This is a genomic window from Streptomyces sp. NPDC086519 (assembly GCF_040686075.1).
In the GTDB taxonomy this organism is placed as follows: Bacteria; Actinomycetota; Actinomycetes; order Streptomycetales; family Streptomycetaceae; genus Streptomyces; species Streptomyces shenzhenensis.
In genome coordinates this window covers 1-57,187 of sequence record NZ_JBFBJL010000020.1, presented here as the reverse complement: position 1 = coordinate 57,187, position 57,187 = coordinate 1, and the positions used below count along the sequence as shown (strand labels likewise).

At 71.6% G+C, this 57,187-nt stretch carries 50 protein-coding genes, 1 tRNA gene and 3 pseudogenes (1 of these 54 cut by a window edge); 39 read left to right on the top strand and 15 right to left on the bottom strand.

Going from position 1 to position 57,187, the window contains the following annotated elements:
* On the top strand, positions 1 to 707 hold the 3' portion of the coding sequence (locus AB0P24_RS20530; RefSeq protein ID WP_365795917.1) for a nitrate/nitrite transporter. The gene continues 661 nt to the left of window position 1, outside the view; the window shows 707 of its 1,368 coding nt (coding positions 662-1,368); the start codon falls outside the window, past its left edge; its stop codon occupies positions 705 to 707.
* A gap of 88 nt (positions 708 to 795) precedes the next feature.
* Entirely contained in the window at positions 796 to 1,959 is a 1,164-nt protein-coding gene (locus tag AB0P24_RS20525) for a uroporphyrinogen-III synthase (protein WP_365795914.1), read from the top strand.
* A gap of 31 nt (positions 1,960 to 1,990) precedes the next feature.
* On the opposite strand, the gene AB0P24_RS20520 is transcribed toward AB0P24_RS20525, so the two are convergent.
* Positions 1,991 to 2,134 carry a hypothetical protein gene (locus AB0P24_RS20520; RefSeq protein ID WP_365795912.1) on the bottom strand — a complete coding sequence of 48 codons (144 nt, stop codon included), beginning with the start codon at positions 2,132 to 2,134 and terminating at the stop codon, positions 1,991 to 1,993.
* A 483-nt stretch (positions 2,135 to 2,617) separates the two neighbouring features.
* On the opposite strand from AB0P24_RS20520, the gene AB0P24_RS20515 reads away from it, so the two are divergent.
* Positions 2,618 to 3,589 carry a ferritin family protein gene (locus tag AB0P24_RS20515; protein WP_365795910.1) on the top strand — a complete coding sequence of 324 codons (972 nt, stop codon included), beginning with the start codon at positions 2,618 to 2,620 and terminating at the stop codon, positions 3,587 to 3,589.
* A gap of 86 nt (positions 3,590 to 3,675) precedes the next feature.
* Here AB0P24_RS20515 and AB0P24_RS20510 read toward each other — a convergent pair whose 3' ends face one another.
* Positions 3,676 to 4,389 (bottom strand): VIT family protein, encoded by a 714-nt coding sequence (locus AB0P24_RS20510; protein ID WP_365795908.1) that lies wholly within the window; start codon positions 4,387 to 4,389, stop codon positions 3,676 to 3,678.
* Between the two features lie 820 nt (positions 4,390 to 5,209).
* Between AB0P24_RS20510 and AB0P24_RS20505 the strand changes: the two genes are divergently transcribed.
* From AB0P24_RS20505 to AB0P24_RS20480, 6 genes are all read left to right on the top strand, one after another.
* Positions 5,210 to 5,806, top strand: coding sequence for a CGNR zinc finger domain-containing protein (locus AB0P24_RS20505; protein WP_365795906.1), 597 nt, complete (start codon positions 5,210 to 5,212; stop codon positions 5,804 to 5,806).
* A gap of 353 nt (positions 5,807 to 6,159) precedes the next feature.
* A complete protein-coding gene (locus AB0P24_RS20500) occupies positions 6,160 to 6,681 on the top strand; it encodes a sigma-70 family RNA polymerase sigma factor (protein WP_010039908.1) in 522 nt (173 codons plus the stop codon).
* A 47-nt stretch (positions 6,682 to 6,728) separates the two neighbouring features.
* Positions 6,729 to 7,499: a zf-HC2 domain-containing protein gene (locus AB0P24_RS20495; RefSeq protein WP_365795904.1), complete on the top strand. Its 771-nt coding sequence runs from the start codon at positions 6,729 to 6,731 to the stop codon at positions 7,497 to 7,499.
* A 60-nt stretch (positions 7,500 to 7,559) separates the two neighbouring features.
* On the top strand, positions 7,560 to 9,935 hold the full coding sequence (locus AB0P24_RS20490; protein ID WP_365795902.1) for a UvrD-helicase domain-containing protein: 2,376 nt from the start codon (positions 7,560 to 7,562) through the stop codon (positions 9,933 to 9,935).
* Between the two features lie 360 nt (positions 9,936 to 10,295).
* Positions 10,296 to 11,699, top strand: a complete 1,404-nt coding sequence (locus AB0P24_RS20485) for an NAD-dependent malic enzyme (protein WP_365795900.1) — start codon at positions 10,296 to 10,298, stop codon at positions 11,697 to 11,699.
* Positions 11,700 to 11,971: 272 nt separating this feature from the next.
* A complete protein-coding gene (locus tag AB0P24_RS20480; RefSeq protein ID WP_089106629.1) occupies positions 11,972 to 12,253 on the top strand; it encodes an HU family DNA-binding protein in 282 nt (93 codons plus the stop codon).
* A gap of 294 nt (positions 12,254 to 12,547) precedes the next feature.
* On the opposite strand, the gene murA is transcribed toward AB0P24_RS20480, so the two are convergent.
* A complete protein-coding gene (gene murA, locus AB0P24_RS20475; protein ID WP_365795897.1) occupies positions 12,548 to 13,888 on the bottom strand; it encodes a UDP-N-acetylglucosamine 1-carboxyvinyltransferase in 1,341 nt (446 codons plus the stop codon).
* A 308-nt stretch (positions 13,889 to 14,196) separates the two neighbouring features.
* Here murA and AB0P24_RS20470 point away from each other — a divergent pair, with 308 nt between their 5' ends.
* From AB0P24_RS20470 to AB0P24_RS20420, 11 genes and pseudogenes are all read left to right on the top strand, one after another.
* Complete coding sequence (locus AB0P24_RS20470) at positions 14,197 to 14,769, top strand: YqgE/AlgH family protein (protein WP_365795895.1); 573 nt, start codon at positions 14,197 to 14,199, stop codon at positions 14,767 to 14,769.
* Positions 14,770 to 14,821: 52 nt separating this feature from the next.
* Entirely contained in the window at positions 14,822 to 15,100 is a 279-nt protein-coding gene (locus AB0P24_RS20465) for a DUF3039 domain-containing protein (protein WP_362586261.1), read from the top strand.
* Positions 15,101 to 15,363: 263 nt separating this feature from the next.
* Positions 15,364 to 15,692 (top strand): annotated as a pseudogene (locus AB0P24_RS20460) (ABC transporter substrate-binding protein); the annotation flags it as partial.
* A 1-nt stretch (position 15,693) separates the two neighbouring features.
* Positions 15,694 to 15,801, top strand: a pseudogene (locus AB0P24_RS20455) (sugar ABC transporter permease); the annotation flags it as partial.
* 5 nt (positions 15,802 to 15,806) lie between these two features.
* Positions 15,807 to 16,650: pseudogene (locus AB0P24_RS20450) on the top strand (carbohydrate ABC transporter permease).
* A 1-nt stretch (position 16,651) separates the two neighbouring features.
* Entirely contained in the window at positions 16,652 to 18,292 is a 1,641-nt protein-coding gene (locus AB0P24_RS20445; RefSeq protein WP_365795892.1) for a beta-N-acetylhexosaminidase, read from the top strand.
* Between the two features lie 287 nt (positions 18,293 to 18,579).
* Positions 18,580 to 19,473 (top strand): FAD binding domain-containing protein, encoded by an 894-nt coding sequence (locus AB0P24_RS20440; protein WP_365795890.1) that lies wholly within the window; start codon positions 18,580 to 18,582, stop codon positions 19,471 to 19,473.
* Positions 19,470 to 21,128, top strand: coding sequence for a 2Fe-2S iron-sulfur cluster-binding protein (locus tag AB0P24_RS20435; protein ID WP_365795888.1), 1,659 nt, complete (start codon positions 19,470 to 19,472; stop codon positions 21,126 to 21,128). Before AB0P24_RS20440 ends, AB0P24_RS20435 begins: the two co-directional genes overlap by 4 nt.
* Entirely contained in the window at positions 21,125 to 23,437 is a 2,313-nt protein-coding gene (locus AB0P24_RS20430; RefSeq protein WP_365795886.1) for a molybdopterin cofactor-binding domain-containing protein, read from the top strand. The genes AB0P24_RS20435 and AB0P24_RS20430 overlap by 4 nt, the downstream gene beginning before the upstream one ends.
* 59 nt (positions 23,438 to 23,496) lie before the next feature.
* Complete coding sequence (locus tag AB0P24_RS20425; protein WP_365795884.1) at positions 23,497 to 24,003, top strand: AAA family ATPase; 507 nt, start codon at positions 23,497 to 23,499, stop codon at positions 24,001 to 24,003.
* Between the two features lie 177 nt (positions 24,004 to 24,180).
* Positions 24,181 to 25,341, top strand: coding sequence for an SUKH-4 family immunity protein (locus AB0P24_RS20420; RefSeq protein ID WP_365796055.1), 1,161 nt, complete (start codon positions 24,181 to 24,183; stop codon positions 25,339 to 25,341).
* A gap of 46 nt (positions 25,342 to 25,387) precedes the next feature.
* Here the strand turns inward: AB0P24_RS20420 and AB0P24_RS20415 are convergent, their stop codons facing one another.
* The 3 genes from AB0P24_RS20415 to AB0P24_RS20405 are packed head-to-tail and all read right to left on the bottom strand — an operon-like array spanning position 25,388 to position 28,064.
* Positions 25,388 to 26,065 (bottom strand): response regulator transcription factor, encoded by a 678-nt coding sequence (locus AB0P24_RS20415; RefSeq protein ID WP_365795882.1) that lies wholly within the window; start codon positions 26,063 to 26,065, stop codon positions 25,388 to 25,390.
* Positions 26,062 to 27,228, bottom strand: coding sequence for a histidine kinase (locus AB0P24_RS20410; protein ID WP_365795880.1), 1,167 nt, complete (start codon positions 27,226 to 27,228; stop codon positions 26,062 to 26,064). Before AB0P24_RS20410 ends, AB0P24_RS20415 begins: the two co-directional genes overlap by 4 nt.
* A complete protein-coding gene (locus AB0P24_RS20405) occupies positions 27,225 to 28,064 on the bottom strand; it encodes a CPBP family intramembrane glutamic endopeptidase (protein WP_365795878.1) in 840 nt (279 codons plus the stop codon). Before AB0P24_RS20405 ends, AB0P24_RS20410 begins: the two co-directional genes overlap by 4 nt.
* 241 nt (positions 28,065 to 28,305) lie before the next feature.
* Between AB0P24_RS20405 and AB0P24_RS20400 the strand changes: the two genes are divergently transcribed.
* Positions 28,306 to 28,956: a DUF3566 domain-containing protein gene (locus AB0P24_RS20400; RefSeq protein ID WP_365795876.1), complete on the top strand. Its 651-nt coding sequence runs from the start codon at positions 28,306 to 28,308 to the stop codon at positions 28,954 to 28,956.
* 72 nt (positions 28,957 to 29,028) lie between these two features.
* On the opposite strand, the gene AB0P24_RS20395 is transcribed toward AB0P24_RS20400, so the two are convergent.
* Positions 29,029 to 29,100 (bottom strand) — tRNA-Cys (locus AB0P24_RS20395).
* Positions 29,101 to 29,273: 173 nt separating this feature from the next.
* On the opposite strand from AB0P24_RS20395, the gene AB0P24_RS20390 reads away from it, so the two are divergent.
* From AB0P24_RS20390 to AB0P24_RS20375, 4 genes are all read left to right on the top strand, one after another.
* On the top strand, positions 29,274 to 30,710 hold the full coding sequence (locus AB0P24_RS20390; protein WP_365795874.1) for an MFS transporter: 1,437 nt from the start codon (positions 29,274 to 29,276) through the stop codon (positions 30,708 to 30,710).
* Positions 30,711 to 30,893: 183 nt separating this feature from the next.
* A complete protein-coding gene (locus AB0P24_RS20385) occupies positions 30,894 to 32,702 on the top strand; it encodes a DEAD/DEAH box helicase (protein WP_365795872.1) in 1,809 nt (602 codons plus the stop codon).
* 408 nt (positions 32,703 to 33,110) lie between these two features.
* Positions 33,111 to 33,752 (top strand): helix-turn-helix domain-containing protein, encoded by a 642-nt coding sequence (locus AB0P24_RS20380; RefSeq protein ID WP_181804713.1) that lies wholly within the window; start codon positions 33,111 to 33,113, stop codon positions 33,750 to 33,752.
* A gap of 90 nt (positions 33,753 to 33,842) precedes the next feature.
* On the top strand, positions 33,843 to 34,631 hold the full coding sequence (locus AB0P24_RS20375) for a S16 family serine protease (RefSeq protein ID WP_365795869.1): 789 nt from the start codon (positions 33,843 to 33,845) through the stop codon (positions 34,629 to 34,631).
* Between the two features lie 175 nt (positions 34,632 to 34,806).
* On the opposite strand, the gene AB0P24_RS20370 is transcribed toward AB0P24_RS20375, so the two are convergent.
* The 3 genes from AB0P24_RS20370 to AB0P24_RS20360 all read right to left on the bottom strand — a co-directional run bounded on the left by AB0P24_RS20370 (position 34,807) and on the right by AB0P24_RS20360 (position 36,139).
* Positions 34,807 to 34,983, bottom strand: coding sequence for a hypothetical protein (locus AB0P24_RS20370; protein WP_365795867.1), 177 nt, complete (start codon positions 34,981 to 34,983; stop codon positions 34,807 to 34,809).
* Positions 34,984 to 34,995: 12 nt separating this feature from the next.
* Positions 34,996 to 35,580 (bottom strand): helix-turn-helix domain-containing protein, encoded by a 585-nt coding sequence (locus tag AB0P24_RS20365; protein ID WP_365795865.1) that lies wholly within the window; start codon positions 35,578 to 35,580, stop codon positions 34,996 to 34,998.
* 79 nt (positions 35,581 to 35,659) lie between these two features.
* Entirely contained in the window at positions 35,660 to 36,139 is a 480-nt protein-coding gene (locus AB0P24_RS20360; protein WP_365795863.1) for an Lrp/AsnC family transcriptional regulator, read from the bottom strand.
* A gap of 121 nt (positions 36,140 to 36,260) precedes the next feature.
* Between AB0P24_RS20360 and hppD the strand changes: the two genes are divergently transcribed.
* On the top strand, positions 36,261 to 37,409 hold the full coding sequence (gene hppD, locus AB0P24_RS20355; protein ID WP_365795861.1) for a 4-hydroxyphenylpyruvate dioxygenase: 1,149 nt from the start codon (positions 36,261 to 36,263) through the stop codon (positions 37,407 to 37,409).
* 47 nt (positions 37,410 to 37,456) lie between these two features.
* On the opposite strand, the gene AB0P24_RS20350 is transcribed toward hppD, so the two are convergent.
* Positions 37,457 to 38,953 (bottom strand): tetratricopeptide repeat protein, encoded by a 1,497-nt coding sequence (locus tag AB0P24_RS20350; RefSeq protein WP_365795859.1) that lies wholly within the window; start codon positions 38,951 to 38,953, stop codon positions 37,457 to 37,459.
* A gap of 92 nt (positions 38,954 to 39,045) precedes the next feature.
* Here AB0P24_RS20350 and AB0P24_RS20345 point away from each other — a divergent pair, with 92 nt between their 5' ends.
* Positions 39,046 to 40,452, top strand: coding sequence for an FAD-linked oxidase C-terminal domain-containing protein (locus AB0P24_RS20345; RefSeq protein WP_365795857.1), 1,407 nt, complete (start codon positions 39,046 to 39,048; stop codon positions 40,450 to 40,452).
* A 65-nt stretch (positions 40,453 to 40,517) separates the two neighbouring features.
* Here the strand turns inward: AB0P24_RS20345 and AB0P24_RS20340 are convergent, their stop codons facing one another.
* Positions 40,518 to 40,931, bottom strand: coding sequence for an SsgA family sporulation/cell division regulator (locus tag AB0P24_RS20340; RefSeq protein WP_365795855.1), 414 nt, complete (start codon positions 40,929 to 40,931; stop codon positions 40,518 to 40,520).
* A gap of 242 nt (positions 40,932 to 41,173) precedes the next feature.
* On the opposite strand from AB0P24_RS20340, the gene AB0P24_RS20335 reads away from it, so the two are divergent.
* A complete protein-coding gene (locus tag AB0P24_RS20335) occupies positions 41,174 to 42,625 on the top strand; it encodes an RDD family protein (protein WP_365795853.1) in 1,452 nt (483 codons plus the stop codon).
* A 103-nt stretch (positions 42,626 to 42,728) separates the two neighbouring features.
* Positions 42,729 to 43,373, top strand: a complete 645-nt coding sequence (locus AB0P24_RS20330) for an RDD family protein (protein ID WP_365795851.1) — start codon at positions 42,729 to 42,731, stop codon at positions 43,371 to 43,373.
* A 118-nt stretch (positions 43,374 to 43,491) separates the two neighbouring features.
* Here the strand turns inward: AB0P24_RS20330 and AB0P24_RS20325 are convergent, their stop codons facing one another.
* Positions 43,492 to 43,785, bottom strand: coding sequence for a hypothetical protein (locus AB0P24_RS20325; RefSeq protein ID WP_365795849.1), 294 nt, complete (start codon positions 43,783 to 43,785; stop codon positions 43,492 to 43,494).
* A gap of 424 nt (positions 43,786 to 44,209) precedes the next feature.
* Between AB0P24_RS20325 and AB0P24_RS20320 the strand changes: the two genes are divergently transcribed.
* The gene (locus AB0P24_RS20320) at positions 44,210 to 46,561 is read left to right on the top strand and encodes an immune inhibitor A domain-containing protein (RefSeq protein ID WP_365795847.1); all 2,352 of its coding nucleotides are present in this window, start codon (positions 44,210 to 44,212) and stop codon (positions 46,559 to 46,561) included.
* 121 nt (positions 46,562 to 46,682) lie between these two features.
* Complete coding sequence (locus AB0P24_RS20315; protein WP_365795845.1) at positions 46,683 to 47,012, top strand: hypothetical protein; 330 nt, start codon at positions 46,683 to 46,685, stop codon at positions 47,010 to 47,012.
* Positions 47,013 to 47,580: 568 nt separating this feature from the next.
* Here AB0P24_RS20315 and AB0P24_RS20310 read toward each other — a convergent pair.
* Positions 47,581 to 48,165, bottom strand: coding sequence for an isochorismatase family protein (locus AB0P24_RS20310; RefSeq protein WP_365795843.1), 585 nt, complete (start codon positions 48,163 to 48,165; stop codon positions 47,581 to 47,583).
* Between the two features lie 149 nt (positions 48,166 to 48,314).
* On the bottom strand, positions 48,315 to 49,661 hold the full coding sequence (locus AB0P24_RS20305; protein WP_365795841.1) for a nicotinate phosphoribosyltransferase: 1,347 nt from the start codon (positions 49,659 to 49,661) through the stop codon (positions 48,315 to 48,317).
* Between the two features lie 162 nt (positions 49,662 to 49,823).
* On the opposite strand from AB0P24_RS20305, the gene clpS reads away from it, so the two are divergent.
* From clpS to AB0P24_RS20265, 8 genes are all read left to right on the top strand, one after another.
* Positions 49,824 to 50,141, top strand: coding sequence for an ATP-dependent Clp protease adapter ClpS (gene clpS / locus AB0P24_RS20300; RefSeq protein WP_089106662.1), 318 nt, complete (start codon positions 49,824 to 49,826; stop codon positions 50,139 to 50,141).
* Between the two features lie 74 nt (positions 50,142 to 50,215).
* Entirely contained in the window at positions 50,216 to 50,821 is a 606-nt protein-coding gene (locus tag AB0P24_RS20295) for a DUF2017 domain-containing protein (RefSeq protein WP_365795839.1), read from the top strand.
* 332 nt (positions 50,822 to 51,153) lie between these two features.
* Positions 51,154 to 52,593 (top strand): amino acid permease, encoded by a 1,440-nt coding sequence (locus AB0P24_RS20290; protein WP_365795837.1) that lies wholly within the window; start codon positions 51,154 to 51,156, stop codon positions 52,591 to 52,593.
* 132 nt (positions 52,594 to 52,725) lie between these two features.
* Entirely contained in the window at positions 52,726 to 53,148 is a 423-nt protein-coding gene (locus tag AB0P24_RS20285; protein WP_234543345.1) for a M67 family metallopeptidase, read from the top strand.
* 636 nt (positions 53,149 to 53,784) lie between these two features.
* Positions 53,785 to 53,880, top strand: a complete 96-nt coding sequence (locus tag AB0P24_RS20280; RefSeq protein WP_362747676.1) for a putative leader peptide — start codon at positions 53,785 to 53,787, stop codon at positions 53,878 to 53,880.
* A gap of 84 nt (positions 53,881 to 53,964) precedes the next feature.
* The gene (locus AB0P24_RS20275) at positions 53,965 to 54,243 is read left to right on the top strand and encodes a MoaD/ThiS family protein (protein ID WP_365795834.1); all 279 of its coding nucleotides are present in this window, start codon (positions 53,965 to 53,967) and stop codon (positions 54,241 to 54,243) included.
* A gap of 7 nt (positions 54,244 to 54,250) precedes the next feature.
* Positions 54,251 to 55,201 carry a cysteine synthase gene (locus tag AB0P24_RS20270; protein ID WP_365795832.1) on the top strand — a complete coding sequence of 317 codons (951 nt, stop codon included), beginning with the start codon at positions 54,251 to 54,253 and terminating at the stop codon, positions 55,199 to 55,201.
* 244 nt (positions 55,202 to 55,445) lie between these two features.
* On the top strand, positions 55,446 to 57,187 hold a 1,742-nt coding region (locus tag AB0P24_RS20265; protein ID WP_365795830.1), incomplete at its 3' end, for a putative Ig domain-containing protein.

The following is a 57,187-nucleotide window of genomic DNA, read 5'->3' as shown; positions in this document are numbered from 1 at the left end:
ACGACACCGGCGCCGCCAAGGACGCCGCGAAGGACGCCCACACCTGGATCATGTCCCTGCTCTACATCGGGACGTTCGGGTCGTTCATCGGCTACAGCTTCGCCTTCGGGCAGGTGCTCACCAACCAGTTCGGCCGTACGCCGCTGCAGGCGACCTACCTCACCTTCATGGGCCCGCTGCTCGGCTCCCTGATCCGTCCCGTGGGCGGCTGGCTCGCCGACAAGTACGGCGGCTCGAAGATCACTCTGTACAACTACGTCGCCATGGCCGCCGCCACCGCCGTCCTGGTCGTCGCCAGCATGCAGAAGTCGCTGCCCCTGTTCGTCATCGCCTTCGTCGTCCTGTTCGCGCTCACCGGTATCGGCAACGGCTCGACGTTCAAGATGATCCCCGGCATCTTCCACACCAAGGCCCTCGCGAGGGGGCTGGAAGGTGAGGAGGCGGTCAAGTACGGGCGCCGGCTCTCGGGTGCCTCCATGGGCCTCATCGGCGCGGTCGGCGCGCTCGGCGGCGTCGGAATCAACCTCGCCTTCCGGCAGTCCTTCCTCTCCTACGGCTCCGGAACCGGCGCGTTCGTCGCCTTCCTGGCCTACTACGGCCTCTGCTTCGCCATCACCTGGGCCGTATACCTTCGCCGGCCGGCCGAGCAGCAGCGGTCCGCGACCGCCACCGAGGCAAAGGCGCAGCTCAGCTACGCCGAGGTGTGACGTAACACTGGTGACATGAACCCGAACCGAGCCTGTCACGCGCCGTTGACAGGCTCGTTCGGCATGCGGGTCAGCTAGGAGAGCAGCCATGGACGAGGAACAGCAGCAGCGGCCGGAGGCCGGTCAGCACGGTCCTCTCGCGGGGTTCACCGTGGGAGTCACGGCCGCGCGCCGCGCCGACGAGCTCGGGGCCCTGCTGCAGCGGCGAGGTGCCGCCGTGCTGCACGCCCCCGCCCTGCGCATCGTGCCGCTCGCAGACGACGGCGAACTGCTCGCCGCCACGAAGGAGATCATCGACCAGGCGCCGGACATCGTGGTGGCGACCACCGCGATCGGCTTCCGGGGGTGGGTCGAGGCCGCCGACGGCTGGGGCTTCGGCGAGCAGTTGCTCGGGCGGCTGCGGGACGTGGAGCTGCTGGCCCGCGGTCCCAAGGTGAAGGGGGCCATCCGGGCCGCCGGGCTGACCGAGGAGTGGTCGCCGTCCTCCGAGTCCATGGCCGAGGTGCTCGACCGGCTCCTGGAGGAGGGCGTCGACGGCCGCCGGATCGCCGTACAGCTGCACGGGGAGCCGCTGCCGGGGTTCGTGGAGTCGCTGCGGGCGGCGGGCGCGGAGGTGGTGCCGGTGCCGGTGTACCGGTGGATGCCGCCGGAGGACCTGGGGCCGGTGGACCGGCTGCTCGACGCGGTGGTCTCCCGCTCGGTCGACGCGCTCACCTTCACCAGCGCGCCCGCCGCCGCCTCGCTGATCTCCCGCGCCGAGCACCGCGGGCTGCTCGGCGACCTGCTCGCCGCCCTCGGCCACGACGTCGTCCCCGCCTGCGTCGGACCGGTCACGGCCCTGCCGCTCCAGGCCCTCGGCGTCGACACCATCCAGCCGGAACGCTTCCGGCTCGGCCCCCTCGTCCAGCTGCTCTGCCAGGAACTCCCGTCCCGGGCGCGGGCGTTGCCCATCGCCGGCCATCGCGTCGAGATCCGGGGCCACGCGGTCCTCGTCGACGGCGCGCTGAAGCCGGTACCGCCGGCCGGGATGTCCCTGCTGCGCGCGCTGTCCCGCCGTCCGGGCTGGGTGGTCGCCCGCGCGGAACTGCTGCGCGCGCTGCCGGGCGCCGGACGCGACGAACACGCCGTGGAGACGGCGATGGCCCGCCTGCGTACGGCCCTGGGCGCGCCGAAGCTGATCCAGACCGTCGTCAAGCGGGGCTACCGGCTGGCGCTGGACCCGGCGGCGGACACGAAGTACGCGGACGTGTGAGGCGTCGGCCGGGACTGTCGGCCGGCCCTTGTCACAGGTACGTCGCCTGATGGACGTACAGGCACTCATGCCGCGGGACGATCACGTCCAGGAAGGCTCCGCCGGGGACATGCGCGACGTTCCCCTTGGGCCCGGCCTCCTGGCAGGAAGCGCCGTCGAGGGCACCGCGGTCCACCGCACCGCCCGCGGTGAGGCGACCGTGCCGGTCGCGGCCGTCAACGCTGCCGCCGCCCGCGGATCAGCGACCGGACCACCGTCTTCGACAAGCTGATCCGGCTTCTGGCGCTTCGGCTGCTCCTGCCACGCCACAGCGGGCCTCACCTGCTCGGCCGCAGCGATCCGCAAGCCGCTGGAGCGGGCCTCACCTGCTCGGCCGCAGCGATCCGCAAGCCGCTGGAGCGGGCCTCACCTGCTCGGCCGCAGCGATTCGCAAGCCGCCACGGCGGGCACCGCCTGCTCGGCCGCAACGAGCCCCATCCGCCACGACGGGCGGATCCGACTGGCCTCTTCACCCACCTGCACCGGTCGGGATGATCGGTCGGGTGAACTGCCGCCGCGGCGATCGGGCGGCCGGCCCATTCCCGCTCGCAGGCCGCCCCCGGGGGTGGTGAGGTCGACTCCGCGGGGGGAGTTCCGCGACCGTCAACAAAGGAAGACCATGAGACGCTTCGCCACCCGGGCCGCTCTGGCGTGCCTGTCCACCGCTGTCGCCGCCGCGGTGCTCACCTGCCCCTCCGCCACCGCGCTGTCCGTACCGGCCGACGGCGTGTCCCGCAGCGCCGCCACGGCCGCACTCCACCGCCAGACACTGGCCGACCTCGACACCGCCATGCACGGCGAGGCGTACGCCAGCGTCGCCTACACCTTCTACGCCGCCCAAGCCGACCGCGAGAAACTTCCTGGCGCCGCAGGGCTCTACCGCAAGACGGCATCGGTGGAACTCAACGAGCACTTCCGTGAGGAGGCGGCCCTTGCCGGAGTGGTCGGCAGCGACGCGGCCAACCTGCGCGCCGCCATCGCCGGCGAGACCTATGAGACGACCACCATGTATCCCACCTTCGCCCGGCAGGCCGCGGCCGACGGCGACGCCAACGCCGCCGCGCTGTTCGCCGAGATCGGCAAGGACGAGGCACGCCACCTGGCGGCGTTCCGAGCGGCCCTGAAAGTCGTCGAGACCGGCCGCGGCCAGATCCCCGCCCCGCCGTCCGTCGACGCCGTCCAGGTCCCCGCCGGCGGCCGGAAGGTCCACTCCGCCCGCACCCTGGCCAACCTCGACACCGCCATGCACGGCGAAGCCCTCGCCCGCGCCCGCTACACCCTCTACGCCGACCACGCCGCCGCCCACCACCGCCCTGCTCTGGCCCGCCTGTTCCAGGGCATCGCCCAAGTCGAGTTTCACGAGCACTTCGCCGGCGAAGCCGTTCTGTACGGCCTGGTCGGCACCACCCGGGCCAACCTGACCAAGACCATCGCCGGTGAACGCTACGAGGCCGAGGTCATGTACCCCACCTTCGCTCGCCGTGCCGACGCCGTCGGCGACCACCAGGCCGCCCGCCTGTTCCGCGACAACGCCGCCGACGAAGCCGGACACGCCAAGGCCTTCCGGGAGATGCTCAACCGCCTCCACTGACACACCCCCACGGACACATCCCGCCATCTGTCACGGCCTTGAGGGTCTCCCCGCGGGAGGCCCGCCGTGATCTGCCACCGGCGTGCTCAGACGCCGGACACGTGGGCGAGTTGGCCGACGGCCGCCGTGATGGCCATGGCGAGTCCGCCGCCGATGACCACGCGCAGCGCCGGACGAAGGACGGCGGTTCCGGCGGCGCGGGCGGCGAGCACCCCTGCCAGGGCAAGGCCGCAGAGGGTGACCGCGACGATCAGCCACAGGCGTGCGGTGGTGGTCCCGGCGAGAAGGCCGAGGAAGGGCACGAGCCCGCCGCCGAGGAAACTGGCGGCCGACGCGAGGGAGGCCTGGAGGGGGTTGGCCGCGGTGTGCTCGCTGTGGCCCAGCTCGTCGCGCAGATGAGCCTTGAGCGGGTCGGCCTCGTGCAGCGCCTCGGCGACCTGCCGGGCGAGCTCCGGCGGCACGCCCCGGCTCTCGTAGATGCCGGTGAGCTCGGTGAGCTCGGCCTCGGGGAATTCGGCGAGCTCGCGGGCCTCCTTCGCGAGGTCGGCGGTCTCGACGTCGACCTGGGAGCTGACGGAGACGTACTCGCCGGCGGCCATCGCCATCGCACCGGCGGACAGGCCCGCCAGACCGCCCGTGACGACAGTGGAGGTGCCCGCTCCGCTCGTGGCCAGGCCCACCATCAGGCTGGCAATGGAGACCAGGCCGTCGTTGGCGCCGAGCACGGCGGCCCGCAGCCACCCGGCCCGGCCGGCGGCGTGGCTTTCCCGGTGGGGGTTGAGCATGTCGAAGAAGGTCATCGGTTTCGCGTTTCTATCGGTCGGTCAAGATCAGTGGAGACAGGAAGCCGGCCGGTTGCCCGGTCGGAACGTTTCCCCTTCAGGGACAAGGCCCGGCCCCTCGTCGGGGACCGTCCGGGCGACCTCCTCGCCGTGCTCCGGCAACGGCGATTCGCCGCGCCCGACCGCTGCCGGACGTGACGACAGGCCTGCGCGCCGTCCATGTCCGGCAGGCCGGGGCCGGGTACCACCGCTGCGGACCCGGGCTCCGCCGGCGTGGCCCGCCCCGGACCCCGCACTAGGCAGTCAGCGATCACAGAACCCGCCGCACCCCGGTACACGTCGCCGTACTCATCTGATTCCGCTCCCGTGCCAGGTCGCTTTCCAGCCGATTCGGTGGTCACGTCCATCGTGCTCACATGCCGGGGCCGATCGCTTGGGCCGAGTGGCCCCGACTCCGCCTGAACCGGCGACCGAAGACACGGGCCGGGGCCGCTGGTGTCTGAGCGCGTGTGCGACACGAAGCCGCTGTGGTCAAGGGGGCCGTGCAAGGGGAGCAGAGGACCCCTCGGACCAGCGCTCGGTCACGGCAGCCGGGGTTCCGCGAAGCGCTCGAAGATGTGGAGCACGCGCGGCTCGCCGAGGCGTTCCGCGTCGACGACAGGCCCGGCGAGGGGGGCCGAGATCTTCTCCCGCACCGGGGGACGAGCGGACCGGCTGGGCGTCGTACGACGTTCTGGCACGGGAACCCCGCGGAACACCGGTACGAGGACTTCCGGCCGCGCGCCGCACCGGGCACTGTGAACAGAACGGTTCCCCCGTCCTAGGCGGTGACAGGCACATGGCACTGGGTACGGCCGCGGCCCCGTACGAGCCGCGCTTCGACGCCGGGCGGATCTGCCTGGATCTGCTCGCGACCACGCATCCCGGCGAACGGCTCGACGGGCTCGCGGCGTTGCGGGCCTGGATCACCGGCTCCGGACTCGTCCCGCCCGGCACCCCGCTGGCCGACGCCGACGCCGGCTGGCTGGCCGGATTCCGTGACCTGCGCGGCCATGTCGGGCAGTTGGTGCGGGGCCGGAACACGCCGGGGATCGGGCCGTACGACCGCGATCTCGCCCGCGTCAACGACCTCGCCCGCGCCGCCGCGCCCCCGGCCCCGCGCGCCGTGCCCGGTGACGACGGTCTCCTGGTGCGGGAGTTGGCCGGTCCGCCGGAGTGCGCCGCGCTGCTCGCCGCCGTCGCCCGGGACGCCGTGGAGCTGCTCACCGATCCCGTCGCGCGGGCGGCGATCAGGGAGTGCGAGGGCGACAACTGCCGCCTCGTGTATCTGGACACCTCCCGGGGCCGCCGGCGCCGCTGGTGCTCCAGCGAGGTCTGCGGGAACCGTGAGCGGGTGGCCCGGCACCGGCGCCGGGCCGCGCTCGCCCGCGCGTGACCGCCGTCACGCCGCACCCAACTCGCGTCCCATTCGGGGCTTCTGTCGGATCTTCACCGGAGCTCCGTGAAGGTGATTTCGACAACACTCCGTTTGGCGGCGGGCGAGTTCGGGCAGCTCGGCCGCCTTCGACGTTGTGTCGGAAATGTAAAGATCACGCGGTGGGAATGTGGGGGCATGTCCCGCTCGTCATGTCACCTCGAAGAAAAATGTGAGGTCTTGTTGAACACCCCGCGAGTCACTTCCGTACCGGTGGGGGAGCGACCGACTGGGGGAACCCCCGGACACCGGAGGTGGGCGTGCGCAAGGATGCGGCCGTGGCCAATGAACGTGGATCGAGGGCCCGACATCGCATGTCCCAGCCCTCGGAGCCTGATGAGGAGCTGATGCGTGCTCTCTACCGTGAGCACGCCGGACCTCTCCTTGCGTATGTCCTTCGGCTGGTCGCCGGTGATCGGCAACGCGCCGAGGACGTCGTGCAAGAGACACTCATCCGTGCCTGGAAGAACGCCGGACAGCTCAATCGAGCTACCGGATCGGTACGCCCCTGGCTGGTGACGGTCGCTCGCCGCATCGTCATCGACGGTCACCGCAGCCGGCAGGCCCGGCCGCAGGAGGTCGATCCGTCGCCGCTGGAGGTCATCCCCGCGGAGGACGAGATCGACAAGGCGCTGTGGCTGATGACGCTGTCTGACGCGCTCGACGACCTGACCCCGGCCCACCGGGAGGTGCTCGTCGAGACGTACTTCAAGGGGCGTACCGTCAACGAGGCGGCCGAAACGCTGGGTATACCCAGCGGCACCGTCCGTTCGCGGGTGTTCTATGCCCTCAGGTCGATGAAGCTGGCACTGGAGGAGCGGGGGGTGACGGCGTGATGAGTGTGTACGGGGGGCACGGCGGATTCGGCACAGGTGGTTCGGGTATGTCTGGGGCCATGCAGGAATCTCCGGTGCCCAATGAGCACGAGACTGTCGGCGCGTATGCGCTCGGGATTCTCGACGACGCCGAGGCAACCGCTTTCGAGGCTCATCTGGCCGGGTGCGAATGGTGCGCCCAGCAGCTCGACGAGCTGGCCGGAATGGAGCCCATGCTCGCGGCCCTGGCGGATCTGCCGGGTTCCGGAAGTACCCCGTCCATCGGCGAGTCGCTGTCCGCCAGGCCCAGCCCGCGGATGGTCGAGAAGCTCGTCGTCGAGGTCTCCGAGAAGCGGAAGGTCCGCAGCCGGCGGAACATCTTCGCGCTGGCGGCCTCCATCGTGCTGATCGCCGGCGGCTCGGCGGCCGGCGTGGCGCTGGGCGGCGGCTCGGACAGCGGCACGACCACGGCCGCGGCCCCGGCCCAGGCGGCCTTCCAGACCATGACCGACAAGAAGTCGGCCACGGACCCGACGACCCACGTCACCGCGACCGTCGCCGTCGAGAAGAAGGACTGGGGCACCCACGCGGTCCTCCAGCTCAAGAACGTCGCCGGACCGGAGAAGTGCTCGCTCATCGCCGTCGGCAAGAACGGCGAGCGCGAGACGGTGTCCTCGTGGTCCGTCCCGAACTGGGGCTACGGCCTCCCCGACGCCACGACGGAGAAGGCCAAGCAGCCGCTCTACGTCAACGGCGGCGCCGCTTTCACGCCCAACGAGATCGACCACTTCGAGGTCATGACTTTCAGCGGCAAGAAGCTCGTCTCGGTCAGCGCGTAGCTTCGGCGGGCCCCCTTCGCGTACGGTTGACGGCTGCCCAGCACGTCAGAAGGGGGCCCGGTGGCCGCTCAGGCTCAGCAATCCGCGGTCGGCTCTCACGGTTCGCGACAGGACTCCGTCCAGGATTCCGTTCGGGACCGTGAGATCAGCGTCGAACAGGAACACCTCGACCGGGTGTACCGCCGCCTTGAGGAGAAGATCCACGAGGCGGAGTTCCTGATGAACGACGCGGCCAAGCGCGGTCAGGTAGGCACCCCCGGCGCCCTCGCCGAGCGGGACGCGCAGGTCTTCCGGGCGGGCATCCACCTGAACCGGCTCAACAACGAGTTCGAGGACTTCCTCTTCGGCCGTATCGACCTGCTCCAGGGCAAGGACGGCAAGAAGGGGCCCGACGGCGCCTACACCGCCGTGGAACCCGCCGAGGGCGCGGTGCGCGCCGACAACACCGCCGACATCGCCGAGACCCTGCACATCGGCCGCATCGGCGTCCTCGACCAGGACTACTCGCCGCTGGTCATCGACTGGCGCGCCCCGGCCGCGGCGCCCTTCTACAGGTCCACTCCGGTGGATCCCGGGCGTGTCGTACGACGCCGGGTGATCCGCTCCAAGGGCCGCCGGGTCCTCGGTGTCGAGGACGACCTGATGCGCCCCGAGCTGACCGCCTTCCTGGACGGCGGCACGCTGCCCGTCATCGGCGACGGCGCCCTGATGGCCGCCCTCGGCCAGGCCCGCAGCCACACCATGCGGGACATCGTCGCCTCCATCCAGGCCGAGCAGGACCTGGTCATCCGCGCCCCCGCCGCCTCCGTGACCTACGTCGAGGGCGGCCCGGGAACCGGCAAGACGGCCGTCGCCCTGCACCGCGCCGCCTACCTGCTCTACCAGGACCGGCGCCGGTACGCGGGCGGCATCCTGATCGTCTCCCCGACCCCGCTGCTGGTCGCGTACACCGAGGGCGTGCTGCCGTCCCTCGGCGAGGAGGGCCAGGTCGCCATCCGCGCCATCGGCTCCCTGGTCGAGGGCGCCGAGGCCACCCTGTACGACACGCCGGCCACCGCCCGCGCCAAGGGCTCCTCCCGGATGCTGAGGGTGCTGCGCAAGGCCGCCCGCGGAGCCCTGGAGCTGAACGGTTCACCGACCCGGCTCAGGGTCGTCGCCTTCAACCGCCGCCTTGAGCTGGAGGCCGAGGAACTCGACCGCATCAGGCACAACGCGCTGGGCGGCACGGCCCCGGTCAACCTGCTCCGCCCCCGCGCCCGCAAGCTGCTCCTGGACGCCCTGTGGGCCCGCTCCGGCGCGGCCGGCCGGCACACCGACCCGGAGCTCGCCGCCGAACTGCGCTCCTCCTTCGACGAGGACATCGTCACCGAGGACTCCTTCATCGAGTTCCTCGACGCCTGGTGGCCCGAGCTGACCCCGCAGGCCGTCCTCACCGCCATGACCGACGAGAGACGCCTCGGCCGCTGGGCCCGCCGCATCCTCAACCCCGGCGAGATCCGCCGGGTGGCCCGCTCCCTGAAGCGGGACGGCCACACCGTGCACGACATCGCCATGCTCGACGAACTCCAGGCCGTCCTCGGCACCCCCGCCCGCCCCCGGAAGAAGCGCGAGGCCCACCCGCTGGACCAGCTCACCGGCCTGGAGGAGCTGATGCCGGTGCGCGAGGAGACGCAGCGCGAGCGCGCCGAACGGCTCGCCCAGGAGCGGGTGGAGTACGCCCACGTCATCGTCGACGAGGCGCAGGACCTCACCCCGATGCAGTGGCGGATGGTCGGCCGCCGCGGCCGGCACGCCACCTGGACGGTCGTCGGCGACCCCGCCCAGTCCTCCTGGTCCGACCCGGACGAGGCGGCCGAGGCCCGCGACGAGGCCCTGGGCAGCCGCCCGCGCCGCCGCTTCGAGCTCACGGTGAACTACCGCAACCCCGCCGAGATCGCCGAGCTGGCCGCGAAGGTCCTGGCCCTCGCCATGCCCGGCTCCACGTCCCCCTCGGCCGTCCGCTCCACCGGCGTCCGGCCGCGCTTTGTGACGACGGGCGGTCTTGTGACGGCGGACAGTTTTGTGACAACGGAGGGCGGACCCGGCCCCGCGGGGCACGACTCGCTCGAGAAGACCGTACGAACCGAGGCCGAGCGGTTGCTGGACCTGGTCGACGGCACGGTCGGCGTGGTCGTCGCCATGGACCGGCGCGCCGAGGCCGCCCGCTGGCTCGCCGGGCTCGGCGACCGGGTGGTGGCGCTCGGCAGCCTGGAGGCCAAGGGCCTGGAGTACGACGCCACGGTCGTCGTCTCGCCCGCGGAGATCGCCGACGAGTCCCCGGCCGGGCTGCGCGTGCTGTACGTGGCCCTCACCCGGGCGACGCAGCAGCTGACGGTGGTCTCGGGGGAGCGGGACGTACCGGACGACGCGGGGGTCCCGGACCTGCTCAGGGACTGACGGAGGGAGCGTGACAGGTCCCCCGGCCAGGCCCGTTCGGCTGGTTCGGCCGGAGTTTTCCTGTGAAGTCCCCGGACGGGAATGGCCAAGCGGGATCCGTTTGTTAGCCTTGTCGTGACACCGGCTCGATCCAAGCCCCCGGGCCCAACCTTTGTCGCTGCGAGCGACCACTTGCCGCGAGGCGAGCATGGCGGGTCGGTGTCATGAACGTCGAAGAGGCCCACGTCACCCTGTGACGTGGGCCTCTTTTTCGCGCGAACAATACGCACGAAACCCGGTCCGGCTAACGCCTACTGGGGGGTAGGTGCGACGATCGGACGGCACTACCCGCGACACGGTGAACAACGAAGGAAGTCGGCCATGGCAACGGCGCCCAGCGTCTCCTACTCGATGACCATCCGGCTGGAGGTGCCCGCGAGCGGAACCGCCGTCTCGCAGCTCACCACCGCCGTGGAGTCCTCCGGAGGCTCGGTCACCGGCCTCGACGTCACCGCGTCCGGCCACGAGAAGCTCCGTATCGACGTCACCATCGCGGCCAGCTCCACCGCCCACGCCGACCAGATCGTCCAGCAGCTGCGCGGCATCGAGGGCGTCATCCTCGGCAAGGTCTCGGACCGTACGTTCCTCATGCACCTCGGCGGCAAGATCGAGATGCAGTCCAAGCACCCCATCCGCAACCGTGACGACCTCTCCATGATCTACACCCCGGGCGTCGCCCGCGTGTGCATGGCGATCGCGGAGAACCCCGAGGACGCGCGCCGCCTCACCATCAAGCGCAACTCCGTTGCGGTCGTGACGGACGGCTCCGCGGTCCTGGGCCTCGGCAACATCGGGCCGAAGGCCGCCCTGCCGGTCATGGAGGGCAAGGCGGCCCTCTTCAAGCGGTTCGCCGGCATCGACGCCTGGCCGCTGTGCCTGGACACCCAGGACACCGACGCGATCGTCGAGATCGTCAAGGCGATCGCCCCCGGGTTCGCCGGCATCAACCTCGAGGACATCTCCGCCCCCCGCTGCTTCGAGATCGAGGCGCGGCTGCGTGAGGCCCTCGACATCCCCGTCTTCCACGACGACCAGCACGGCACCGCGATCGTCGTCCTCGCCGCCCTGACGAACGCACTTCGCTGCACCGGCAAGGCGATTGAGAACATCCGGGTCGTCATGTCCGGCGCTGGCGCGGCCGGTACGGCCATCCTCAAGCTGCTGATCGCGGCCGGCTTGAAGAACGCCGTCGTCGCCGACATCCGCGGTGTCGTGCACTCCGCCCGCGAGGATCTGGTGGGCGCCCCCGCCGACTCGCCGCTGTGCTGGATCGCCGACAACACCAACCCCGAGAACCTGACCGGCACCCTCAAGGAGGCCGTGCGCGGCGCCGACGTCTTCATCGGCGTCTCCGCCCCGAACCTCCTCGACGGCGAGGACGTCGCGGCCATGGCCGAGGGCGCGATCGTGTTCGCACTCGCGAATCCGGACCCCGAGGTGGACCCCGCGATCGCCCGCCAGACGGCCGCCGTGGTGGCCACCGGCCGCTCCGACTTCCCGAACCAGATCAACAACGTACTGGTGTTCCCGGGTGTCTTCCGCGGCCTCCTGGACGCCCAGTCCCGTACGGTGAACACCGACATGATGCTCGCGGCCGCGAAGGCCCTCGCCGACGTGGTCACGGAGGACGAGCTGAACCCGAACTACATCATCCCGAGCGTCTTCAACGAGAAGGTCGCGGGAGCGGTGGCGGGCGCGGTACGGGAAGCGGCGAAGGGCGCCTGAAGGCTTTCAGGGGCGCGGGGCTGTCCCGGAAGCGCGCCGTCCACGCATGACGCCGGGGTCTGGGGGCAGCAGCCCCCAGGGAAACGTTTGTGAAACTTGCCACGCCATGTAACCGGCGCGTCGTGAAACCCCCCCTTCGGCCCAGCCGTAGGGTATGGGCGGCACCTGGATTGGCGTTCCCGCCGCAGGTGGGGGCAGGATGCGTCCCGGCCCAACATGCGGCTCCGCCGCGTGGCACGCCTCAATGGCAAGAAGAACACGGGAGTAACAACATGAACCGCAGTGAGCTGGTGGCCGCGCTGGCCGACCGTGCCGAGGTGACTCGCAAGGACGCCGACGCCGTGCTGGCCGCTTTCGCCGACGTCGTCGGCGACATCGTCTCCAAGGGCGACGAGAAGGTCACCATCCCCGGCTTCCTGACCTTCGAGCGCACCCACCGTGCCGCTCGTACCGCGCGCAACCCCCAGACCGGCGAGCCGATCAACATCCCGGCCGGGTACAGCGTGAAGGTCTCCGCGGGCTCGAAGCTGAAGGAATCCGCGAAGGGCAAGTGAGCCGAGGCGCTTCGCTTGAGCGCCGTGGGTGACCGGGGGCCCGCCGTGGCTGGTCGCGCCCACGTGGCGGTGGCCGCAGAGCCAGTTCCGGCCCCGCCCCCTGACGGGGCGCTTTGAACAACGACGATGGGGCGGCCCCTCCACCAGGGGCCGCCCCATCGTCGTACCGGCTCCCGCAGGCGTCAGCCGAGCGCCTTGCCCGGCGGTTCCACCGTCGCGCCGAGCTCTCTGGACTGCCCCCCCCGGACCCCCGGCCGGAGGGCGTTGCTCCGGGCCGGGGCCGGGTGGCGGCTGTCAGCCGAGCGCCTTGCCCGGCAGTTCGACCTTCGCGCCGAGTTCCATGAGCTTCTCCATGAAGTTCTCGTAGCCGCGGTTGATGAGGTCGATGCCGTGGACCCGGGAGGTGCCCTGGGCCGCGAGCGCGGCGATCAGATAGGAGAAGCCGCCGCGGAGGTCGGGGATGACGAGATCGGCGCCCTGGAGCTTCGTCGGCCCGGAGACGACCGCGGAGTGCAGGAAGTTGCGCTGGCCGAAGCGGCAGGCCGAGCCGCCCAGGCACTCGCGGTAGAGCTGGATGTGAGCACCCATCTGGTTCAGCGCGGAGGTGAAGCCGAGACGGGACTCGTAGACCGTCTCGTGCACGATCGAGAGGCCCGTCGCCTGGGTCAGGGCGACGACCAGCGGCTGCTGCCAGTCGGTCTGGAAGCCCGGGTGCACGTCCGTCTCCAGCGCGATGGACTTCAGCTGGCCGCCCGGGTGCCAGAAGCGGATGCCCTCGTCGTCGATCTCGAAGGCACCGCCCACCTTCCGGTAGGTGTTCAGGAACGTCATCATCGAGCGCTGCTGGGCGCCGCGGACGTAGATGTCGCCCTCGGTCGCCAGCGCCGCCGACGCCCAGGACGCGGCCTCCAGCCGGTCCGCCAGGGCGCGGTGGGTGTAGCCGCCGAGCTTGTCCACCCCGGTGATGCGGATCGTGCGGTCGGTGTCCATCGCGATGATCGCGCCCATTTTCTGCAGAACGCAGATCAGGTCCTCGATCTCCGGCTCGACGGCCGCGTTGGACAACTCCGTGACGCCCTCGGCGAGTACGGCCGTCAGCAGCACCTGCTCGGTCGCGCCGACCGACGGGTACGGCAGCCGGATCTTCGTGCCGCGCAGCCCCTTCGGCGCCTCCAGGTACTGGCCGTCCGCGCGCTTCTCGATGGTCGCACCGAACTGCCGCAGCACGTCGAAGTGGAAGTCGATCGGCCGGCCGCCGATGTCGCAGCCGCCCAGGCCCGGGATGAACGCATGTCCCAGGCGGTGCAGCAGAGGGCCGCAGAAGAGGATGGGGATCCGGCTGGAACCCGCGTGGGCATCGATGTCAGCGACGTTCGCGCTCTCCACGTACGTCGGATCGAGCACCAGCTCACCGGGTTCCTCGCCCGGACGTACCGTCACCCCGTGCAACTGCAGCAGGCCGCGCACCACCCGCACGTCACGGATGTCCGGAACGTTGCGCAGCCGACTGGGCGCACTGCCCAGGAGGGCGGCCACCATGGCCTTCGGCACGAGGTTCTTCGCACCGCGGACACGGATCTCGCCCTCCAGCGGGGTGCCGCCGTGGACAAGCAGGACATCGTCGTTGACGGTCATGAATCTCGCGTTCCATGGAGTTGGGCAGGGCCGGAGAGACAGAGTAATCGCCCATCGGCCCCCTCCCGTAGGCCCAAGGACCACCCAGCAACGTCATAGCTGTGTCACAACACGAACGGTGCCTAATCGGACACATGGGGTCACCGTCGGTGACCGTGCGCCCGGGGACGCCTCCTTGCGCCCTCCCGTCTCCCGCCACCCCCCTCGGACGAGGCCTCACCAGGGCGCCCCTCCCATTCGTGGCCGCATTCACTCCCGGGCCCGGATTGGCTCCCCATGCGACGGGAAGATGCGGGATCATGTCTGGCATGACCGAGGTGTCCTCGCTCACAGGGCGGCTGCTCGTGGCCACGCCCGCCCTGGCGGACCCGAACTTCGACCGTGCGGTGGTGCTCCTTCTCGACCACGACGAGGAGGGCTCCCTCGGTGTCGTCCTCAACCGGCCCACCCCGGTGGACGTCGGTGACATCCTGGAGGGCTGGGCCTCCCTCGCCGGCGAGCCGGGGGTCGTCTTCCAGGGCGGGCCGGTGTCCCTGGACTCCGCGCTCGGCGTCGCGGTCATCCCCGGCGGGGGGAACGGCGACCGCGCCCCGCTCGGCTGGCGCCGGGTGCACGGCGCGATCGGCCTGGTCGACCTGGAGGCCCCGCCGGAACTGCTCGCCTCGGCGCTCGGTTCGCTCCGGATCTTCGCCGGTTACGCCGGATGGGGCCCCGGCCAACTGGAGGACGAACTGGCCGAGGGTGCCTGGTACGTCGTCGAGTCCGAACCCGGGGACGTCTCCTCCCCGGCCCCCGAAAGGCTCTGGCGCGAGGTGCTGCGCCGCCAGCGCAACGAACTGGCGATGGTGGCCACCTACCCGGACGACCCCTCGCTCAACTGACGGCGGCCCTTCTCTCAACCGTTGCCGGGGCGCTTCAGTACCCTTGGCGTTTATGAGCACTCTTGAGCCCGAGCGCGGGACTGGTACGGGGACCCTCGTAGAGCCGACGCCGCAGGTGTCCCACGGCGACGGCGACCACGAGCGCTTCGCCCATTACGTCCAGAAGGACAAGATCATGGCGAGCGCCCTCGACGGCACCCCCGTCGTGGCGCTGTGCGGCAAGGTGTGGGTGCCCGGCCGCGACCCGAAGAAGTACCCCGTGTGCCCCATGTGCAAGGAGATCTACGAATCCATGGGCAGCGGCGGCGACGGCGAGGGTCAGGACAAGTAACCCGCTGGTCCGACAGCTCGGCTCTCTGAGGCCCCGGGCGCGCTTTGGCGTGCTTCGGGGCCTTTGCCGTGCCCGCGCGTTGCACGGAGTGCGTCAGGCGGTCACAGAGTGGTTGAGACCTCTTGTCGCCGTGTTCATGTTGTCCCTAGCCTCCGTGGTGTTGTGCAGAGCGAAACAGTCGTTGCACATGTTGCAACGAGCCATGTTTGAGCGCGCTCCCGGAGGGTCACCTCATGAAGCTCCCCGTCCCCGCACTCCTCGTCGGCGCCTACACCTACGGCGCGATGCCCTTCATCTGGGCCGGCGGCGGCGAACTGGCCACCGTCAAGGGCGGGGCGTACACCTCCGCGATCGACAGCGCGGCCGCCCGGAAGGGCATCAAGGCGCACACGTCCCTCTTCGGCGACGACAACTGCCCGGCCATGCGGCCGTGGAGGCGGGGAGCGTCAAGGGCGAGTACGCGGTGGTCCCGCCGCCGGGGGCCACGGCCGGCTCGATCGCGCAGGCCTTCGCGGGCGGCAACGACATCGGGGTGCTCAGGAGCACGACGCACCGGACCCTGGCCGTCGACCTGATGGCGAAACTGACCTCCCTCGCGGTACGGGCCGGGCGCCGCCATCGGTGTCGTCACGCTGCTGGTCCTGCTCGCCGTCACCCTGGTCTACCCGCGGCTGCTGCGCCGGCAGGGGGAGGAGCTGTGACCGTCGTGAATCTTGTGCGCGGGTTCGCGCGGCGGCCGGGGCGGACGGCCGCCGAGGGGGCGGCGCTGGTGATCGCCGTACTCGTCGCCTTTCCGCTGTACCGGATGGTGCTGGGAGCCTTCGAACCGGCCGGGGGGATCGGGTCGGGCCGGCCCAGGCCGTGGACTCTCTCGCCCTCTCTGGACTCCTTCCGGCGGGTGTTCGGGCAGCAGGAATTCGGCCGTCACTTCGTCAGCAGTCTGATCGTCGCGGGCAGTGTGGTCCTCGTCTCTGGGCTGATCGCCTTTCTCGCCGCGACCGCCGTGACCCGATTCCGGTTCCGCTTCCGGACCACCTTGTTGATCATGTTTCCGGTGGCCCGGACGGTGCCCGTGGAGGCCCTCGCCATCCCCCTCTTCTTCCAGATGCGGGGCTTCGGTCTGCTGAACACGCTGGGCTCGCTGATCCTGCCTCACATCGCCTTCTCGCTGCCCTTCGCGATCTGGATGCTGCGGGGGTTCGTGAAAGGGGTCCCTCAGGCGCTGGAGGAGGCCGCGTACATCGACGGGGCGAGCCGCTCGCTTTCTCTGGCAGATCCTTTTCCCGCTCGTCCTGCCGGGCCCGGTGGCCAAGAGCGTGTTTTCCTTCATCTCCGCCTGGAACGACTTCCTGTTCGCCAAGTCCTTCATCATCAGCGCCACTTCGAAGTCCACGCTGCCGATGGCGCTGCTGGTGTTCTTCAAGCCGGACGACCCCGACTGGGGCGGGGTGACGGCGGCCTCCACGGTGATGACGATTCCGGTACTGGTGTTCTTCGTACTCGTGCAGCGACGCCTGGTCTCGGGACTGGGCGGAGCGGTCAAGGACTGACATGACTGAACTGATTCCGAGGCCTCGCGGCGTCCTCGCCGATTCCGGCGAAGTACGGCTGACGGCACACTCACAGCTCTCCGCGGGCCCGGCGACGGAGGGCGTCGGGCACTGGCTGCGCACGGTCCTCCGGGAGGCCACCGGCCTGCCGCTGCGCGAGGGGCGGGCACCCGACGGCACCGACGGCGACGGCATCGGGCTCCGGCTCGACCCCGGGCTCGGCCCCGAGGAGTACCGGCTCGTCAGCGACGGGAGCGGCGTCCTCGTCGAGGGCGGCAGCGCGGCCGGGGTTTTCTGGGGTGCGCAGACCCTGCGGCAGCTCCTCGGCCCCGACGCGTACCGCAGGGCTCCGGTCGACCGCGACCGTACCTGGGCCGTGCCGCACCTGACGATCGAGGACTCCCCCCGATTCCCCTGGCGCGGCCTCATGCTCGACGTGGCCCGGCACTTCATGCCGAAGGAAGGCGTCCTGCGCTACCTCGACCTCATGGCGGCGCACAAACTCAACGTCTTCCACTTCCACCTGACGGACGACCAGGGCTGGCGCGTCCGGATCGAGCGCTACCCCCGGCTCACCGAGGTCGGCTCCTGGCGGCCCCGCACGAAATTCGGTCACCGGGCCTCACCGCTGTGGGAGGAGAAGCCGCACGGTGGCTTCTACACCCAGGACGACATCCGGGAGATCGTCGCCTACGCGGCCGAGCGGCATATCACGGTCGTCCCCGAAATCGACGTGCCGGGACACTCGCAGGCCGCCATCGCCGCGTATCCGGAACTCGGCAACACCGACGTCATCACCGCATCCGTCACAGGGGGCACCGCCCTCTCCGTCTGGGACTCCTGGGGGATCTCTCCGAACGTACTCGCCCCCACCGACAACACCCTGCGCTTCTACGAGGGGGTGTTCGAGGAAGTGCTCGGTCTCTTCCCGTCGGAGTTCATTCACGTCGGCGGCGACGAATGCCTGAAGGACCAGTGGCGGGTCTCGCCCGCCGCACAGGCGCGCATCAAGGAACTCGGGCTCGCCGACGAGGACGCGCTGCAATCCTGGTTCATCGGGCACTTCGCGAAGTGGCTTTCCGCGCGCGGGCGTCGGCTCATCGGCTGGGACGAGATCCTGGAGGGCGGGATCGCGGAGGGCGCGGCCGTCTCGTCGTGGCGCGGCTACGGCGGCGGGATCGCGGCCGCGCGGGCCGGGCACGACGTCGTCATGTGCCCCGAGCAGCACGTGTACCTGGACCACCGTCAGGCCGACGGCGCCGACGAGCCGGTGCCGATCGGGTACGTCCGCACCCTGGAGGACGTGTACCGGTTCGAACCCGTTCCAGCGGGGCTGGACGAATCCGAGGCGCGGCGGATCCTGGGCACCCAGGCCAACGTCTGGACCGAGGTGATGGAGGACCAGGCGCGCGTGGACTACCAGGCCTTTCCCCGGCTCGCCGCCTTCGCCGAGGTCGCCTGGAGCGCCCTTCCGGCCCCGGCCGACCGGGACTTCGCCGACTTCGAGCGCCGCATGACCGCGCACTACCGGCGGCTCGACGCCCTGGGGGTCGCCTACCGGCCGCCGTCCGGCCCCCTGCCCTGGCAGCGGCGCCCCGGCGTCCCCGGCCGCCCCCTCGACGGCCCGCCCCCGAACCGCTAGCCCCCGCCTCCAGCCCCCGCCTCCGGTCCCACCCGGGTGTTCTCCCCGCTCCGAACGCGTAATGGAAAAAGACCCCAAGGGTCACCGAAGAGTGTCAATCGCCGCGCACCGGTGATGCCGGAAGAAAACGGATCAAGCCGCCGGTGAGGTGGGCGAATGCCTCCTACCGGACCCGCGCGTTCGAGGCTTGCGAAGATGTGCCAGAGTTGCCACGTCCGCCCTGTGAGCACGTACCGTACGGCCACACAGGTGGGACCAGGTGGGGCAGCGGGAAGGGGCAGCCGGTTTTGACCACGCACGCACCGCAGGCGGCGCAGGCCGTCACGCTGCCCACGACGCTGAACGAGGCCGTGGCGGCCCTCACCGCCATGCCGGCCGCGGTCCCCGTCGCGGGCGGCACCGACCTGATGGCCGCCGTCAACTCCGGGCAGCTCAGGCCCGCCGCCCTCGTCGGCCTCGGCCGGATCAGCGAGATCCGCGGCTGGCAGTACCAGGACGGCAACGCCCTGCTCGGCGCCGGCCTCACGCACGCGCGCATGGGCCGCCCCGACTTCGCGGCCCTGATCCCGGCCCTCGCCGCCGCCGCGCGGGCCGCCGGTCCGCCGCACATCCGCAACGCCGGCACCCTCGGCGGCAACATCGCCACGGCCGCGCCCACCGGCGACGCGCTGCCGGTGCTCGCCGCCCTGGAGGCCACGCTGATCATCGCGGGACCGGGCGGATCCCGCCGGGAGATCCCGGTGTCGCACCTGCTGGCCGGTGTGGAGATGCTCCGCGCGGGCGAGCTGATCGGCTTCGTGCGGGTGCCGCTGCTGCACGCCCCGCAGGTCTTCCTGAAGGCGACCGGCCGCACCGGGCCGGGCCGTTCGGTGGCCTCCGTGGCGCTCGTCCTCGACCCCGCCCGGCGCGGCGTCAGATGCGCCGTCGGCGCCATAGCGCCGATGCCGCTGCGGCCCCTGGACGCCGAGCAGTGGGTGGCCCGGCTGATCGACTGGGACAACGACCGCGCGCTCGTCCCGGAGGCCCTGAGCGCCTTCGGCGAGTACGTCGCGTCCGCCTGCATCCCCGACCCGGTCCCCGAGCCCGACGGCTCGGTGCCGCCGCTTCCGCCCGCCGTACTGCACCTGCGGCGCACCGTCGCCGCGCTGGCCCGACGAGCACTGGGGAGGGCGCTGTCATGACCGACGACCAGCACGCGGAGGGCGCGCCCGCGAGCGGTGGCGGCCGCTGGGACCCGCTGCCCCAGGGCGACTACGACGACGGCGCGACCGCGTTCGTGAAACTCCCCGAGGGCGGCATCGAGGCCCTGCTGTCCGCCGACAGCCCCCTGGCCGCGCCCGGCCACGGCTATGTGCCGCCGCAGATAACGGCCGCGCCCGGCACCGACGCCTGGGGCGCGCCGGCCGACGGCGCCCGGTGGCCCGACCCGAACGCCGTCCCCCAGGAACGGCCCGCCGACGACCGGTTCACGTACAACCCGGCCGCGACGCAGCAGTGGATGTACGAGGAACCGCCGCCGCCCGCGCCCGGTCACGACGTGACCGGCCAGTGGTCGATCCCGGTGGCGACGGGCGACGCTCCGGACGAATCGGGCGAGTTCACCACGTCCGCGCTCATGGAGCAGTGGGGCGGCACACCGCCGGCGACCCTGCCGGGGGGCGCCGCCGCGCCCTGGGCGACCGAGGCCCAGGCGTGGGAGCACCCCGTGGCGGCCCCTGAACCGCCCGCTGAGCCCCCCGCGGGCCACGGTGACACGCGAGGCCCGGCTCCCGCCTTCGAGGCCGCCGGTGCGCCGTCTGGGGCCGATGCGCCGACGGGGGACGAAGAGGGCGAGCCGGCCGACACCGGCGAAGCCGACGCGCCCCACGACGTCGCCGACTCGCAACCCACCCACGGTCCGCAGGACGCCGACGGCGAGTCCGCCCCGCAGGGGCCGTCCGCGGCCGACGGCGAAAGCGCCGCCGACGACGCGGGCGGCGAAGAACACGCCGAAGGCGAAGCCGAGGCGGTCGACGACCACCCCCTCGCCTCCTACGTCCTGCGCGTCAACGGCGGCGACCGCCCCGTCACCGACGCCTGGATCGGCGAGTCCCTCCTGTACGTCCTGCGTGAGCGCCTCGGCCTGGCCGGCGCCAAGGACGGCTGCTCACAGGGCGAATGCGGCGCCTGCAACGTCCAGGTCGACGGCCGCCTGGTCGCCTCCTGCCTGGTCCCCGCGGTCACCGCCGCCGGCAGCGAGGTCCGCACGGTCGAGGGCCTGGCCCAGGACGGCCGGCCCTCGGACGTCCAGCGCGCACTGGCCCGCTGCGGAGCCGTCCAGTGCGGCTTCTGCGTCCCCGGCATGGCGATGACCGTCCACGACCTCCTGGAAGGCAACCCGGCCCCCACCGAGCTGGAGACCCGCCAGGCCCTGTGCGGCAACCTCTGCCGCTGCTCCGGCTACCGGGGCGTCCTGGACGCCGTCAACGAGGTCGTGGCCGAACGCGAGGCACACATCGCCGCCGACGCTGAGACGGACGGCGACGAGGCCCGTATTCCCCACCAGGCGGGACCGGGCGCCGGCGGCGTCCACGCGTCGGCGTTCGACTCACCGGGCACCTTCGGGGCCGGAATCCAGGTCCCGCACGAGCAGCCGTACGACCAGTCGTACGGTGGCAACCAGTCGTTCGGTGGTGATCAGTCGTTCGGCGGCAACCAGTCGTTCGGCGGTGACCAGTCGTTCGGCGGCAACCAGTCGTTCGGCGGCAACCAGTCGTTCGGCGGCAACCAGTCCTTCGACGACCAGAGCCAGAGCTACGAAGACCAGCCCTACGGCCCGGACGGAGGCCAGGCGTGACCAACGAGACCGTCACCACGACCACGGCCGCGGAGACCCCCGTCCCCGCCCCCGAGCCGCTGCCGCACGGCCTCGGCGTGTCGCTGCCCGCCGCCGACGCGGGCGCGAAGACCGAGGGCACCTTCCCGTACGCGGCCGACCTGTGGGCCGAGGGCCTGCTGTGGGCGGCCGTGCTCCGCTCCCCGCACCCGCACGCGCGCATCGTGTCGATCGACACCAGCCACGCGCGCGAGATGCCCGGCGTTCGGGCCGTCGTCACCCACGAGGACGTCCCCGGCACCCCGCGCCACGGCCGCGGCACCCCGGACCGCCCGGTCTTCGCCTCCGAGGTGGTACGGCACCACGGCGAGCCCATCGCGGCCGTCGCCGCCGACCACCCGGACACGGCCCGGATGGCCGCCGCCGCCGTCATCGTCGAGTACGAGATGCTCGAACCGGTCATCGATCCGGAGCAGTCCTTCGAGGCCGAGCCGCTGCACCCCGACGGCAACCTGATCCGGCACATCCCGCTCCAGCACGGCGACCCGGACGCGACCGGCGAGATCGTCGTCGAGGGCCAGTACCGCATCGGCCGCGCCGACCCCGCCCCCATCGGCGCCGAGGCCGGACTCGCCGTACCCCGCCCCGACGGCGGGGTCGAGCTGTACCTGGCCTCCACCGACCCGCACACCGACCGCAACACGGCCGCCGCCTGCTACGGCCTGTCGCTCGAACAGGTGAAGATCGTCGTGACCGGCGTGCCCGGCGCGACCGCCGACCGCGAGGACCAGGGCTTCCAGCTCCCGCTCGGCCTGCTCGCCCTGAAGACCGGCTGCCCGGTCAAACTCACCGCCACGCGCGAGGAGTCCTTCCTCGGCCACGCCCACCGCCACCCCACCCTGCTGCGCTACCGGCACCACGCCGACGCCGAGGGCAAGCTGGTCAAGGTCGAGGCGCAGATCCTGCTCGACGCGGGCGCCTACGCCGACACCTCCGCCGAGTCGCTGGCCGCCGCCGTCTCCTTCGCCTGCGGCCCCTACGTCGTGCCGAACGCCTTCATCGAGGGCTGGGCCGTCCGGACCAACAACCCGCCCTCCGGACATGTCCGCGGCGAGGGCGCCATGCAGGTGTGCGCCGCCTACGAGGCGCAGATGGACAAGCTGGCGAAGAAGCTCGGCCTCGACCCGGCCGAGATCCGCCTGCGCAACGCGCTCGCCACCGGCGACGTCCTCCCCATCGGCCAGACCGTGACCTGCCCGGCCCCCGTGGCCGAACTCCTCCAGGCGGTCCGGGACTTCCCGCTCCCCCCGCTGCCCAAGGACACCCCCGAGGACGAGTGGCTGCTCCCCGGCGGCCCCGAGGGCGCGGGCGAGCCGGGCGCGGTGCGCCGGGGTGTCGGCTACGGCCTCGGCATGGTGCACATGCTCGGCGCCGAGGGCGCCGACGAGGTCTCGACGGCCACGGTCAAGGTCCACGACGGCGTCGCGACCGTGCTCTGCGCGGCCGTGGAGACCGGCCAGGGCTTCACCACCCTGGCCCGCCAGATCGTCCAGGAGACCCTCGGCATCGACGAGGTGCATGTCGCGCCCGTCGACACCGACCAGCCCCCGGCGGGCGCGGGCTGCCGGGGCCGTCACACCTGGGTCTCGGGCGGAGCGGTGGAACGCGCCGCGAAGATGGTCCGCACCCAGCTCCTCCAGCCCCTCGCCCACAAGTTCGGCATGTCGACCGAGCTGCTCCAGATCACCGACGGCAAGATCACGTCGTACGACGGCGTCCTGTCGACCACCGTCACCGAGGCGCTGGACGGCAAGGAACTGTGGGCGACCGCCCAGTGCCGCCCGCATCCGACCGAGCCGCTGGACGCCGAGGGCCAGGGCGACGCCTTCGTCGGCCTCGCCTTCTGCGCGATCCGCGCGGTCGTCGACGTGGACATCGAGCTCGGGTCGGTCCGGGTGGTGGAGCTGGCCGTCGCCCAGGACGTCGGCCGGATCCTCAACCCCGCGCAGCTCAACGCCCGTATCGAGGCCGGTGTCACGCAGGGCGTGGGCATCGCCCTGACGGAGAACCTGCGCACTCCGCGCGGTCTGATCCGCCACCCCGACCTCACCGGGTACGCCCTGCCGACCGCCCTCGACGCCCCCGACATCCGGATCGTCAGACTCGTCGAGGAACGGGACGTGGTCGCCCCCTTCGGTGCCAAGTCGGTCAGCGCGGTGCCGGTGGTGACGTCCCCGGCGGCCGTCGCCTCCGCCGTCCGCGCCGCCACCGGCCGCCCGGTCAACCGCCTCCCGATCCGCCCGCAGGCGGCGGTGGTCACGGGCCAGTGAGCCTGTCGGGGGTCGTCGTCATAGCCGGGGATGGGGGCACCTCCCACGCCCTTTAGGCAGTGGGGGAGGCTGCCGGCAAGTCGACCGTCGCGCAGGCGCTGGCCGAGCGTCTGCCCCGGGCCGCGCACGTCCGCGGCGACCTCTTCCGTCGCATGATCGTGTCGGGCCGGGAGGAGTACACGCCCGGGGCCTCGCCGGAGGCGACCGCCCAGCTCCACCTCCGCTACCGGCTGTCGGCGGCCACCGCGGACGCGTACGCCGAGGCCGGTTTCACGGCGATCGTCCAGGACGTGCTCCTGGGCCCGGAGCTGACGTCGTACGTCCAGCGCATCCGCACCCGTCCGCTGCACGTCGTGGTCCTCGCCCCGAGCCCCGAGGCCGTGGCGCAGCGGGAGGCCGGGCGGTCCAGGACCGGCTACGGGCCCGCGTGGACGGTCGCCGATCTGGACGCGGAACTACGCCTGCGCACCGAGCCGTTGGGTCTGTGGCTGGACACCTCGGCACTCACCGTGGAGCAGACGGTGACAGCGATTCTCGCCGGGACGGAACGGACGAGGGTCGCCTGACGTCTCTTCTGCGGGGCGTTGTCAGTGCCGCGGCGTAGTGTTCTGGGCAGTGGGGACGGCCGTTCGGAGGGGAAGCCCGGACGGCCTGTCGTGCCCTGCTGACGAACTGCGCACGACGCACCACCCGACCCACTGGCACGTCTTGAACTCTTGATCGCGGGGGCAGCGATGAGCACGATCAGCACGACCGGCAGCAGTGCGACGGCGATCACGCTGACCGAGGCCGAACTGGACCGGTACATCACGCACGAACCCACCCGCAGCCGACTGACCGGCCCCGGCCTGCCCGACGGCGGCGGCCTGCTGACGTTCGAGCCGCTGCGCACCATCGGCCTGCGCACCCTGGCGGACGTCACGGACGGCCCGACCCGGCTCGCGGAGGAGCTCAGGGACCGCCTGGTGATAGGGGAGCTGCTGGCCCCGGCCGGCCTGGACACCGAGTCGATCCTCCTCGACGGCGGCACCGGCGAGATCACCACGGCCTACCTGCTCGACCCCACCGACCCGCGCCCGCTGGCGCCCTCGCTGGAGACGCTGCTGCGCTTCGCCGCGGTCACCGAGGAACTGACGGGCCTGCGCGGCCGTTTCGCCTCCCTCGCCGGTACCCACGGCACGAAGGCGGCGACCGAGGCCTCCCGCAAGCTCCTGGAGCTCTTCGAGGAGGGCACGGCCGGCCGCGTCCCGCCGTATTGGAAGGCCACGGCCCTGATCCGTCCCCTCAGCCTGATCGCGGGCCCCGGCACGGACTCCGGGCTCGCCGTCGACCTGCCGGCCCGGCTGCTGGACCAGGAGTTCGGGCAGGGCCGGGTGGCCCGCTTCGAAGAGGTCGACTTCCCGCCCACGCTCGCCCACGAGCCGACCCGCCGCTTCCTGCGCGAGACCGGCCTTCCGGAGGACGCGGTCCTCTTCCACCTCGACCCGGACGCCCCGCTCCCCACCCTCCGGGAGTACTTCACCGACATCCACCCCGGCGGCTTCCCGCTGGACGACCTCCCGGCCCACGCCGACCGGCTCATACGCCTCGGTCACCTGGTCGAGGACAACAGCCTCGTGGTGGACGGCACCACGGGCGCGATCCTCAACTTCTCCGAGCCCGAGGCGACCCTCTACCCCCTCAACACGGACATCTCCACGCTCGCCTACACCCTCTGGCTCCTGCACCACGAGCGCACCATCGACGAGCACCTGAACCACGAACTCACCACCGAGGCCTACGACCAGCTCGCCGCGACCATGCTCCACACCCTCGCGACCGTCGACCCCACCCCCGTCACGACGGACGCCGACTGGCACTACTGGACGGAGCTGTTCCAGGACGAGGCCGGCGGGGTGCTGTAGCGGCGGGGCGGCGCGGGGCGAAGGCGGGGGCGGGGGCAGGACGGGGTCAGGTCACCAGGCCCTGGCGGTAGGCGTAGACGACGGCCTGGACGCGGTCGCGCAGCCCCAGCTTGGCGAGGATGCGGGAGACGAAGGTCTTGACGGTCTCCGGGCTGAGCACGAGGGCCGCGGCGATCTCGCTGTTGGAGAGGCCGTCCGCGATCAGACGCAGCACCTCCAGCTCGCGCGGGGTCAGCGGAACGCCGGGCGGGGTGCCGCCGCCGTCGGCGGGGCGGATCCGGGCGGCGTAACGGCCCACGAGCTGCCGGGTCACCTCGGGGTCCAGCAGGGCCGCGCCCGTGGCCACGGTCCGGATGCCGTGCAGCAGCCGGTCCGGCGGCGCGTCCTTGAGCAGGAACCCGCTGGCGCCCGCGCGCAGCGCCTCGTAGACGTACTCGTCCAGGTTGAACGTGGTCACCACGAGCACCTTCACCGGATGCGGCACCCCGGCACCGGCCAGCAGCCGGGTGGCCTCGATGCCGTCGAGGACCGGCATCCGGACGTCCATCACCACGACGTCCGGGCGCAGCCGGCCGGCGAGGTCGACCGCGGCCTGCCCGTCCCCGCACTCGCCCGCCACCTCCAGGTCGGGCTGGGCGTCGATGATCGTCGCCAGCCCGGTGCGCACCAGCACCTGGTCGTCGCAGACCAGGACCCGGATCGGTGCCCCGCCCGCGCCGCTCACGCCGGGTTCCCCACGGGTATCCGGGCCCGGACGACGAACCCGCCGTCCGTCTCCCGCCCCGCGCTGAACTCGCCGCCCAGCACCGCCACGCGCTCCCGGAGACCGGCCAGGCCCCGTCCGCTCCCGCCGGGGGACGCCGTGGCCGGGCCGGAGCCGTCCGTGCCGACCTTCACGGAGATCTCCTTCTCGCCGTACCGGACCCGGACCGAAGTGGGGCTGCCATGGGCGTACTTGAGGGCGTTGGTCAGGGCCTCCTGCACCACCCGGTAGGCCACCAGGTCGGCGCTGCCGGCCGACTCGGCAGGCGTGCCCTCCTCGGCGAACTCCACCGGCTGCCCGGCCCGCCGGGTCTGCTCCACCAGCGTGCGCAGCCGGCCGGCCGGCGGTGTCCTGCCGCCGCCGGTGTCGGTGCCGTGGTCGGGATTGAGCAGGTCGAGCAGATGGCGCAGGTCGGAGATGGCCCGCCGCCCGGTGTCGGAGACATGGGCCAGGGTCTGGTCGAGGCGGTCCGGCGCGGCGGTCAGATACCGGGCCGCCTCCGCCTGCACGACCATCGCCGTCACATGGTGGGTCACCACGTCGTGCAGCTCGCGGGCGATCCGGGTGCGCTCGGCGGTCCGGGTGTCCTCGGCGACGCGCCGCCGGCGATCGGCCTCCGCGGCCCGGGTGGAGCGCTGCCACGCCCCGACGCCCCAGGCGAGGACCAGCGCCAGATAGAACGTCACGAACCCGCTCGCCGTCTCGCCCCCCGACCCCAGCCGGTGCAGCGCGACCGCCAACGGCACGTAGGCCACGGAGAGCAGAAGCACGGCGGCCCGGCGGTGCCGTTCCAGATGGACGCCGGTGCTGATCAGGGCGATCGGCAGTGCGGTGCCCGCGACCGAGTGGTAGCCGCGCAGCTGGTCGACGGCGAAGCCGAGACAGACCAGGGCGAGCGAGACGGCCGGCCACCGCCGGCGGACGGCGAGCGGCAGGCACTCCAGGCCGAGCACCGCGATGGCCAGCGCGTCGAAGGGGCGGGTCGGCAGGTCCCCGACCTGCGTCCCCTTGTCGTGCAGCACCGGCAGGAACGACCCGGCCAGGAGCAGCAGCCCGAGCGGCAGATCCCGGACCGTGACGTCGAGCCGGTGCCACCATCCGGGCGCCTGCCGAGGACTGATCACCGGGGCAGTGTAGCGACGGCGCCGGCCTGGACACCCAGGCGCCGGCGCGGCACCACATGCCCCCGCCGCTTGGCCAGCCACAGGAACGCGACCGTCACCAGCAGCCCGAGCAGCACCGAGTACACGCTCGCCTCCGGCCCGAACTGCCCGCCCGTGACGAGCTGGGAGCCCGAGGTGGCGGCGTCCAGCAGCCCCTTGTGGGCTCCGCCGCTGCCGGAGACCTCGGTGCCGAAGACGCCGGACTCGGCGAAGTTCCAGCCGAAGTGCAGGCCGATCGGCAGCCAGAGGGTGCGGGTGGCGGCGTACGCGGCGCCGAGCATGCCGCCGGCCTCGATCGCGATGGCGAGGGCGCCCCACACGGTCGCGTCCTTGTTGAGCAGATGCATCATCCCGAACACCGCCCCGGTCGACACCAGTGCGATCCAGGTCCCGGTGCGTTCCTCGACGATCCGGAACAGCACGCCCCGGAACAGCAGCTCCTCCGTCACCGCGGCGGCGGCCATGAACCCGACGACCCCCACCGCGCCCGTCACCGACCCCACCCCGTGGACGGTGTAGTCCCCGAGAAGGGCGATGTTCCCGATGACGCACGCGAAGGTGCCCCCGCCTATGAGCGCCCCCCGCCCGAACGCCGCCCGGGCGCCTTCCCGCGCCACCTCGGTGCTCGGCCGCCGTTCGGTCCGCCGTACCACCCAGCCGTAGACCAGCACCGCGACCACGGCCGTCAGCAGGCCGAGGACCAGGGTGAGGAACCAGTTCCCCTGCACCGCGGCGACGCACTGCGACCCGACGAAGGCGACCGCCGCGACCGCCAGGAACTGCCAGACCAGCCTCATGATGACTCCCTCACAGGATCCGCGGCCCAGGCGCCGCGGCTGGCCCGAACGCTACGGATCGGCCAGCCGCGAATCGTCACCACTCAGTGGACACCTGCGGGTAGCTCGCACGGGGGACACCCCGAACCGGCGGTGGACCGCCGAGAGTGACGCGCTCCTGATCACACAGCGTCACCGTCGGGGATGCGCGGTTGCGAGCTTCCACATAACGTCGCAGGTGAGGACCAGTCAGGGAGCGGACATGAGCCGAACCAAGCGCAGCAGGACCCGCAGCACCGTCCGTAAGCGGGCGCCGAGGATCTCGTCCCGCACGGTGACGGCACCGGGGCCGCCCACCCCGACGGCACCCGACCGAGGATCGCCGCAGCCGGCGCCGGCCCGTGATCACCTCCTCCCGCACGCTCCCCCGCACGGGCTCGCCCGCATGCGCATATCCGAGACCAATCCCTGGTCGGTCACGGTGATGAGCTTCTTCTTCCTGACAGGCCTCGGGGTGTGCGTCCTCGGCGTCGCGCTCGGCACGTCGGCGACGCTGGACATCGTGGCCCCGGGGGAGTGGCCGACGCCGTGGCAGACGATGGTCGTCGCCACCGGGGTCGTCACGCTGGAGATCCTCCTGGGCACCGTTCTGGCATGCCTGTGCAGCTTCATGTACAACTACACCGCGCGGTTCAGCGGTGGCGTCGAAGTGGCCCTGACCGGCGACCTCAGCGATCCGGCACCGGCCGCGCAGGCCCTCCGGCTCATGACGCGGCTGCACGTTCGCGCCCGGCGGCGCCTGCACGCCTGTCTGCCGGCCAACTCCCGCACCGGTGGGCGCCTTCACCGTCGACGCCGTGGCGACTCCTCCCCACCCGACGCCGATACCGGCGAACGCCCGCAGCAACCGTAGCCAGACGGACGACCACGAGGGCGGCACCCCCTCGGGAATGCCGCCCTTCGTTCTGCCTGGTCAGGCAGTCAGAGGCCGTGGCGGGAATCGAACCCACGTAACTCGCTTTGCAGGCGAGTCCCTGAACCACTCGGGCACACGGCCGTGTCGGTGATTCGAAGGTACGGGGGCGTGGGGGAGGGGCTCAAGGAGATGGGCGGGGCTGCAACGGGACTGCCATACGGCGTTCATGAACCGGGGGTGTACGACCAAGGTCGGAGGCGGGGTGGGGCTTGCGACAGGGGTCAGAGTGGGGATTGGGGCTTACCGTGGTCTGCATGACCGCCCTTGAGCCGAGCGACGCCGTTGTCGCGGACGAGAACGCCGCCCGAGCCGATGAGAGCGGTGTGCTGGGGCGGGCGTACCGGGCGCTGAGCGTCGGGATCGTGTCCGTCGTGCTGCTCATCGCCTTCGAGGCGACCGCGGTGGGCACGACGATGCCGGTAGCGGCCCGGGAGCTGGACGGGGTGTCGCTGTACGCGTTCGCGTTCTCCGGGTACTTCACGACGAGTCTGTTCGGGATGGTGCTGGCCGGGCAGTGGTCGGACCGCAAGGGGCCGCTCGGGGCGCTGACCACGGGGATCGGGGCCTTCGCCGCCGGGCTGGTGGTGGCCGGGACCGCGCAGAGCATGTGGGTGTTCATCGCGGGGCGGGCCGTGCAGGGGTTCGGCGGCGGGCTGGTCATCGTCGCGCTGTACGTCGTCGTGGGACGGGCCTACCCGGAGCGGTTGCGGCCCGCGATCATGGCCGCGTTCGCCGCGGGCTGGGTGGTGCCGTCCATCGTCGGGCCGCTGGCCGCGGGCGCGGTGACCGAGCACCTCGGGTGGCGGTGGGTGTTCCTCGGCATTCCGCCGCTCGTGGTCTTCCCGGTGGCGCTCGCCCTGCCCCAGATACGCCGCCGGGCCGGCGGGCCGGTGACGGAGGAGGGCCGCGGGGCCTTCGACCGGCGGCGGATCCGGCTCGCCTTCGGCATCTCGCTCGGCGCGGGGCTGCTGCAGTACGCGGCTCAGGATCTGCGGTGGGTGTCGGTGATACCCGGACTGCTCGGCGGTGCGCTGCTGGTGCCCGCCGTGCTCGGGCTGCTGCCCCGCGGTACGTACCGGGCGGCACGCGGCTTGCCCTCCGTCGTGCTGCTGCGCGGGGCCGCGGCCGGTGCCTTCGTCTCCGCCGAGTCCTTCGTGCCGTTGATGCTCGTGACGCAACGGGGGCTGTCACCCACCCTCGCCGGGTTCTCGCTGGCGGCGGGCGGGGTCACCTGGGCGGTGGGCTCGTGGGTGCAGGCGCGGCCGCGCCTGGAGCCGTACCGGGAGCGGCTGATGACCCTCGGCATGGTGCTGGTGGCGGCGGCGATCGCCACGGTGCCGACGGTGCTCGTGTCCGGGGTGCCGGTGTGGACCGTCGCCGTCGCCTGGGGCTTCGGCTGCTTCGGGATGGGCCTGGTGATCGCCTCGGCCAGCGTGCTGATGCTCCGGCTCTCCGCCCCGGAGGAGGCCGGCGCCAACTCCGCCGCCCTCCAGCTCTCCGACGCCCTCTCGAACGTCGTCCTGCTCGCCGCGACCGGCGCGGCCTTCGCCTCCCTGGGCGGCGGCAGCATGACGGGGGCGGCCGGCTCCGGTTCCCATCCGGCCGCCTTCGCCGCGGTGTTCCTGCCGATGGCGGGGGTGGCCCTCGCCGGGGCCTGGGTGACGAGACGGCTGCGGGACCGGGCGTCGTGAACCGCTCGCCGGCCCGCCCTGCCATCGCGCGGCGCCTTCGTGATCTGTGACGTGAGTCCCACCCGGCGGTGCGGCGGCCTCGTCCGCGCGTTGACCGCCGCGGCGCGCCGGTAGGGTGGCCCGGTTGTCATACGTAGCCACCCGACCCTCGTACGCCTCGCGACCCCCTTTACTACGGAGACCGTGACTACCACCGCCGCCTCTGCTTCCTCTTCTTCGTCCTCCCATCACCTCTCGCCGGCCTTCCCGGGCCGGGCGCCCTGGGGTACCGCCAGCAAGCTGCGTGCCTGGCAGCAGGGGGCCATGGAGAAGTACGTCCAGGAGCAGCCGCGCGACTTCCTGGCCGTGGCCACACCCGGCGCCGGGAAGACGACGTTCGCGCTGACGCTCGCCTCCTGGCTGCTGCACCACCACGTCGTGCAGCAGGTCACCGTCGTCGCCCCCACCGAGCATCTGAAGAAGCAGTGGGCCGAGGCCGCGGCGAGGATCGGGATCAAGCTCGATCCCGAGTACAGCGCCGGACCGCTCAGCCGGGAGTACGACGGGGTCGCCGTGACGTACGCCGGTGTCGGCGTGCGGCCGATGCTGCACCGCAACCGCTCCGAGCAGCGCAAGACGCTCGTCATCCTCGACGAGATCCACCACGCCGGTGACTCCAAGTCCTGGGGCGAGGCCTGCCTGGAGGCGTTCGAGCCGGCGACCCGGCGGCTGGCCCTGACCGGCACGCCCTTCCGGTCCGACACCAACCCCATTCCTTTCGTGACGTACGAGGAAGGGCAGGACGGGATCCGGCGCTCGGCCGCCGACTACACGTACGGATACGGCAACGCGCTCGCCGACCACGTCGTCCGGCCCGTCATCTTCCTCTCCTACAGCGGCAACATGCGCTGGCGCACGAAGGCCGGTGACGAGATCGCCGCCCGGCTCGGCGAACCGATGACCAAGGACGCCGTCAGCCAGGCCTGGCGTACGGCGCTCGATCCGCGCGGCGAGTGGATGCCGGCCGTGCTGCGCGCCGCCGACCAGCGGCTGACGGAGGTGCGGAAGGGGATCCCCGACGCGGGCGCCCTCGTCATCGCCTCCGACCAGGACTCCGCCCGCGCCTACGCCAAACTCATCCGCGAGATCACGGGGACGAAGGCGACCCTGGTCCTCTCCGACGACACCGGCGCGTCCAAGCGGATCGACGACTTCAGCGCGAGCGACGACCGCTGGATGGTCGCCGTCCGGATGGTGTCCGAGGGCGTGGACGTGCCCCGGCTGGCGGTGGGCGTCTACGCCACCACCATCTCGACGCCGCTCTTCTTCGCCCAGGCCGTCGGCCGGTTCGTGCGCTCCCGGCGGCGCGGCGAGACCGCGTCCGTGTTCCTGCCGACCGTCCCCGATCTGCTGACCTTCGCCAACGAGATGGAGGTCGAGCGCGACCACGCCCTCGACAAGCCCAAGAAGGACGGCGAGGAGGACCCGTACGCCGAGTCCGAGAAGGAGATGGAGGAGGCGAACAAGGAGCAGGACGAGGACACCGGCGAGCAGGAGCAGTTCGCCTTCGAGGCGCTGGAGTCGGAGGCCGTCTTCGACCGGGTGCTCTACGACGGCGCCGAGTTCGGCATGCAGGCCCACCCGGGCAGCGAGGAGGAGCAGGACTACCTCGGTATTCCGGGGCTCCTCGAACCCGACCAGGTGCAGCTGCTGTTGCAGAAGCGGCAGGCCCGGCAGATCGCGCACAGCCGCAAGAAGCCGGACACCGAGGCCGACCTGCTGGAACTGCCCGCGGAACGGCGGCCCGTCGTCTCCCACAAGGAGATGATGGAGCTGCGCAAGCAGCTGAACACGATGGTGAGCGCGTATGTGCACCAGAGCGGGAAGCCGCACGGGGTGATCCACACGGAGCTGCGGAGGGTGTGCGGGGGGCCGCCGAGCGCGGAGGCCACGGCGGGGCAGTTGCGGCAGCGGATCGCGAAAGTGCAGGAGTGGGCTACGCGGATGCGGTAGCCGGCCGGGTGCGGGTCGCCTGTGGTTGCGCGCACCCGCGCGGTGGAGCCGCGTGTGGACACGGCCCCGCACCCCTGTGGACACGGCCCCGAGCCCCTGTGGACACGGCCCCGAGCCCCTGTGGACGCGGCAGGCGGACGCATACCGACACAAAGCGCAGTAGTCCATACCGCTGTGTGACCGGATTCTGGACGGAGGCTTCCGCTCAGCGAACCCCCTTCGCTACTGTCCGGCTACGCACACGCCCCGTGGCAGCGCCGCCGCGGAGCGCAGCCGTGAAGCGACTGGGCCCGGAGCCGCCGGGCCGTCCTGCCGATCGGCGGCCTCTGAAGCGCGTCGCTGACGGGACTCGGCGATGCATCCGCCGCGACGGAGGTTGCCGACCTCACCACCTAAGGAGTGGGCGTCGTGACCGCGGAGACCTCTCAGACGCTCGACCGGGGACTGCGCGTCCTCAAACTGCTGGCCGACACGGACCACGGGCTGACCGTCACCGAGCTTTCCAACAAACTGGGCGTCAACCGGACCGTGGTGTACCGGTTGCTGGCCACACTTGAGCAGCATGCGCTGGTACGGCGTGACCTGGGCGGGCGAGCCCGGGTCGGGCTGGGGGTGCTGCGCCTTGGCCGGCAGGTCCATCCCCTCGTACGGGAGGCGGCTCTGCCGGCGCTTCGTTCGCTCGCCGAGGACATCGGGGCGACGGCGCACCTGACGCTGGTCGACGGGACCGAGGCGCTCGCCGTCGCGGTCGTCGAGCCGACCTGGACCGACTATCACGTGGCCTACCGGGCCGGGTTCCGGCACCCGCTGGAACGCGGGGCCGCCGGCAAGGCGATCCTCGCCGCACGGCACTCCCCGCGGCACGACCCCGGGTACACGCTGACCCACGGCGAACTGGAGGCCGGGGCGAGCGGGGCCGCCGCGCCGCTGCTCGGGGTCACCGGCGTCGAGGGCAGCGTCGGGGTGGTGATGCTCGCCGACGCCGTGCCGGAACGGGTCGGGGCACGGGTCATGGACGCGGCCCGGGAGGTCGCGGAAGCGCTGCGCTGAGGACGGCGGGAGCGTTGCGCCGAGTGGCGGCGGTGGGCTGAGCGGGGTCGGGGCGGTGGCCTGAACAGGTCGCCACGTTAGATTGACTCCGTGCTCTCACGTCTCACGCGTCTCCAGGCCGTCGCCGTCTGTGCGGTTCCCGTCGTGGCTCTGCTCGGTACGGCCGTCTTCGCGCCGTTGCCGTTCTCGGTGGCCCAGCCCGGGATGACGGCGAACGTGCTCGGCGACAACAAGGGCACCCCGGTGATCACCGTCTCCGGGGCGCCCACCCGCACGACCAGCGGGCAGCTGCGGATGACGACGATCGAGGCGACCGGGCCGGACGCGCGGGTCTCGCTCGGCGACGTGATCGGCGGCTGGTTCCGGACCGACCGGGCCGTCATGCCGCGCGACTCGGTCTACCCGAGCGGGAACAACGTCAAGGAGATCGAGCAGCACAACACCGAGCAGATGGTGCAGTCGCAGGACGCGGCGGCCCAGGCCGCGCTGAAGTACCTCGACCTGAGCGCGAACAAGGTCAAGGTGACCCTGAAGCTGGCGGATGTGGGCGGGCCGAGCGCGGGGTTGCTGTTCTCGCTCGGCATCATCGACAAGCTGGACGGGAACGGCAGCGGGGGCGATCTCACCGGCGGGAGGAACATCGCCGGCACGGGGACCATCAGCGCGGACGGCACGGTGGGTGCCGTGGGCGGGGTCGGGCTGAAGACGCAGGCCGCGCGGAGGGACGGGGCGACTGTCTTTCTTGTGCCGAAGGACGAGTGCGCCGATGCGAAGGGGGAGCTGCCGAAGGGGTTGCGGTTGGTGCCGGTGACGACGCTGAAGGGGGCCGTTTCCTCCTTGGCCGCGTTGGAGAAGGGGAAGAGCGTTCCGAGCTGTTGAGTTTCGGGTGCGGGTGGGTGGGGGGTGCTCGCGCCCGCGCGGCGGAGCCGCACATCGATACAGCCCCGCGCCCCTTACGGGGCGCTGAGCCCTACGGTGCCCTGAGCCTTACGGGGCGCTGAGCCTTACGGGGCGCTGAGCCTTACGGTGCCCTGAGCCCTACGCTGCCTGAGCCTTACGAGGCGACTGCCGGGGGCGGGGACGCCAGGCGCAGGCCCACCTCCACCAGGGTCCAGCCGATGCGCTCGCGGAGTTCACGCTCGGGCCTGGTCTTCTTCGCCAGGCGGTGGCTCTCGGCCTGGGCGCGCAGTTCCGTCATGTGGTGCCGGGCGAGCTGGGCCTGCGTGTGCATGGGATGTGCCTCTCAGTCCGTCTCGATGGGGAAGAGGTGCGTGTGGACGCGTACTTGTTCCGACTCCGGCGTGTCCTTGTCGGGGACCCGGTCCCGGTAGCCGTCGACCAGGGCGTGCATCCTGCCGATGAGTTCGAGGGCGAGGTCGGGGGTGAGCCGCAGGGTCATGTCGCTCATGTCGCTGGCGCGGGACCAGGCAGGGGACCACCGGTCGCGGGTGCTCAGCCAGGAGGCCAGCTCGCGGGCGTGACGTGCGGTGCTCTCTTGCAGGAACACCTCTGTCAGCCCCCGTACCTCGGGGCTCGCCTCCTCGAAGTCCGCGCTGTCGTAGCGGATGCTCTGGTCCACCGCCTGCCACCAGCGCTCCCGGCCCTTGCCGCGCTCCGGGGCGTCCTCGATGAAGCCGTGCTCGGCGAGCTGGCGCAGGTGGTAGCTGGTCGCGCCGCTCGACTCGCCCAACTGCTCGGCGAGTTGGGAAGCGGTGGCGGGACCGCGCTGGCGCAGCGCGTCCAGCAGCTGCATCCGCAGCGGATGCGCGAGCCCGCGCAGTGAGCGGGCGTCGAGCCGCCGCTGTTTCCGTTCCTCGTGCTCCGGCATGCGTACGAAGATAGCCTTGCAAAGACTCCTTTGCAACACATTCCTTGCAGCGCATTCTTTGCATCGCCTTCTTTGGAACTCAGGTCCGCTCGCTGTCCGCCGCGGCCTGTTCCACCAGCGGGATGATCCGCAGCGGAACGGGGTTCTCCATGACGATCGCCGTCGAGGCCCGCACGATGCCGTCGAAGCCGACGACCCGGTCGATCACCCGCTGGAGGTCGGCGTTGGAACGGGCCACCAGACGGCACTGCATGTCGCCGGTGCCGGTGGTGGTGTGCAGCTCCAGCACCTCCGGCACGGTCGCCAGGTGTGCGCGCACGTCCGGACCCTGGCCCTGCCGGATCTGCAGGGTGGCGAACGCGGTGACCGGGTAGCCGAGGGCCGCCGGGTCCACCTGGGGCCCGAACCCCTGGATCACCCCGGTCGACTGCAACCGGTCCAGACGCGCCTGCACGGTGCCGCGGGCCACGCCCAGCCGGCGGGACATCTCCAGGACCCCGATGCGCGGCTCCCGGGCCAGCAGCACCAGGATCCGTCCGTCGAGTCGATCGATCGCCATGCCCGCCTCCGGATGGTCACCCTGCACAGAAAGTCCGGCGCCATGGCCGTACGACTGAGCATATTGTCCAGCCGAAACGCCATCTGTTGCGCACCTTGCGCGCCGGGTTCACCCTTCGGGCATGACGCAGACCACACACCACGCTCCCGTTGTGACCGCCGGGCAGGCCGACCCCTTCCCGGTCAGGGGAATGGACGCGGTCGTCTTCGCCGTGGGCAACGCCAAACAGGCGGCGCACTACTACTCCACCGCCTTCGGCATGCGGCTGGTCGCGTACTGCGGACCGGAGAACGGCAGCCGCGAGACCGCGAGCTACGTCCTGGAGAACGGCTCGGCCCGGTTCGTCCTCACCTCCGTCATCAGGCCGGACACCGAGTGGGGCCACTTCCTCTCCCGCCACGTGGCCGAACACGGGGACGGGGTCGTCGACCTCGCCATCGAGGTGCCGGACGCGCGCGCCGCGTACGCGTACGCCGTCGAGCACGGTGCGCGGCCGGTGGCCGAGCCGTACGAACTCAAGGACGAGCACGGCACCGTCGTCCTCGCCGCGATCGCCACGTACGGCGAGACCCGCCACACCCTCGTGGAGCGGACCGGGTACGACGGCCCGTACCTGCCGGGGTTCGTCGCCGCGTCCCCGATCGTCGAGCCCCCCGCTCGCCGCACCTTCCAGGCCGTCGACCACTGCGTCGGCAACGTCGAACTCGGCCGGATGAACGAATGGGTCGACTTCTACCACCGGGTCATGGGCTTCACGAACATGAAGGAGTTCGTGGGCGACGACATCGCCACCGAGTACAGCGCGCTGATGTCGAAGGTGGTCGCCGACGGCACCCTCAAGGTCAAGTTCCCGATCAACGAGCCCGCCGTCGCCAAGAAGAAGTCCCAGATCGACGAGTACCTGGAGTTCTACGGCGGGGCGGGCGTCCAGCACATCGCGCTCAACACGAACGACATCGTCGAGACGGTACGGACCATGCGCGCGGCCGGCGTCGAGTTCCTGGACACCCCGGGCAGCTACTACGACACCCTCGGCGAGTGGGTCGGCGACACCCGGGTGCCGCTGGACACCCTGCGCGAGCTGAAGATCCTCGCCGACCGCGACGAGGACGGCTACCTCCTTCAGATCTTCACCAAGCCGGTCCAGGACCGCCCGACGGTCTTCTTCGAGATCATCGAACGCCACGGTTCCATGGGCTTCGGCAAGGGCAACTTCAAGGCCCTCTTCGAAGCCATCGAACGAGAGCAGGACCGCCGCGGCAACCTGTGAGCCGACGGGCGGGCGCGGCCGGTGCCGGGTCGCCGAGCGCCCGCCGGTCAGCCCGGCAGCGGTTCCTCCGGGGGCTGGTCGCCCAGGGTGGCCAGGGCCGCTTTGGCCACCGGGGTCTGGAGAGGGGAGAAGTACGGGTTGATGCGCAGGGCGTCCTGGAGGTGGCGGCGGGCCGGGGCCTCAAGGTCCAGGTCGCGTTCGATCATGCCCCGGTGGAAGGCGTACGGCGCGCTGCGCACCCCGCCGCCCTTCGTCGAGTCCGTCGCGATCGAGGCGTAGCGCAGCGCCTCCTTGTCGTCGCCCGCCCGGTGCAGGGCCCAGCCGAGGGCGTCGGCGACCTCGATGCCGGGCTGGCGCTGCCACTCGGCCGTCAGCCGCTCCACCGCCTCCTGCGCGTCCCCGTGGTCGGCCTCGTACTGCCCGATCACCAGATCGTCGTCGACCCCGGCCTCCTGCTCCCGCCGCGCCTGCGTCCGCATCAGCTCGTACTGCGCCTCCGCCTGCCGCCCCATCCCCAGCGACTCGTACCACTCGGCCAGTTCCAGGGCGACCTGCGGAGTCGGCCGGTGCGCGAGCGCCTCCTGGTACGCGGTCAGCGCCTCCCGCGTCCGGCCCAGCGCGGCCAGCGCCCGCCCCTGCCCGGCCCGCGCGGCCCACTGCCCGGGGTCCAGGCGAACGGCCGCCGTGAAGTGCCGCAGCGCGTCGTCCCGGTCGCCCCGCTCCCAGGCCAGCTGTCCGGCCTGGCACAGATACGCGGCCTGCTCGGCGGGCGTCCGGGCGGCCGCCGCCGCGTCGGTCACCTGGGCCACCGCGTCCTCGCGCCAGCCCCGGTCCCGGTAGACCGCCGAGGCCCGCGCCATCACCGCCGGCTTCACGTCCGCCCCGACCTTCAGCGCCGTCAGTTTGTCCAGCGCGGACCGGGCCGCCTTGTAGTCGCCGACCCCGTTGTACGCGTCGATCAGCACCGGATACGCCGACCACCGCTTCGGCGCCGCCTTCAGCGCCTCCTCACCGAACCGCCTGGCCTCCGGAAAATCCTGGCGCGCCACGGCCAGGCCCGCCAGCGCGCTCAGCGCCTCGGCGTTGTTCTTGCCGGCCACCCTGAGGGAGGTCTGCAACGCGCGCTCGGCACGCGGATAATCGCCCGTGTCGGCGGTCCGGCGGGCCCGCTCCACGTACGCGGCCCCGAGCACCGCCCAGGCCTGCGCGTCCCCGGGCCGCGCCCGCACCCGCGCCTCGCGGGCGCCGATGAGCGCCGTGAGATCGGGCAGCGCGGCGGGCAGGCCGCCCAGGACGGCCGTCTGCGCCGCCGCGAGCGCCGCCGCCCGCGCACCCGCCTGGGCCCGCGCCCCGGCCGCCGGGGCCGGTGCGGCCCGGTGGTGCGGCTCGCGCGGCCACAGCATCAGCGTGCCGCCGGCCGCCACCCCGCCCGCCAGCGCGACCACCAGCAGCCGCCGCAGTGCCCGGCCGCGGCGGCGCGGGGGCGCCGGTTCCGTGAGCAGCGAGGTGGCAGGTGGGGACGGTCGGTCATCCAGCGCGCACATGACGCACACTGTGCGTCAATACGACCACCACATCCGTGCGGCCCAAGGAGGGCATGCGTGGGGTTCACACCGATGGCCCCGGGTGCGACGCTGTGATCGTGAGCCGTATCGAAGCGCCTCGGGACGAGGCCACCAGCAACCTCACCGACCGGCTCCTCGCGGGGCTGCCGGCCGACGCGGTCCTCGTCGATCCCGACGTGACCGTCTCCTACGCCAACGACATGGCGAGCTTCTGCCCGGCCGGCACCCCGGCCGTCGTCGTGCTGCCACGCACGGTCGAGCAGGTCCAGCACGTCATGCGCGTTGCCACCGAGCTGCGCGTCCCGGTCGTCCCGCAGGGCGCCCGCACCGGCCTGTCCGGCGCGGCCAACGCCACCGACGGCTGCATCGTGCTGTCCCTGACGAAGATGGACCGCGTGCTCGAGATCTCGCCGGTGGACCGCATCGCGGTCGTCGAGCCCGGCGTCGTCAACGCGGCCCTCTCCCGCGCGGTCGAGGAGCACGGCCTCTACTACCCGCCGGACCCCTCCAGCTGGGAGATGTGCACGATCGGCGGCAACATCGGGACGGCGTCGGGCGGTCTGTGCTGCGTGAAGTACGGGGTCACGGCCGAGTACGTGCTCGGTCTGGACGTCGTCCTCGCGGACGGCCGGCTGCTGTCCACCGGCCGCCGTACGGCCAAGGGCGTGGCCGGGTACGACCTCACCCGCCTGTTCGTCGGCTCCGAGGGCTCGCTCGGCATCGTCGTACGGGCCGTGCTCGCGCTGAAGCCGAAGCCGCCGCAGCAACTGGTGCTGGCCGCCGAGTTCGGCTCCGCGGCCGCCGCCTGCGAGGCGGTGTGCCGGATCATGGAGGGCGGTCATGTGCCGTCCCTGCTCGAACTGATGGACCGTACGACCGTGAAGGCGGTCAACGAACTCACCCGCATGGGCCTGCCGGAGTCCACCGAGGCCCTGCTGCTCGCCGCCTTCGACACCCCGGAGCCCGGCGCCGACCTCGCCGCCGTCGGCAAGCTCTGCGAGGCCGCGGGCGCCACCCAGGTGGTCCCGGCCGACGACGCCGCCGAGTCCGAACTCCTCCTCCAGGCCCGCCGGTCCTCGCTCGTGGCCCTGGAGGCCGTCAAGGGCACCACGATGATCGACGACGTGTGCGTGCCCCGCTCCCGCCTCGGCGACATGATCGAGGGCGTCGAGCGCATCGCGGCGAAGCACCGGCTGACCATCGGGGTCGTCGCACACGCGGGCGACGGCAACACCCATCCCACGGTCTGCTTCGACGCCCAGGACCCCGACGAGTGCCGGCGCGCCCGCGAGTCCTTCGACGAGATCATGGGCCTCGGCCTGGAACTCGGCGGCACCATCACCGGCGAACACGGCGTCGGCGTCCTGAAGAAGGAGTGGCTGGCCCGGGAGATCGGGCCGGTGGGCGTGGAGATGCAGCGGGCCGTGAAACACGTCTTCGACCCGCTGGGCATCCTCAACCCCGGCAAGCTGTTCTGATCCCGCCGTCCCGTCCCGGCCGCCGGCTGTGCTGATCCCGGCCGTTCCGGTCCCCTACGGGGTCCTCACTGGGCGAGCAGCTGGTCGAGCGCCTCGTCGATCCCCAGCTGCCCGCCCTCACTCCCCGGGGGCACCACCCGCAGGGTCTGCTCCAGCCAGGTGGACACCCGGGTGGCCGGGGCTTCGAGCAGAGCGTCTCCGTCGGGTGAACTCAGCGCCATCAGCACGACGCTGCGGCCCTTCGCCTTCGCCGGCCACACCCGCACGTCCCCGTGCCCGCTCGGCCGGAACACCCCCTCCACGAGCAGGTCGCGGGCGAAGGTCCAGTGGACCGGGAAGCCGGAGTTTATGTGGAAGCTGACATGGACGGCGTACGGGTCGTCGGAGCGGTAGGCCAGCCGGGCCGGGACCGGGACGCTCCGCTCGGGGGACAGGACGAGCCGCAGCTCCAGTTCGCGCTCCACCACGATGTGACGCATGACGTCGGTTCCTCTCTCGGTCAGTCGTGCGGGCGCCTGCGGGTGGGCCCGTACGGGTGGAGAGCGGCGGGGGCCGCGAGCATTACGCGGGTTCCGGGAAGTTTTTCTTCCGTTGCGGTGAAGGGGGTGCACACGGCTGCCCGGAAAGGGTCGGGTCCTGCGGGACTGGCGGTGACGGGCATCCATCTCTGATAGATGTGGAGGCTCCCACATCACCCCCGAGCAGATACGGGATGACGGACATGACCGCCCCAACCCCGGCACCCGGTGACGAACGGCCCCGCGAGGGCTACTACCCGGACCCGTCCATCCCCGGCTACGTCCGTTACTGGAACGGCGCCGCGTGGGTGCCGGGCACCAGCCGCCCGGCCCCGTCCGACGGCGAACCCCTCCTCGCCCCGCCCGGCTCCCACCCCGCGGCTCCGGCGGCTCCCGCCGCCTCCGGGGCCCCCGCGGCCTCGGCGGTCGAGGAGACCGGCCCGCACTTCTTCGACGAGGACCCGCAGCCGCGCGGCGCCTCCGGCTGGGCGGCCGAGGGCGGTGCCTGGGGCGCCGACCCCCGGGCGGCGGGCTCCCCGGCCCAGCCCGACGGCCGGTCGTCCCGCACCGACGGCACGGCGTCGATGCCGCCGACGGACCAGGGGGACGTCGACTCGGGCGGCACGTTCATCTTCCGCAGGCCGACGGTCGGCCCGGCCGGGACCCCACCGGCGGCCCGGCCGCCCATGGACGACGGCACGCTGACCTTCCGGCCGATCCGGGACGAGGCCACGCCGAAACCCGGGACCGGCGCGGCCGGCCAGGATGCCCGCGGAGCCGGAGCCGGAGCCGGTGCGGCGGCCGGTTTCGGCGCGCAGGGTCCGGTCGGTGCTCCCGGTGCTCCCGGTGCTCCCGGTGCTCCCGGCACCGCGCGTCCCGGCTTCGCCGCCGGAAAGGCGGCCGCCGCCCGCGCCGCCGCGGCCCAGGCGCCGTCCGCACCCGCCCCGGCCCCCCAGCCGGCCGCCCCTCAGGCCGCCGCCCCCGCCGTCCCCCCGCAGCAGCCCGCGGCGCCCCGGTCCCCGCTGGCTCCCGCCACCCCCATGGCTGCCGGTGCCGGCGGCGGGCAGTCCTCCTGGGCGCAGCAGGTGCACCGGCTCGCCGGTGACCAGCAGGTCGCCCCCTGGAAGCCGCCGGTGGAGGACCTCTTCCAGGCGGCCGCCCGACGGCAGGCGGCGGCCCGGCCCGCCGGGCTCGGCAAGCGGTTCGCCGCGCGGCTCGTGGACAGCCTGGTCGTCGGCGCGGTGACCGGGGCCGCCGCCGTACCGTTCGGGACCAAGGCGGCCGACCACGTGCAGGACAAGATCGACGCGGCCAAGCTCTCCGGCCGTACCGAGACCGTCTGGCTGCTCGACGGCACGACCGGCCTGTACCTCGCGATCGTGCTCGCCGTCCTGCTCCTGGCCGGCGTCCTCTACGAGGTGCTGCCCACCGCCAGATGGGGCCGCACGCTCGGCAAGAAGCTGTTCGGCCTGGAGGTACGGGACATCGAGGGCCACGAGCCCCCCGCCTTCGGCGCCGCCCTGCGCCGCTGGCTGGTGTACACCGTGCCCGGCCTGCTCGGCATCGGGATCGTCGGCGTCGCCTGGTGCCTGTTCGACCGCCCCTGGCACCAGTGCTGGCACGACAAGGCGGCGCACACCTTCGTCGCCGGCTGACGGGCCGTCGTACGCGGGCGCCGTACCCGGGCCGTCGTACCGTCGTCCCCCGTACGGCCGCTCGCCGGATGCGAACGCGGCGGCTTCGCGGTGCACTCGGGCCATGAGCACCGAACCGCCCCCGCCCCCGGGCTCAGGAGAGCCGCCGGACGACGATCCGTTCAGGAAGCAGCCCCCGCCGCCCTCCTACGGCGGCGGCCCCACCGGAGCGGGCGGCGGCGGCCCCTACGGAGCCGGCGGTGACCCCTACGGAGGCGGCGGGGGAGCCGGCGGCTATCCCGCCGACCCCCTCGCCGGGATGCCGCCGCTCGCCGACAGCGGCAAGCGCACCCTCGCGCGGATCATCGACATGATCCTGGTGGGCATCGTGGCCGTCCTGCTCACCTGGGCGTTCGGGGTGAGCGAGTACCAGATGGACGGCGACCGGATCTCGGCCGGCCGGTCCTTCGCCCAGTCGCTCGTCGTCGCCGTCCTGTTCGTCGCCTACGACACCCTGCTGATCGCCAAGTGGGGACAGACCCTCGGCAAGAAGTGGCTCGGCATGCGGGTCGCCAACCTCGCCGACGGCGCCACGCCCTCCGCCCAGACCTCGCTGCTGCGCGCCGTCGTGCTGTGGGTGCCGTTCGCCTTCTGCTGCGCCTGCATCTGGACGGTGATCTGCGGCGGCTGGAGCTTCTTCGACAAGCCGTACAAGCAGGGCCTGCACGACAAGGCCGCGAAGACGGTCGTGGTCAGTACGAACGCGTAGCGAGGGCCGGCAGCGAGGGCCGACACCGGGGCGGGCACCGGGGCGGGCACCGGGGGCGCACAAGCAGTCGGCGGGTCCGTCAGTCTCACGGACCCGCCGACTTCTCAGTCTGCGTACGTCAGGGCGCGGTGGGCTCCCGGACGGGCTCGGCCGTGGCGGCGGCCACGGTCTCCCGGTGGACGGGGACCCGCACCTTGGATGGTGCGGCGGGGGCGGGCCGGGACTGCGCGACCGTGCGCGGCCGGGGCAGCGGAGCCGTCATGGCCACCAGCAGTCCCAGACCGAGCGCCGCGAGCGCGATGACCGCGATCCCGATGCCCGAACTCGTCTGTGACAGCAGCAGCATGGCGAGCGTCGAGCAGATCACGGTGCACGAACCGTAGACGAGCTGTGCCGGGGTCGGACGAGGCATGGCAATCGTGTCCTCGGAAGATATGGGGGTGAGACGGGAAACCGGCCTTGGTTTCCACCGGCTTCCGAGCGTTCCACCGTTCGACTCTATTCGCGTGCATGCCCGAGCGGAACGGCCGGTAAGCGTGACCTAACCCACGGTACCGGTGCACAGGGGGCGCACGGTCGCATGGCATAAGGCAACCAGCGGCATATGCGCGCCGGTTGGGCGGGGTGCTTCGGGGGTACGGCCGCGGCCAGGCGTCCGTAAAGCGAACTTCTTCTCCGCATAGTGCAGTTGAAGTGTCAGAGTCAAGGTCTGTCTTTTCTCGTAAACCAGTAGTCAAATGTCGTCACTTGAATCGACGCGTTGAACGTGCGCGCACGGACCCCCAACCATGACCCGGTCCCCCTTGCCGTGCGCGCGGCGCGGGGGAGGAACTCAAGTGACCAGCAGACCCTGGACGTTCAGAGCGCTCGCCGTCGGCGTGACGCTCGCTACCGCCTCCGTGGGCTTCGCCACCTTCGCGGTCGCGGAGGCCGCGACTCCGGCGGCGACCACCGGCACCGTCGACCGGCACGACCCGTCGACGAAGCAGGAGGAGCACGACCTCGACGGCCCCCTGAGCAAGACCCAGGAGGCCCAGCGCCAAGAGGCCCTCGACCAGGTCATATCCGGCAAGGCCCAGGTCAAGGAGCGCGACGGATCCAAGGTCGTCCAGCTCAAGAGCAAGAAGGGCGACAGCAAGTACGTCGAGCTCGGCCGCGAGAAGACGGACAAGATCTTCACGATCCTGGTCGAGTTCGGCGACCAGACGGACCCGCGGTACGGCGGCACCACCGGCCCGCTGCACAACCAGATAGCCCAGCCGGACCGCACCAAGGACAACTCCACGGCGTGGCAGGCGGACTACAACCAGGCCCACTTCCAGGACCTCTACTTCGGCACCGGCAAGAACACCGAGTCGCTGAAGAAGTACTACGAGAAGCAGTCCTCGGGCCGCTACTCGGTCGACGGTGAGGTCACCGACTGGGTCAAGGTCCCCTACAACGAGGCCCGTTACGGCAACAACGCCTGCGGCTCCACCACCTGCTCCAGCGTCTGGAACCTGGTGCGCGACGGCCTGAACGCCTGGGTCGCCGACCAGAAGGCGGCCGGCGAGTCCGACGCCGCCATCAAGGCCGACCTCGCCCAGTACGACCAGTGGGACCGCTACGACTACGACGGCGACGGCAACTTCAACGAGCCCGACGGCTACGTCGACCACTTCCAGATCGTGCACGCCGGCGAGGACGAGTCCGCGGGCGGCGGAGCCCAGGGCACCGACGCCATCTGGGCGCACCGCTGGTACGCCTTCGGCACCGACGCCGGTGCCACCGGCCCCGACAACAACAAGCTCGGCGGTACCCAGGTCGGCGACACCGGCATCTGGGTCGGCGACTACACCATGCAGCCGGAGAACGGCGGACTCGGCGTCTACGCCCACGAGTACGGCCACGACCTCGGCCTGCCGGACGAGTACGACACCAACGGCGGCGACAACTCCACCGGCTTCTGGACCCTGATGTCCTCCGGCTCCTGGCTGGGCACCGGCAAGGAGGCCATCGGCGACCTGCCCGGCGACCTGAACGCCTGGGACAAGCTCCAGCTGGGCTGGCTCAACTACGACGTGGCCAAGGGCGGCACGAAGTCCAGCCACAAGCTGGGCGTCGCCGAGTACAACACGAAGAACAAGCAGGCCACGGTGGTCACCCTGCCCGACAAGGCGGTCACCACCACGGTGGTCACCCCGGCCGAGGGCTCGGCCCAGTGGTGGAGCGGCAGCGGCGACAACCTCAAGAACACGCTGACCCGTGACGTCGACCTGACCGGCAAGTCGTCGGCCACGCTCAACCTCGACGGCTGGTACGACATCGAGTCGGGCTACGACTACCTCTACACCGAGGTCTCCACCGACGGCGGCGCCAACTGGACCGCCCTGGACGGCACGGTCAACGGCCAGGCCATCCCGCGCGACGGCAGCGACAAGCCGGCGCTCACCGGTTCGGTCGACGCGTACACCAAGCTGTCGTACCCGCTGGACGCCTACGCCGGCCAGAAGATCCAGCTGCGCTTCCGCTACCAGACCGACGGCGGGGTCGCCCTCAAGGGCTTCGCGGCCGACGAGATCACGCTCACCGCGGACGGCTCCACGGTCTTCTCCGACAACGCCGAGTCGGCGGACGCCGCCTGGACCGCCTCCGGGTTCTCCCGCATCGGCGCGTCCTTCACCAAGGACTACGCGCAGTACTACATCGCGGAGAACCGCCAGTACGTGTCGTACGACAAGACCCTCAAGGTCGGCCCGTACAACTTCGGCTTCTCGACGACCCGTCCGGACTGGGTGGAGCACTACCCGTACCAGAACGGCCTGTTGCTCTGGAAGTGGGACACCTCCGAGGCGGACAACAACACCAGCGTCCACCCCGGCACCGGTCTGATCCTTCCGGTCGACTCCCACCCGACGGCGCTGAAGTGGTCCGACGGCACGCTGATGCGCAACCGCATCCAGGCCTACGACTCGCCGTTCAGCCTCTACGCGACGGACGGCATCACGCTGCACAAGGCGGACGTGGCGACCAGGATCAGGCAGTCGTCCGGGGTGTCGGTCTTCAACGACCACAAGAGCGACTACTACGACGCGTCGAACCCGACCGGCGGCGTCAAGATCACTGACACCAACACGAAGATCAACATCGTCACGGAGGCCCGGGACGGCTCGACGATCTCCCTCCAGGTCGGGCCCGCAGTGAAGTAATCCGCATTCCCGCAGGTCAGACACGTATCGGCGGCGACCCCTTGGCGGGTCGCCGCCGCTCGTGCTTAGGTGCGTCCTGTGGCTTTCTTATTGACACCGACGCGCACGGGGATGTGACCGCATGGCCGCAGGAGGGTTCTGCAAGCTGCCGAACGGCAGAGTGGTGGTGGCGCTGAACCTACCCAGTCCGACCACCGCTGACGGCTCGTCCGCCGTCCGCGTACTGGTCCACGCCCAGAACCGCGCCCGGGCCCTGACCAGGCTCCGCAACCTGGGCATGCGAGCGGTCTACCTGCGGGGCAACGCCGCCCCACCCACCCCGGACGAGATCACCGCCGTCCTCCACCACCCCGACGGCCTCATATGGCGAACGGCCCCTGACAACGGTGTCACGGCAACCGAACTCTGGAGGCCGATCAGATCCCTGCTCCGCAGACCGACAGCGGCATAACCACCCCGGCCCAGGGCAGCCCCGCCGCCCCGAAGCGGACGTCACCTGCCAGCACCGGGCGGGCCCGCGAACCCAGGGGCGCGGGGAACTGCGCGACAGGCCCCCACCGGCCCGCGGGTGCCCACCGGCCGGTTCGGCGCCGCCGGAGTCCGCCGTCGTGGCTGACCGCCGCCGCGGCGGATAGGAGGGTGGTCGGTGTCGTCTCGGGGGCGCGGGGGCTTGCGTCGTCTGTCGGCGCCGGGTTCGGCAGGTGACCTGGGGGCGCGGGGAACTGCGCGAGAGGCCTCCGCCGGCCCGCGCGTGTTCACCGGCCGGTCTGGCACCGCCGGAGTCCGCCGTCGTGGCTGACCGCCGCCGCGGCGGAAAGGAGGGTGGCCGGTGTTGTCTGGGGGGCGCGGGGGCTTGCGTCGTCTGTCGGCGCCGGGTTCGGCAGGTGACCTGGGGGCGCGGGGAACTGCGCGAGAGGCTTCCGCCGGCCCGCGCGTGTTCACCAGCCGGTTCGGCGCCGCCGGAGTCCGCCGCCGCGGCGGAAACGAGGGTGGCCGACGGCCAGAAGCGCGGCCGGTCCCTACACCACCGGCTTGCCCGTCAGTTCCACGCCCGCCTCGCGCAGCTCTTCCAGGGCGCGGGCCGTCGTCGTCTCCGAAACCCCCGCCGTGAGGTCGAGGAGGACCTGGGTCCGGAAGCCCTCTCTCACGGCGTCCAGGGCGGTGGCCCGCACGCAGTGGTCGGTCGCGATGCCGACCACGTCGACCTCGTCGATCTTCCGGGCCCGCAGCCACTCCGCCAGCTTCACGCCGTTCTCGTCGACGCCCTGGAACCCGCTGTAGGCCGCGGCGTACGCCCCCTTGCTGAACACCGCGTCCACCGCCCCCGAAGCGACCGCCGGGGCGAAGTTCGGATGGAAGCCCACGCCCTCCGTGCCGGCGACACAGTGCGCCGGCCAGCTGTGCACGTAGTCGGGGTTGTCGGCGAAATGACCCCCCGGCGCGATGTGGTGGTCGCGGGTCGCCACCACGTGGCGGTAGCCGGCGGGCGCCTGCCCGATCAGCTCCGTGACCGCGGCGGCCACATCGGCACCCCCGGCGACCGCGAGGCTGCCCCCCTCGCAGAAGTCGTTCTGCACATCGACGACGATCAAGGCGCGGCGCATGGTCGGTGTCCTTCGCATTCGTTAGCGGGTCCGTCGAGGGGCAAGACGCGGAAAGAAGGGGGTGCGGGCCCGGCCTGAACCTCCGAGCGTAGAGACTTACGGGGGCGTAGGGGAGGGGGCTTTGCGGGGCACGTTCGCGGGCACTCGCTCTAGCTACCCGAGCGCCCCTGCACGTACTCCGTCGGAATGACCGGTTCCCCGCGCGAGAGCTGGGTCGCGGAGAGCGGCAGATTCGCGCGGGCCGCCGCGTGCCGGTCACGGGGCGCGTCCAGGGGTTCGCGGGCGACGACCTCGCCGGACTTCACCAGCTCGATGAGCAGCTGCCGGTCGACCAGGTCGGCCGGGACCTCGCCGGTGCCCACGACCTCGGCCTCCGCCACCCCGTCGGCGTCCAGCCGCCGCGCCGCCCACTTGCGGCCGCCGACGGACGTCTTGCCGCCCGACGACTTCTTCGCGACCGGCACCAGCGGCGCCTTCGGGTCGGCCGACTCGGCGCGGGCGACCAGCTTGTAGACCATGGAGCAGGTGGGGTGCCCGGAGCCGGTCACCAGCTGGGTGCCGACGCCGTACGCGTCCACGGGGGCGGCGGCCAGCGAGGCGATGGCGTACTCGTCGAGGTCGGAGGTCACGACGATCTTCGTGCCCCGGGCGCCCAGCTCGTCCAGCTGCTGGCGCACCCGGTGGGCGACCAGCAGCAGGTCGCCGGAGTCGATGCGGACGGCGCCCAGCTCGGGCCCGGCCACCTCCACGGCCGTACGGACCGCCTCGGCGACGTCGTAGGTGTCGATCAGCAGGGTGGTGCCCCGGCCGAGCGAGTCGACCTGGGCCCGGAAGGCGTCGCGCTCGTGGTCGTGCAGCAGGGTGAAGGCGTGGGCGCTCGTGCCCACCGTCGGGATGCCGTAGCGGAAGCCGGCGGCGAGATCCGAGGTGGTGGCGAAACCGCCGACGTAGGCGGCGCGGGAGGCGGCGACGGCGGCCAGCTCGTGGGTGCGGCGGGCGCCCATCTCGATCAGCGGGCGGTCCCCGGCGGCCGAGGACATCCGGGAGGCGGCGGCCGCGATCGCGGAGTCGTGGTTGAGGATGGAGAGGATCACGGTCTCCAGGAGCACGCACTCCCCGAACGACCCCTCGACCCGCATGACCGGCGAGCCCGGGAAGTAGACCTCGCCCTCGGGGTAGCCCCAGATGTCGCCGCCGAAGCGGTAGCCGGCGAGCCATTCCAGGGTGGGCCCGTCGACGATGTTCCGCTCCTCGAGGAAGCGCAGGACGTCCGCGTCGAAGCGGAAGTTCTCCACCGCGTCCAGGACGCGTCCGGTGCCCCCCACGACGCCGTAGCGACGCCCCTCGGGCAGGCGCCGGGTGAAGACCTCGAAGACGCTCCGCCGCTCGGCCGTACCCGCCTTCAGGGCCGCCTGCAGCATCGTCAGCTCGTACTGGTCCGTGAAGAGCGCCGTCGAGGGAACATCCACCGGCAGCCCAAGGTCCGCTACATCCACGACAGCTCTCCTAGCTATGTCTCTCGGCGGGTCCCCGGGCCGGCCGGGGGTTCGGCCCGCGGCGCAGCCGCCCTTGATTGCCGCGTCCCCCGGTGTACGCAGCATGGCAGGAGATGCTACACCCTTCGCGTCAGTGTGACGATTTAAGGGGCCCGTGGCAGCATGGGCCTTGTGACGTCACCCGCTCCCGTAGAGATCGAACGCACCGAGTCGGCGGAGGAGGTCTTCGCCGTCCCCGAGCCCGACGTCCCCTGGGTCACGATCGTGCACAACGACCCTGTCAACCTCATGAGCTACGTGACGTACGTCTTCCAGACGTACTTCGGCTATCCCAAGGACAAGGCCACCAAGCTCATGCTGGACGTCCACCACAAGGGCCGGGCGGTCGTCTCCAGTGGCAGTCGCGAGGAGATGGAGCGCGACGTGCAGGCGATGCACGGCTACGGCCTGTGGGCCACCCTCCAGCAGGACCGCAAGTAGCCATCCACCCCTGACCGGCGATGACCGGCCCCGACCAGCTCCTCGATCAGCTCCGGAAGCAGCGAATCCCCTCCATGCCAGGAATCTTCGAACCGCTCCCCGGCGGCGGCGCGGCCGTCGCGCTCGACGACGTCGAGATCTCCATCATCCGGTCGCTGGCCGTCCAGCTCCTGGAGCTCATCGGGCCAGGCCCCGCCGAGGACGCCCCCGACGACCCGCTCGCCGAGCTGTTCGCCGAGGGTCCCAGCGAGGCGCCCACCGACCCGGTGCTGCGCCGGCTCTTCCCGGACGCCTACAGCGACCCGGAGCGGCCCCCGCGGTCCCCCGAGGAGGCCGAGGAGCGGCGGGCCCACTCGGCCGAGTTCCGCCGCTACACCGAGAACGACCTCAGGGCCCGCAAGCGGGAGAGCGCCCTCTCGGTGATCCGCTGCCTCGACACCCTCGCCCGGGGGGAGAAGGGGGACGCGGTCCTCAAGCTGGCGCCCGAGGAGTCCCGGCAGTGGCTCGGCGCCCTCACCGACCTGCGCCTCGCGATCGGCTCCCGCCTCGACATCACCGACGATGACGACACCGACCTGCTCTACCGGCTGCCGGACGAGGACCCGCGCAAGCCGATGGTGATGGCCTACCTGTGGCTCGGCGGCCTCCAGGAGACCCTGGTCGCGACCCTGATGCCGTAGTTCGTCCCGGTTTGGTGTTCGCTCAGAGGACGCTCAAATCCGGATAACGATCCCGCCACCGTTGCGGCCTGGTATGACCTTTTCGGCCCAACTTTGTCCGCTTTTTTCAGTGGTGTGCGCCACAATCACTCTCGGTGGAACCAGGTGATCAACGGTGCGGCCGTGATAGATCTTCACGACCGCCCGGCGAACACCACCCACGTGTACGTCCGGGTGCGCCACCGAACCGGCGACCGCCGGTCTGGCACCGCTCCATCATCCGGGGGGGATCGAAACCCGATCCGAGGCCGACGAGAGGCCCGGGTCGGCATGGAGAAAGGCGCACACCACACATGACCTCCGCTCAGGTCGACACGTCGGAGAAGTCCTCCGAAGCCTCCGAAGAGGGGTACGAGCGCGGGCTCGGCAGCCGCCAGGTCCAGATGATCGCCATCGGCGGCGCCATCGGCGTCGGGCTCTTCCTGGGCGCCGGGGCGAACATCGCCAAGGCCGGTCCCAGCCTCATCCTGATGTACGCCCTGGCCGGCGGCGTCATCTTCTTCATCATGCGGGCCCTCGGCGAGCTCCTGCTCTACCGTCCGGTCTCCGGCTCCTTCGCCGAGTACTCCCGGGAGTTCCTCGGCCCGTTCTACGGCTACTTCACCGGCTGGACGTACTGGCTCATGTGGGTCGTCACCGGCATGGCCGAACTGACGGCCGCCGCGATCTATGTGAACTACTGGTTCCCGCAGGTCCCGCAGTGGGTGACCGCGCTGGTCTTCCTGGTGGTCCTCTTCGGAGCCAACCTGATCTCGGTGAAGGTGTTCGGGGAACTGGAGTTCTGGTTCTCCATGGTCAAGGTCACCGCCCTGATCGGCATGATCGTGATCGGTCTCGGCGTCCTCACCTTCGGCTTCAGCTCCGCCGGTGACACCGCGTCGGTCGCGAACCTCTACCGGTTCGACGGCTTCTTCCCCACGGGCGTCGGCTCCTCCCTGATGACCCTTCAGGGCGTCATGTTCGCCTACCTCGCGGTCGAGCTGGTCGGCGTCACCGCCGGCGAGTCGGAGAACCCGGAGGAGACCCTCCCCAAGGCGATCAACACCCTCCCCTGGCGGATCGCCCTCTTCTACGTCGGCGCGCTCACGGTGATCCTCTGCGTCGTGAAGTGGACGGAGTTCGCCCCGGGCGTCTCCCCGTTCGTCGCCGCCTTCGCGAAGATCGGCATCCCGGCCGGCGCCGGCATCGTCAACTTCGTCGTGCTGACCGCGGCCCTGTCCTCCTGCAACTCCGGCATGTACTCCACCGGCCGCATGCTGCGCACCCTCGCCGACAGCGGCGAGGCCCCGGCCACGTTCCGCAGGCTGTCCGCGTCCAAGACCCCTGCGTTCGGCATCACCGTCTCGGTCCTCTTCATGGGCATCGGCGTGGTCCTCAACTACGTCGTCCCGGAGAAGGCGTTCGGCTACGTGACCTCCGTCGCCACCGCGGCCGGCATCTGGACCTGGCTGATGATCCTGGTCAGCCACGTCCGCTACCGCCGCGCGGTCGACGCGGGCCGCCTGCCGGCCTCCGCCTTCCCGGCCCCCGGCGGCGCGAAGTGCAGCTGGATCGCCATCGCCTTCCTCCTCTTCGTGACCTGCCTGATCGCGTACAACGGCGACTCCCGCGTCTGCCTCTACGTGATGGCCGGCTGGACCGCCGCGCTGGGCGCCGGCTGGCTGGTCCTGAAGAACCGCCGTCCCGAGGTCGCCGAGCGCCGCGCGCCGGCACCGCTGGACAAGGTGAGCTGACCGCCCCTCCGGGACGCCCGCCGCGGGGAGCACTCGTGGCGCCCCTCGCGGCAGCCGCTCAGGGCGTCCGGCATCCGGGCCGCTCCGTACCACCCACCGGTACGGGGCGGCCCTTTGCTTATCCTGGCGAACATGCTGACCATCACCCAGGCCCTCGTCGACCAGATCGTCGCCCACGGGCGCAAGGACCATCCGGACGAGGCGTGCGGAGTCGTCGCGGGGCCGGCGGGCTCGGACCGCCCCGAGCGATTCATCCCGATGCTGAACGCGGCGATGTCCCCGACGTTCTACGAGTTCGACTCCGGCGATCTTCTCCGGCTGTACCGGGAGATGGACGACCGTGACGAGGAGCCGGTGGTCATCTACCACTCCCACACGGCGACGGAGGCGTACCCGTCCCGGACCGACATCAGCTACGCGAACGAGCCCGGCGCCCACTACGTCCTCGTCTCGACGGCCGACACCGACGGCCTCGGCGACTTCCAGTTCCGGTCCTACCGCATCGTGGACGGCGAGGTCACGGAGGAGGAGGTCAGGATCGTCGAGACGTACTAGCCCCTCTGCCGCCGACCTTCCCCTCTGCCGCTCCCTCTGTTCCCCTGCTCCCCCTCTTCCCGCAACTCTCCTCTCCGCCGCGGCGGCGCCCAGCTCCGCTCGTCCTTTCTGCCGCGGCTGCGCTCGGCTTCGCTCGTCCTTTCCGCTGCGGCGGCGCTCACCTTCGCTCTTCCCTTCCGCCGCAGCGGCGCTCAGCCGCGACGGCGGATTTCGGCGGTGCCGAACCGGCCGGTGGCCACCTGCGGGCCGGTGGGGGCTTGTCGCGCAGTTCCCCGCGCCCCTGAGCTGGCTGCTCAGCCCGGCGTCAGGGGTGAACGTCGTTTGGCTGGTCGTGCCTGTGCGGCGGTAGCCGTGTGGCGCCGCGTCCCTGGGTTGGCTGCTCAGCCCGGCGTCAGGGGTGAACGTCGTTTGGCTGGTCGTGCCTGTGCGGCGGCAGTCGCGTGGCGCCGCGCCCCTGGGTTGGCTGCTCAGCCCGGCGTCAGGGGTGAACGCCGTTTGGCTGGTCGTGCCCGTGTGGCGGTGGCCGCGTAGAGACGTGGCTTGCCCCGGACAGGGCATCTCACCCCTCGGCCGGAAAATGTCCGGCATGTGGAATCACACTCCGGAACCCGTGCCGGGAATCGATACGATGAGCTCATGGTTCTGAACGACGTGAGCGACAAGGCGCCGGGCGTGCTGCTCGTGGCGCGGCTGCACGTCGACTTGTGCAGGCTGGACAGCGCCATCTGTTGACGCTGCCTGCCGCCGTACGGCCGTGAGCCGCGGCGTGCCGCTGCGCGCCCACCCACCCAGACTTTCCGACAGGAGCCCTGAGCCATGGCCATCGAGGTCCGCATCCCGACCATCCTCCGCCAGTACACCGACGGTCAGAAGGCGGTGGAGGGCAGCGGTGACACCCTCGCCGAGCTGTTCGCCGACCTTGAGACCCGGCACGCGGGCATCCACGCCCGGATCGTGGACGACGGCAAGCTGCGCCGTTTCGTCAACGTGTACCTGAACGACGAGGACGTCCGTTTCGTCGACGGCATCAACACCAAGCTGTCCGACGGCGACACCGTGACGATCCTGCCGGCGGTCGCCGGCGGTATGGCCTGAGATCGGCATGCGCTACGACTCCCCGTTGGCCGCGGTCGGCAACACCCCCCTGGTGCGGCTGCCGCGGCTCTCGCCGTCCGCCGACGTCCGGATCTGGGCCAAGCTGGAGGACCGCAACCCGACCGGCTCGGTCAAGGACCGTCCCGCCCTGCACATGATCGAGCAGGCCGAGAAGGATGGCCGGCTCACCCCCGGCTGCACCATCCTGGAGCCGACGTCGGGCAACACCGGCATCTCGCTGGCGATGGCGGCCAAGCTCAAGGGCTACCGCATGGTCTGCGTGATGCCCGAGAACACCTCGCAGGAGCGCCGGGACCTGCTCGGGATGTGGGGCGCGGAGATCATCTCCAGCCCGGCCGCGGGTGGTTCCAACACCGCCGTACGCGTGGCCAAGGAGCTCTCCGCCGAGCACCCCGACTGGGTGATGCTCTACCAGTACGGCAACCCGGACAACGCCGGTGCGCACTACGCGACCACCGGGCCGGAGATCCTCGCCGACCTGCCGTCCGTGACGCACTTCGTCGCGGGGCTGGGGACCACCGGCACGCTGATGGGCGTCGGCCGGTACCTGCGCGAGCACAAGCCGGACGTGCGGATCGTCGCCGCCGAACCCCGGTACGACGACCTCGTGTACGGGCTCAGGAACCTCGACGAGGGCTTCGTGCCCGAGCTGTACGACGCCTCCGTGCTCACCACCCGCTACTCGGTCGGCTCCGCGGACGCGGTGACCCGGACCCGGGAGCTGCTCCAGCAGGAGGGCATCTTCGCGGGCGTCTCCACCGGCGCCGCGCTGCACGCCGCGATCGGCGTCGGGAAGAAGGCCGTACAGGCCGGCGAGAGCGCGGACATCGTGTTCGTCGTCGCCGACGGCGGCTGGAAGTACCTGTCGACCGGCGTGTACACCGCCGCCACGACCGAGGAAGCCATCGAGACCCTGCACGGTCAGCTCTGGGCCTAGCCCTCATCATGTACGCGCCAACCCCCTCTCATGAGGGGGCTAAGCGCTGCCTATGGCGCGGCAAAGATCTTCGTCCGGGGGAACCGGCGCCCGGGGAACCCCGTTAGGTTCCTCACTGTCCTGTCATGCCACGCTCATCGGCATCCCAGGGTGTTTGAAGTGTCATGCTCATGACCGCGCACTCTGCCGCCGCTACGCGCGTCACGGGCCTGCCTTGTAACCCCACCGAGGAGGCAGTACCCCCATGCGTGAATCACGACGGAGTCTGCGAAGACTTCTGACCTTCGCCTTCCCCGCCCTCGCCCTCGCCGTCTCCGGTTTCGTCGCGGCCCCGGCCGCGCAGGCCCAGGCACCGGCGCGGACCGTCACCTCCCAGGCCACCGCCCAGACCAGCCGGGCCGCCCAGAACGCCAAGGCCCTCACCGACCCGGCCCGGCAGGCCGTGCACAGCACCGGCAAGGCCGGGCAGAAGGTGCCCACCAAGCACCTGTGCGCCACCGCCGCCAAGCCCGGCCACGTCTCCTGCTTCGCCCAGCGCCGTACCGACATCAAGCAGCAGTTGGCCGCCGCGCTCGCCGCCGCCCCCTCCGGCCTGAGCCCGACCAACCTGCACAGCGCCTACAACCTGCCCTCGACGGGCGGCTCCGGCCTGACCGTCGCGGTGGTTGACGCCTACAACGACCCCAACGCGGCCTCGGACCTCGCCACCTACCGCTCGACGTACGGCCTGTCGGCGTGCACCGTCGCCAACGGCTGCTTCAAGCAGGTCAGCCAGACCGGTTCGACGACCTCGCTGCCGTCGAACGACTCCGGCTGGGCCGGTGAGGAAGCGCTCGACATCGACATGGTCAGCGCCGTCTGCCCGAACTGCAACATCATCCTCGTAGAGGCGAACTCCGCCACCGACTCCGACCTCGGCACCGCCGAGAACGAGGCCGTCGCGCTCGGCGCCAAGTTCGTCTCCAACAGCTGGGGCGGATCCGAGTCCTCCTCCCAGACCAGCGAGGACACCTCGTACTTCAAGCACCCGGGTGTCGCGATCACCGTCTCCGCCGGTGACTCGGACTACGGCGCCGAGTACCCGGCGACCTCCCAGTACGTGACCGCCGTCGGCGGCACCGCGCTCTCCACCTCCTCCAGCACCCGCGGCTGGACCGAGTCCGTGTGGAAGACCAGCTCCTCCGAGGGCACCGGCTCCGGCTGCTCCGCCTACGACTCGAAGCCGAGCTGGCAGACCGACACCGGCTGCACCAAGCGCATGGAGGCCGACGTCTCCGCGGTCGCCGACCCGGCCACCGGCGTCGCGGTCTACGACACCTACGGCGGCTCCGGCTGGGCGGTCTACGGCGGCACCAGCGCCTCCTCGCCGATCATCGCCGGCGTCTACGCCCTCGCGGGCACCCCGGGCTCCAGCGACTACCCGGCGAAGTACCCGTACTCGCACACCGGCAACCTGTACGACGTCACCAGCGGCAGCAACGGCTCCTGCTCCACCGCCTACTTCTGCACCGCCGAGACCGGCTACGACGGCCCGACCGGCTGGGGCACCCCGAACGGCACCACCGCCTTCGCCTCCGGCTCCAGCACCGGCAACACGGTGACCGTCACCAACCCGGGCAGCCAGTCCACCGCCACGGGCGGCTCGGTCAGCCTGCAGATCTCCGCCAGCGACAGCGCGGGCGCCACTCTCACCTACAGCGCGTCCGGCCTGCCCACCGGCCTGTCCATCTCCAGCTCCACCGGCCTGATCTCCGGTACGGCGTCCACCGCGGGCACCTACAGCACCACCGTCACCGCGACCGACTCCACCGGCGCCTCCGGCTCGGCCTCCTTCACCTGGACCGTCAGCACCAGCGGCGGCGGCTCCTGCACCTCCTCGCAGCTGCTCGGCAACGCCGGCTTCGAGTCGGGCAGCACCACCTGGACCGCCTCCAGCGGTGTCATCACCAACTCCAGCAGCGAGTCGGCGCACGCCGGCTCCTACTA

Coding starts and splice junctions, on each gene's coding strand:
- AB0P24_RS20525 (WP_365795914.1), top strand. CDS start 796: ATGGACGAGGAACAGCAGCAGCGGCCGGAGGCCGGTCAGCACGGTCCT.
- AB0P24_RS20515 (WP_365795910.1), top strand. CDS start 2,618: ATGAGACGCTTCGCCACCCGGGCCGCTCTGGCGTGCCTGTCCACCGCT.
- AB0P24_RS20510 (WP_365795908.1), bottom strand. CDS start 4,389: ATGACCTTCTTCGACATGCTCAACCCCCACCGGGAAAGCCACGCCGCC.
- AB0P24_RS20505 (WP_365795906.1), top strand. CDS start 5,210: ATGGCACTGGGTACGGCCGCGGCCCCGTACGAGCCGCGCTTCGACGCC.
- AB0P24_RS20500 (WP_010039908.1), top strand. CDS start 6,160: ATGTCCCAGCCCTCGGAGCCTGATGAGGAGCTGATGCGTGCTCTCTAC.
- AB0P24_RS20495 (WP_365795904.1), top strand. CDS start 6,729: ATGTCTGGGGCCATGCAGGAATCTCCGGTGCCCAATGAGCACGAGACT.
- AB0P24_RS20485 (WP_365795900.1), top strand. CDS start 10,296: ATGGCAACGGCGCCCAGCGTCTCCTACTCGATGACCATCCGGCTGGAG.
- AB0P24_RS20480 (WP_089106629.1), top strand. CDS start 11,972: ATGAACCGCAGTGAGCTGGTGGCCGCGCTGGCCGACCGTGCCGAGGTG.
- murA (WP_365795897.1), bottom strand. CDS start 13,888: ATGACCGTCAACGACGATGTCCTGCTTGTCCACGGCGGCACCCCGCTG.
- AB0P24_RS20470 (WP_365795895.1), top strand. CDS start 14,197: ATGACCGAGGTGTCCTCGCTCACAGGGCGGCTGCTCGTGGCCACGCCC.
- AB0P24_RS20465 (WP_362586261.1), top strand. CDS start 14,822: ATGAGCACTCTTGAGCCCGAGCGCGGGACTGGTACGGGGACCCTCGTA.
- AB0P24_RS20445 (WP_365795892.1), top strand. CDS start 16,652: ATGACTGAACTGATTCCGAGGCCTCGCGGCGTCCTCGCCGATTCCGGC.
- AB0P24_RS20435 (WP_365795888.1), top strand. CDS start 19,470: ATGACCGACGACCAGCACGCGGAGGGCGCGCCCGCGAGCGGTGGCGGC.
- AB0P24_RS20405 (WP_365795878.1), bottom strand. CDS start 28,064: ATGAGGCTGGTCTGGCAGTTCCTGGCGGTCGCGGCGGTCGCCTTCGTC.
- AB0P24_RS20400 (WP_365795876.1), top strand. CDS start 28,306: ATGAGCCGAACCAAGCGCAGCAGGACCCGCAGCACCGTCCGTAAGCGG.
- AB0P24_RS20390 (WP_365795874.1), top strand. CDS start 29,274: ATGACCGCCCTTGAGCCGAGCGACGCCGTTGTCGCGGACGAGAACGCC.
- AB0P24_RS20370 (WP_365795867.1), bottom strand. CDS start 34,983: ATGCACACGCAGGCCCAGCTCGCCCGGCACCACATGACGGAACTGCGC.
- AB0P24_RS20365 (WP_365795865.1), bottom strand. CDS start 35,580: ATGCCGGAGCACGAGGAACGGAAACAGCGGCGGCTCGACGCCCGCTCA.
- AB0P24_RS20360 (WP_365795863.1), bottom strand. CDS start 36,139: ATGGCGATCGATCGACTCGACGGACGGATCCTGGTGCTGCTGGCCCGG.
- hppD (WP_365795861.1), top strand. CDS start 36,261: ATGACGCAGACCACACACCACGCTCCCGTTGTGACCGCCGGGCAGGCC.
- AB0P24_RS20350 (WP_365795859.1), bottom strand. CDS start 38,953: ATGTGCGCGCTGGATGACCGACCGTCCCCACCTGCCACCTCGCTGCTC.
- AB0P24_RS20340 (WP_365795855.1), bottom strand. CDS start 40,931: ATGCGTCACATCGTGGTGGAGCGCGAACTGGAGCTGCGGCTCGTCCTG.
- AB0P24_RS20335 (WP_365795853.1), top strand. CDS start 41,174: ATGACCGCCCCAACCCCGGCACCCGGTGACGAACGGCCCCGCGAGGGC.
- AB0P24_RS20330 (WP_365795851.1), top strand. CDS start 42,729: ATGAGCACCGAACCGCCCCCGCCCCCGGGCTCAGGAGAGCCGCCGGAC.
- AB0P24_RS20325 (WP_365795849.1), bottom strand. CDS start 43,785: ATGCCTCGTCCGACCCCGGCACAGCTCGTCTACGGTTCGTGCACCGTG.
- AB0P24_RS20315 (WP_365795845.1), top strand. CDS start 46,683: ATGGCCGCAGGAGGGTTCTGCAAGCTGCCGAACGGCAGAGTGGTGGTG.
- AB0P24_RS20310 (WP_365795843.1), bottom strand. CDS start 48,165: ATGCGCCGCGCCTTGATCGTCGTCGATGTGCAGAACGACTTCTGCGAG.
- clpS (WP_089106662.1), top strand. CDS start 49,824: ATGGGCCTTGTGACGTCACCCGCTCCCGTAGAGATCGAACGCACCGAG.
- AB0P24_RS20295 (WP_365795839.1), top strand. CDS start 50,216: ATGCCAGGAATCTTCGAACCGCTCCCCGGCGGCGGCGCGGCCGTCGCG.
- AB0P24_RS20290 (WP_365795837.1), top strand. CDS start 51,154: ATGACCTCCGCTCAGGTCGACACGTCGGAGAAGTCCTCCGAAGCCTCC.
- AB0P24_RS20285 (WP_234543345.1), top strand. CDS start 52,726: ATGCTGACCATCACCCAGGCCCTCGTCGACCAGATCGTCGCCCACGGG.
- AB0P24_RS20280 (WP_362747676.1), top strand. CDS start 53,785: ATGGTTCTGAACGACGTGAGCGACAAGGCGCCGGGCGTGCTGCTCGTG.
- AB0P24_RS20275 (WP_365795834.1), top strand. CDS start 53,965: ATGGCCATCGAGGTCCGCATCCCGACCATCCTCCGCCAGTACACCGAC.
- AB0P24_RS20270 (WP_365795832.1), top strand. CDS start 54,251: ATGCGCTACGACTCCCCGTTGGCCGCGGTCGGCAACACCCCCCTGGTG.